We start from the raw sequence: 57,671 nt of genomic DNA on the forward strand, positions 1-57,671 counted from the left end.
GAAAAGGTTACCCGGGAGCGGGAGTATGCCAACGAAACCGGCGAGCACCTCCTGCAGAGAATCCTCGCCGGCTCCGATGCAACCGAAACCGTCACACCGCTCCTCGAACAATTCGACCTGGCCGGGGCCGAATGGACGGTGCTCAGCTTCGGTACCGATTTCCTTCCCGCTGCACGGACGATAGCGGGAGACCGACGGATTCCCAACGTGACCGCCGCACTCGATGAGCACGCCTACATGCTGCTCCCCATCGCGCGAAGCACCGAGACCATCGACCTGCTGGGCGGGAAGACCGGGTCGATAGGAGTGTCGCCCTCGGCCACTACGATCGGAGAAATCTCGGACAGCGCGCGCCAGGCGAGTTGGGCGTTGGACACCGCCCGATCGACCGGTGTGCCTGTCGCCCGGTACTCCATCGATGCGCCACTGTTCGTACCGCGCACCCTCACCGACGCCCGGCATGCCACCGACGCGATACTTGGCGAACTCCTCCTGTACGACCAGGGGCACGAATCGAACCTCGTCGAGACTCTCGAAACCTTTCTCGCCAACAATCGAAGCTGGACCGTGACTGCCGACCGGCTCGGAATCCACCGGCAGTCCCTAGTTTTTCGGCTCCGCAAAATCGAGACCGTGACAGGACGAAACCTGAAGGCTTCATCGGACATCGCGATGCTGTGGCTGGCGCTGCGCGCACGCGCGCACGCGATATCACTGGCCGACTGACCAGGACGCTACACGGCAGCGGCTGCTTTCAGTCCGTCCAGGACGGCTTCTTCGACGGTGCGTGGGGCGAGGCAGTCACCGACCCCGGTGAACGGGATGCCGGTGGTTTCGACCTCGGTGAGCAGGGCATCGTTCTGCTGGTGTCCGAGTGCGAGGACGAGTCCGTCGATGCCGTCGAGGATGATCGGCTCACCGGTCAGGGTGTTGACCAGATAGACGGTGTCCTCGTCCGCACCGAACAGCCGTGCGTGGGGGATGACGCGGACTTTCGCTTCGGTGGCGGCGCGCAGCATCGCAATGCGGGTGTACTGCTGCAGCTGTTCACCGGCCGCATAGCCGTTGACACACAGGGTCACCTTGCGTCCTTCCCGGGCAAGCATTTCGGCGACGCCGAGGCCGGTCCAGTCGCCCCGCCAGTCCGCCACGACGATCTCACCCTTGGGGGCATTGCTGCCGCCTGAGCCGATCACGTCCCAGGCCTCGAGGACCGGCATGTCCCCGTCCAGCTCGAGCGGCGGCCGATACGGGGTGGCGCCGGTCGCGATAATGACGTGGTCGGGGCGTTGCGCGGTGATCATCGCCGCATCCACCTCGACACGGGTTTTCACGATGACTCCGTAGCGGTCGAGTTCGGACTGCAGATTGGTTGCTGCGCCGCCGAACTCGGATCGGCCGGGAAGCCGTTCGGCGAGCAGGACCTGCCCGCCGACCCGACCACTGGCCTCGTACAGGGTGACCCGGTGACCGCGCTGGGCGGCGACCACGGCCGCCTTCATCCCGGCGGGCCCGCCGCCGACGACCATGACGTCCCTCGGCTTCGGGGTGATCACCAGGGTGCCGAATTCGCGTTCGCGTCCGGTCTCCGGACGCTGAAGGCAGGAGATCGGATAGCCGGCCTGGAAGTGACCGATACACGCCTGGTTGCAGCCGATGCAGGCCCGGATGTCGTCCGGCCGCTCGGCCTGCGCCTTGGCCGGCATCTCCGGGTCGCAGATCAGGGCGCGGGTCATCGCACAGGCGTCGGCCTGCCCCTTGGTGAGGACGATTTCGGCTTCCTGCGGTTGGTTGATCCGCCCGGCGACGAGCACCGGAATCGACACGGCGGCCTTGATGTTCGCGGCGGCGGGTGCGGTGTAGGCGGCCTCCTCGCTCATCGGCGGGACGATGTGCAACGACCCGGTCCGGCTGGCGGAGGTGCCCTCGGTGACGTTGAGATAGTCCAGCGACCCGTCCGCGTCGAGCCTGCGGCACACCTCCACGATGTCGGTGGGCTCGTCCTCCACGGAGGAGTGCTCGATGCCGGACACTCGGACGCCGACCGCGAACCCCGCCCCGACAGCCTCGCGGACGGCGGAGATGATCTCGCGCAGGAACCGCATTCGATTGTCGAGGTCGCCACCGTACTGGTCGGTGCGCAGGTTGAGTTCGGGATTGAGGAACTGGGCGGGCAGGTAGCCGTGGCTGGCCACGATCTCGACACCGTCGAGTCCGGCCTGTTGAAGGCGGCGCGCTCCGGCCGCGTATCCGGCGACGACCTCGGCGATCATTGCCTGGGACATCGGCCGGGGCATGACCCGGAATCGTTCGTTCGGGACCGCCGATGGGGCATAGGCGACCGGAAGCGCACCGTCCTGGGATTCCATGATCTCCCGGCCCGGGTGGAACACCTGACCGAACACGGCGCACCCGTGCTCGTGTACGGCGTCGGCGACGCGCCGGTATCCCTCGATGCAGCTGTCGTCGGTGGCCATGAGTACGTGGTAGGTGTACCGCGCGGTCTCGTGGATACCGGCGACCTGCATGATGATCAGCCCGGCACCGCCGGCTGCCCGGGCTCGGTGGTACTCGACGAGTTGGTCGGTGACCGCGCCGTCGTGCACCATCACGGTGTCGTGACCGGAGGAGAAGATCCGGTTCTTCAGGGTGACGTCACCGATCTGCAGGGGAGAAAACAGCGTCGGGAAGAGGGTGTCAGACATGGAATCCCAGTTCTGTACTGGTGGTGGAAAGGGTGGGAGTCTCTGCTGGGAGCTAGCTGGCGTCGGTGTCGGCGAGGATGCGCTGGGCACCGGCGACGGCGACGGCGTCCGCTTCGAAGAGCATGCCTTCGACGAGGAACGAGTTCTGCACCGCGGTCACCGCCGGGTACGGGCTGGAGAAGAACTCGGCGCGAACCTTCTTGAACGTTTCGAAGTCGTCGCGGTTGCCCAGGTAGGCGGTCAGCTTGACCACCGACGCCATCGAGGCGCCGTGCTGCTGCAGGATCTTCTGGATGTTGGCGAACACCTGGCGGGCCTGGGCCTCGAAGCCGCCGGCGACGAGGTTGCCGGCGTCGTCGTAGCCGGCCTGACCGGACGTGAACACCAGGTCGCCGGCCTTGGCGCCCTGGCTGTACTGGGCGGACTGTGCCCAGGTGAACGGGGCGGGGCGGGTTTCGACGATGTTCTCGGTGGTCGTCATGGTGATCCTCTCGGTAGACGTCCCGGGAGTCCGGGACCGCATTGGCGGTCGCATTCGCCAGCTGACGAGGTGGAACGCTATGGCTTTGATCACCAGAAGTAACCCCTACCAATGGCTAAATGTGGACTTCGCTGTTAGTCACCAGCACGTCTATGCGCTCGTCACAACACCAACTTGCAGGTGGTAGCCTCGATTTGCATAACGGCAACCGCCCCGGTCGGTGGGCCGGAGTTGGGGATCGGTGTCCGGGTGCTGGTCCGCAGGAACAAAGGCCGACGCCACCGGTGCGATCGTCGAGGACTGCGCGGAACTGAACCACCCCAGCGGCGTTGGATACGAGTGGGCGCCGGTGCGTCGGTGGGCGATACTGCTCGACGATGGGGCGACTGATCTTCACCGACACCGAAGACCTGAGCATCGATCCGGGCACCCACCACCCCACCTGGCCCCGGACCCGGTGAGGAGCCCGGCGGGATCACCGGGCCTCGGATCCGGGTTTTCTCAGGTGCAGTCTCGGCAGATCACCTGCGCGGGGTCGGCGAGGCGGCTGCGGTGGTGGACGAGGGGCTGTCCGTCTCGGTTCGCGTTCGCCGACGGTTCTGGGCTGCCCTTGGATACGTCTGTGCCGATAACCTGCTGGACTACTTCTCGTTGTGGTGGGTGTCATTCCATGCGCGGAGGAGGTCGTTACAGAGGGTGGTCTTGAGGTTGCGCAGGTGGCCCAGGTCTGATGGTCGCGGGGTCATCGCGGCTTGGAGGAGATGGAGGAACCTGTTGCGTTGTACGCCGAATCTGATGAACAGGTTCTCGGCGTCGGCGCCGCCGTAGGGGGCCCATTCGATGGCGAAGGCAACGAGCGCCCGGTCCGTGGGGCTGATGGAGTGCACGCTGGTCAGGAGATCGCAGGCGTGCAGGGATTGTCGTAGCCAGTCGAGCTCGGGAGAGCCGGTGGGAACGCCGCGGGCGGCGCGCCGTCGCCGGGCCGAGCGGTTGCCGGTTGGGCTGCGCTCGGGGCGAGCCAGGCAAGGGGCGCCGGTGTCTGCAGCGGACGGGTTGAGCGTTGCCGGTGATGTCCTTTTCGATGGGGCGGGGTTTTCAAGCATGGGTGCCTCGAGCGTGTGACGAATTGATCGGGTCTTTCTATAGTTCTTCATTACCGACCGATTCGGACCGGCCGTTCGGCGGGGTGGGGTGCCTGTCCAGGTGCCCCCGTGGAGCAGGCGGGGGATTGGCCGGGCTCGGTATGGTGCGGGGCCAGTCCTGGCGGTGGCGGCTGATTGCGTGTTCGTTTTTTTCGTTTTATGGTGGGCTATGGCCGCTCTGATGAACCGCACGGTGTTGCCGCCGCCCACCGACGATCGGGATCGTCTCGCCGCGCTGAAGGATGTTCTCGCTGGTTCTGCAGAAGTATCGATCTCGACTCCGGAAGGGTCGGTGCCCCTGCCGGACAGTGTCCGAGGGTTACTCGTCGACGCGGTCACTGCGTTGGGTCGGGGGCAGGCGGTGACGGTGGAGCCGCATCGCACGGTGCTGACGACGCAGGAGGCCGCGGAGCTGTTGGGCGTCACCCGGCCAACGTTGGTGCGGTTGTTGGAGGCGGGGAAGATCCCGTACACCTCACCTGGTCGGCATCGGCGGGTGGAGTTGGCGGATGTGCTGGAGTTCCAGCAGGGTGAACGGGCGCGTCGTGGCCAGGTACTCGAGGAGATGGCCCGCGAAGAAACCGCGGATTCCGGCGATGCCGCTGACGGCTTCATCTCGACCCGCTGATCCGAGATGGCTGCCTTCCGGGTGGTTCTCGACGCGTGCGTCATGCTTCCCCAGACGCTGAATGATCTGCTGCTCACCCTTGCCGATGCCGAGTTGTTCCGTCCGGTCTGGACGCCGGATCTACTCGACGAGGTCGAACGGAATCTGTCCGGCGAGCGGTTCGGGAATTCACCCGAACAGGCGGCGCGGCGAGTGCAGCAGATGCGCAGGGCGTTCTCCTTCGCGGAGGAGGAATCACGCGGATATCGGGAGCTGATTCCCGCGATGGCCAACGAGCCGAAGGACCGGCACGTTCTGGCTGCGGCGGTACGATCCGGCGCGGCATTGATCGTGACCGCCAATCTGAAGGACTTCCCGCGTGCGGTGCTCGACCCGTTCGACGTCGAGGTCGTCCACCCCGACGAGTTCCTGTGCGATCAACTCGATTTGGACCCGGAAGCGGTGTTCGAGTGCATACACGTTCTGGTCGCCGGCAACACGCTTCCGCCGCGCACGGTGGGGGAGTTGCTCGAGTTACTCGCGCGGCTGACCCCGCGGTTCGTCGACGCCGTCCGGGCACTGCTTGCCGCCCCGGACGAAGCCTCCGCCGCCGGTGCGGAACCGGTGGCGTCGTCTCTTCCAGAGCTGACCGACGAGCAGATCGACTCCCTGCCGCCCGAGGTGCGGCAGACGTACCGGCAGCTTCGTGCGATGGATCCAGCCGAGCGGGTGCGGTTCCTCGGGCATGCCGAGCTGGTGAGTGCGGCGTGGGCGTTCTTGACTCCGGTGTGCGTGGACGGAGATCTGCTGTCGGTGTGGCCGAATGTGGATCCCGAATTCCGGATGGTACTGGCCTGGAATTGGGTGCAAGACAATCGTCGCGATATCGATGCGGACGGTTGGGATGGTGAGGCGGTTGCGGCCGCCCTCGCCGAACCAGAGCCGGATCATCCGTTGTGGGTACACTTCGAGCGCGTACACGTGCGGTCGTTCCGGGCGATGCTGCCGGATCCGGCGACATGGGGAATCGGCACTGGCACAAGGCTGGTCGCCCCGGGAGTCGAAGTGCTCTATGTGCACGACACCTCGACACCGGAGGGTGGCGGGTGGCAGCCGAACGACCCCCGCTATATGTACCCGGTCCTCATGCATCTGGTCGACGGGCGATGGCTGGTGCGAAACCTGGGGTCTGAGGAGGACCCGGTCACCTGGGGCTGAGTCGACGGTCTCTCCGGCGAATACCCGTACAGGGAGATCGTGTCCGTCGCGGTGAACTGGGTGCTGGGTGTGTCATGAGAATGCCGGAGCATCACAGCTGGCGCAATCGGGCGCCCGATCGGGACGATAAGCACTCGGCGCGAGCGCTCTGCGGAAATCAACAACGGGACTTAAGGCCCTAGCCACAAAGTATTTCGTCGTGCTTACGATTTCGAGTGTGACACTCAGCTCCCTGTCCTTGGCCCTTCTGCGTGTGAACTATCGACTGGCGCGGCTTCCGCTTCAGTTGGTCGAAGACGTGGCGGTGGCTCGGCTCGATGAACAGGCGCCGATACGGCTTGTGTACGAGCAGATCCTGATCGAGTGTGACCGTGCTGCGGCGTACTTGCTCAGCGATCGGACAGCGGCAAGGCGGGCGACCGAGCTGACGCGGCGGACCGCGTCGGTGCGCCTGTTGATTGCCCGTGAACATCACCGCGTTCAGCACCGTGGTGTGGTGTTGCTCGATGAGCAGCGCGAGCGGTTTCATCAACGTCGTCAGCAGGGCGTGGATTCGTTGACATGACGTGTGTCGTCTCGCCGTTCCGGTGGGTCGGCGATATCGACCGGTGAGCCGACGGCCGCCCAGGTGGGTCGTAGGGAAGTTGCGCGCATCATCGGCTCGCGCCGGCCGTGCAGACCTTCCACCTTTCGTCCGGTGTCAAGCGCGCATCGCATCTGACTTCGGTACGGGCGCGTCCTGGTGCCCAGCATTCGCAGCGAATGTTTGCGAGAACCGCAGAGCGCCGCGCGGCCGCCGTGTCCTCAGCTGGTCGTGGCTGGCGGCGGGAGCGGTGCCGGAGAAGGCTCCTGCGGCGGGGGCTGCTGGGTGGGTGGTTGGGTAATCGGGTTGTCCGACGGTGGGGGTGGCTGCATGGTCGGGTTCTCCGACGGTGGGGGTGGTTGCGTCGTCGGGTCGTCCGGCGGCACAGGCGCGGGCAGCTGCGGAGGCGGGACCATCGTGATGGTGGGTTCAGGGCTGGGGGACTGCCATGTCTCGGGTGGAAGCGTGAGCGTCGTCGTGAGGAGCGGCGGCACTGACGTGGGCGGTGGTCCGGGAAGCTGCACATCTGGGGGCGGGGTTTCCGGCAGTTGCTCGACCCCGGGCGCCGTCGTGGAACCCGGTGCTTCCAGCACGGTAGCCGGCAGTTCGGTGGTCGTCGTCGGCGCTTCGGTGGTGGCGGTACCGGCCGTTGTGGTCGTCGTCGGCGGGGTGGTGGGAGCGATCTTCTCGAGTTCTGCGGCCAGCTTCGCCCGCCATGCGTCGAGTTCGTTGCGGGTGTCGGCGTCGCGGACCCCGCCGGCACGGTCGGCGGCGCCCTCGAGCAGGTTCTTCGCCGCCTCCGCGTCGCCCGCGGCGATCAGCCGCTCGGCTTCCTGCAGCTGGGAGGTGGTGTCGATCTGCGCGACGGTCGAATCGGCCTGCTGGCTGAACACCACCGATTTGACGCTCCAGAGTGGATCGCCGGGTGCGGCGTTGTACGAGAAGATGGTGACGCCACCGATGACGATCGCGATCGCGGCGGCAGCGCCGGCGATGGGTCGCAACAGGCGGAGCGTGCCGCGGGCGGCGCTGCGTGCGGAACGAGCGTCGGAGGCGTCGATCGCCGCGATCACGTCGTCGAGCAGCGGACCGGTTGGCATCGGCGTCGCGACGATGTCGGCGCGCCAGTTGGTCAGCAGCAGCGCGAGTTGGTCCTGTTCCGACGAATCCGATGCGACTGGATCGCCACTGGCGATCGCGTCGATCAGCGCGTCGTCGCGGCGTACTGCCGCGACGTCCACCGGTGCGTCGTCGTCTGGGAGATCGGCATCGGGATTGCCGTTGTGGGTGATGCCCCTAGCCAAATCTCTCACCTACCCTCGTCACCTGCGATGGCTCGGTGTTGAGCCATGCCGCCAGCTTCCGTGGTACTCCCCATGGCCGGGTCCTGGCTGACACCGCGGTTGACTGCGTCATCTGTTATTTCGGTGACGGGCTCCGACTTGTTACCGCATGTCAGCGAAGAAAGATCAATCGGAGCGCTCCACGTCGGTCGTGGGTTCCGGGGGTCCGGACGCAGTTTGTTGCCGCACGAGCACACCCGTCCTACTCGGGCCGACCTCGGCGCACTCGGGCGGTCCTGAGGCCCTGGGCCGAGGTCGACGTTTTCAAGCATCGCTCCTTCGGGGTGAACGATCCTCCAAGGGGAATTATCCCCCGGCAGCCGGTAGTTGGCGAGGCCCGGCGGTGGCCGCACGTCATGCGCTTCCGCAAGCGCGGTCGCCGTCGTCCAGCGTGGACAGTTCGGCGGCTGTGGCGGCAGCGGACCCTGCGCCGCGGGTGGTGGCGGTGACGCCCCGGCAGCGACGGGGCAGCCCGTGTGGTGACCTTCGGGGCGCAGCAGTTGGTTCGAACCGATTCACGACCATTCGCCGAGGAGAGGTGGGGTGGACCTTCGGCGGACTTTCCAGCGAGTTGGACCGCCGGGAAACCGCGGAAGTTCGCCGCGGTCATTCGCGCCTTTTCAGCCGTGAGGTGTGTCGTTTCGCCACGTCGAGGTCGGCGTCAGCAGTTCCGAGGGTGTCCTGGGCTGCGCGGAGGGCATCAACGGCGCTCTCCAACACCTCCGGCGCCGTGGCCGGGGCGCCGAGGTCGTCCACCGCGAGCGCGGTCGCATCGAGGTCTGCGTAGGTGCGCTCGAGGTCGAGGAGGGTTCGGCGTAGGCCGTGTAGCGCATCCCGAACTGCGGTGACCTGCTCGTCAAGATCAGCGGGCGTGCTCATTCGATCACGTCCCAGCGCACCGCGGCGACGTTGTCGAGGTGGCGCTGCACGTCGGCCAGCGTGCCCAACTGCTTGCACACGCCGGCTGTCTGCTGGCCAAGGTCGGTCATGCGATTGCTTCGTCTGTTGTGCATGACTACAGCATGTCGTGCCGGACGGCCCGTCCGATAGCACTTGGCGCGCAACGCGCGTCTGATGTGCCGCTCGGCGGGCAGGAACTGGCTTCGGCACCCAAGAGGGGCGGCACTGCGCGAGCCCCGCTTCTAGCCGGACCGGTAGACGTTCATGCGCATCTCGACCTCGGCAGGGTCGGGGTCCAACGGTCACCCGGAGACGCCGAGGTGCCGTACTGATCTTCCCGCTCGCCGTTGCAAGGCACCCGGCGGGAAGGAACTCGCCGTACTCCTCCTCCCACACATCGAGGGACTGTTCCACCTCCGGAACCGCCCAAAATCCCACATCGGCCGACAACAACTGCGTAGTCAAGCAGTCCACACCGTCGAGCCCGGGCGAGGATGAGACGCTCCAGAACGGCCGGCACATCAACCAGGTACACCACGAAGGAGAAGTGCCCGCGATTGTCGCTCGGATCACGCCCCGGAATCGCTCGGGATAACAAGTTCAAGCCAACGTACGACGTTGTCCGCGTTCCACCCTCGGCACTGTGCGCCATCGCAGTCGACCTCGACTGTGATTCGACAGTTGAACATAAGTGGATCGTGTGATTGTGTCAAGCGATCCACCAGTTTGTTTCGGGTCGGTGGGTAAGCGGAGACCGTGCGTGGATCGGTTCCGAAGCGATTTCTGCACCTCGGTGATCGCTGCGTCTCCCGATTGGCCACCGATTGAACTGGTGCGATGCGGTCACGAGGATGCGACGAGCCCGCTTTGGCGAGATATACAGTATTTTTAGTAGACAAGGTGCCTCTTGCAAAGACTCGCGGTCTAGTTTACGGTCTGTGACCGGTAGCACAGTCGAACTATGCAAGGAACGATTCGAGGACGAGGCGGTCGCCGTCTGCGGCTAGACCTGGTCTCAACGAACTCCGTTCGGACTGTAAAGCGACGACTGGCGAGGGTGGCCGTAAAGAGAGGTGATGATCAGGACGGCGAGTAAGGCAATCAAGAACGGCGCTTGTTGTCGGGTTCCTATGGTCAAGCGTCTCGGGCGACGCATTCAGGCGCAGGTGAATTGCCTTCCACTCTCGTCGGCGTGTAGAAAAAATCTCCCACGACTCAAAACTCGGTTATATCGGCGGTTTTCGTAAGACTGCGCATATTGGCCACGCGCAACTCCATGTGGTGCGCGGGTGCGGTAGTCGTTGGGCTTCGATCGGACCATCAGTGCGATCGCCATGCCCGGCGTCGGCTAACCGCAGAGCGTGAGAGTTTCGAAACGGCATCGCTTATGCATGCGGTTTCTAGATCTTGTTCTCGAAGTGCCTCTCGTGAACGAGAAATCGATCTCATATCCAGCTCGGCCCACGCGGGCCTCGCTAATTAGCTTCAACCCCGAACGAGGAGAATCAAGTGTTGATCAACGAACGTAAGCCTGGCTTCCGACGCAATGCGCGAATTGCAGGTCTGGGTGCTGCCGCCGCTCTTGCACTCTGCGTGATGGCCAATGGCGCAGCGAGTGCGGATACGCTCATACCGCTGCCCGACGGGTCGAAGGCTGGGCCGAATGCGACGGTGACGCGGACAGCAGAGAGTGCATTGGTTTCGCCGTCGTTGGCCGCCAACGGTGCCGGCCGCACCGCGTGGGTGTCGGGCACGGTGACGGCAGATGTCAAGGGCATCAAGGAGGTCACCGAAGCTCCCACCGCAAACGGGACTCCGAATACAGCCGGAACATACAATGGTTCGAACGGATCGACCACGCACGGAGTTTCACGAGTGTCGACCGGATATATCGTGGGTTGCCAGGTTGACGTAACGGGCCTGTCGGCCAACCCATCACTCAGCCTGGGGATGGACTCACTAGCAACGTCCATGGGTCTGACGGTTCCGCTGAATTCTGGTGAAGTCAAATATGTTCCGGTAACCGCCAAGGACATCTTGAAGGATGGTGTGTACACGTTGCAGTACCACGACGCCGAGCTGCAGGTGCAGAACTGTGGCGGTTTCGCGCAGGCACGCGCCTACACGGTCATGGAGATCGTCGGCAACGACTACTCGAAGACGGTGCTGTATGGAGCCCCGTTCAGCATTGGCTGATCTGTACTTCCTATTCGTCCTTCTCGCACGTGCGAGTTCTAATCCCTGAAAGAGACCAATGACCAATACTCGTAAGAATAGTGTGCGGGCCGCTGTTGTCGGCGCCGCTGCCGTCGCCACCTTCGGATTCTCCTCCGTCGGTGCCGCGAACGCCGACACATTCGTTCCACTGCCAGGGGGATCGGCGACGGAGACGCTGGCCGACGGCACCGTGGTGACAGTGAATTTGACGGACGAGAGCGCGAATGTCTCGCCGTCGCTGGGCTCGACTCCGCTACACCGAAACGTCTGGGTGTCCGGTAAGGCATCGGTCAACCTCCAGGGCAATCCTGCGAAGACTGCCTACATCTATCCGGGGTACATCTTGGCGTGTCAGGTCGACTTCGGGGCCGGCGTGGGTGGCAACGCGGGAGCATCAGTGACTCCCAGCCAACTGGCCACCGGAACCGCCTCGATTCCAGTCTCAGGCGGCGCGAACGGAGGTGTCACGCTCGGACCGGGTCAGGCCGTCGACACAGCGATCCTCGACATCGAGATGCCTGATGCATATGGATCAGAGATTCACTGGGGAGCACACTACTTCCAGGGTGGCGCGGGCTCGGTCGGCTGGTCTGATGTGTCCCTCGGCGTCAACGGCTGCGCTGGTTATGCCCAGGCCCGCTCGTACGTCAAGGTTGAGGTGGAGACGGACAATGTAAAGAGCACGGTCACGTTGTGGGGACAGCCGTTCAGTATCGGATAGAGCGACAGCCGATCGGAAAGTTGTAACGCCTAAGCCGAAATGGCATTGAACGTTCCGATTCGGCAGAGTCGCAAAGTGACTCATCAATGCTGCCTATGTGGCCCGCGCCCCGTTTGCGGCTGAAGGTCTCTTCTTTCGGTCGCAGCGGGGTGCAGTGGCTTATAGCGTGGACGTCGCTACACTGCGAACAGGCCTACAAGCGGCTCGGGCCGTCCGGGCATTCATTGGGTGGCGTACCGAGCAAGGTGGATCCGACGAGTCATCCCGGTGTGAGGCCGGCCCACTCCGGACACGATGTCGACCGTGTCGCAGAACACCCGGGACGAATGCTTGCCCACCCAGTAGCTCGTGGGGAGATTATGTTGCCGGATGTTGGCGCGGTGAGGCGAAAGCAGGCCGTGCCGTGAACGCCAGGATCATCAACACCAGTTCCGTTGCCGGACTGCAGGAGTCGATTGGGAAGGGCAACTACGGCGGCGGCGAAAACGGGTATCGCGGAGCTGACCATGCAGCCGAAGGGATCGGCCCCGTCGTCGCCGGCCTGCTCGCCAAGGCCGAAATCGCGGTCCCGGTCTACGGCGCCTGATCCTGATGTGCGAACGGGACGCTCGTTGCGATAGACCCAACGAGCGTCCCGTTCGTCCTGATGCCGCCCGGACCGGGAGGGCGTGGACTAGATGAGCCGTAGTCGGATTCTTTCGGGGCCCTGAGTTGCCGCCGAGGACCCGGAGAAGGTCGACGATTCGACGAGGTGCATGTCAGGAAACCGAGTCGCCAACACTTGCAGCGCTTCGGTCATTTCGGCCCGTGCCAGTGCGTGGCCGAGACACAAACGGTGGCCGCGCCCAAAGGTGAGATGCTTTGCTGCGTTCGCCCGGGTTGGATCAAATACATCGGGGTCGGGGAACATCGCAGGATCGCGGTTCGCAGCAAAGATATTGAGCGCGATCGGAGTGCCTGGGGAGAAGTGGATGCCGTCGACAACCAGGTCCTGGGTCACCGTCCGCAAGATGGTGTGCAGGGACGGCTGTAGGCGCATCGATTCGTCGATCGCAGCTGTTGCCAGGTCCGGGTTCTCGACGAGCGCATCCCATTGCCCCCGGTTCTGCATGAGAAGCGCCACGGCGGAACCGAACTGCAGCCTGGTGGTGTCATGTCCCGCGAAGAGAAGGTTGACAAGAGCGCCGAACATCTCTCCCTCGGAGAGACGCTCCTCGTTACCAGCGTCGGATTCCGCTTCGATAATCGCCGTCACGAAGTCGTCAGCAGGTTTCGCACGGCGAAGAGTAACTAGATCACGGAAGTACTCGTACAGACCGCGCAATGCGCGATCGATTTCGCCCATGAATGGGTCGATGGGGTAATGGGAGAGTCGTGCAAGACTGACAGTCCACTCCTTGAAAAGTGGAATATCCGCAACGGGCACGCCGAGTAGTCGGCAGACGACTTCGATGGGATATATATCGTTGAAGTCAGTGACGAGGTCCAGCTCACCACTGAGGGCGTGAGCGTCCAGCAGCTCCTCGGCGCAAGCACGCATGACCGGACGGAGGCGCCTCACTCGCGACGCCGAGAACGCCAGTTGCAGTACGCGCCGAATGGGATCGTGGCGAACCCACGGTATCAGCGGGAGCATGCCTTCGGATGCATACTGGAGGATCAGGTCCGAAGCGTCCTGCTGTCGGTAGTACTCGCTGCCGGGTCCGTCGAGGTGTTCTTTGTCCAGGGTAAGTTGGGAACAGGCTCCGTATGACAGGACTTCATAGCCGCGTACGGATCTGGCCAGCCATATCTGCTCCCGTGCGGCGCGCACTACCGACGCTGGATCAGTCTGGTATTCGCGGCCTTCATAGTCGAGATACGGAAGCCCCAGGTCTTCCAGCGTGCGTATCTGTGTCGTCATTGCGCTATCCTTTCTGGCCTGAGATGAAGTTCTATGCCAGCGCCCGCAGGCGTGGCGCAAGGTCACGCTCGAAGAGCTGCAGAAAGCGCTTCTGGTCATGTCCAGGCGCATGGAATACCAGGTGATTGAGTCCGGCATCGACGTACTGCCGGATCTGCTCGACCGCGTAGTCGGGGTCCGACGCAACGATCCACCGCTTGGTGACCTGTTCGATGGGCAGGGCATCAGCTGCCGCTTCCATCTCGATCGGATCATCGATGCTGTGCTTCTGCTCTGCAGTCAGCGATAGGGGTGCCCAGAACCGGGTATTCTCGCGTGCACGCGCCGGATCGGTGTCGTAAGAGAGCTTGATCTCGATCATCCGATCGATCGAATCGGACTCACGATCCGCCTTCTGCGCCCCTTCCGCCACGGCCGGCAGCAGCTTTTCGGTATACAGATCCATTCCTTTGCCTGATGTGCAGATAAACCCTTCCCCTGCTCGGCCGGCATACCGCGCTACCAAGGGTCCGCCGGCCGCGATGTACACGGGGATGCCCCCTTTGGGAACGTCGTAAATCGATGCTCCCTTCGCCCTGTAGTAGACGCCGTTGAAGTCGACACGCTCCCCAGTCCACAGGGCTCGCATCAGGTCAACCGACTCGCGGAGGCGGGCGAACCGCTCTTTGAATTCCGGCCAGTCATCTTGAAATCCGGTGGCGATCTCGTTGAGCGCTTCACCTGTGCCCACGCCGAGCATGATCCGGTCGGGGTAGAGGCAGCCCATGGTCGCGAAGGCCTGCGCGATCACGGCGGGGTTGTATCGAAAGGTAGGGGTCAGAACCGAAGTACCCAGCTGGACTCGCTTCGTGCGCTCGCCAACCGCGGTCATCCAGGCGATAGAGAAGGGCGCATGTCCGCCGGTATGGCGCCACGGCTGGAAATGGTCGGAGACGGTGACACTGTCCAGGCCGTGGTCTTCGGCCGCCACACCCAACTCGACCAGTTCTCTGGGTCCAAACTGCTCTGCAGATGCTTTGAGGCCAAGCTTCAGGTCCATGTTTCTCCTTAGGTCACCAATCGGCGGGGCATTGCATCATCACGCATTCGCACCGTGCACCGGGTTGGGCACGCCGCTTCAGCGCACCCAGTTTCGGGGTCACTCGACGCAGGTTGTGACGTGCGACATACGCTAACACGGCGATGACCAAGCGCATGCTTGGGTGATGGCTGGGAACTTGGAAGCGGCCGGGGTGCGAGGGCGCTCATGCTCAACCCTGCAGGAGGAGGTGCGCAACAGTGCGTCTCCGTGTGCACTTTGCCCACCTCGGTCACGTCTGCGCGCGGGTCGATACCTGCGCCGTCGGGCTGGGGTCTCGAGCCGTCGGCGCGCGAAGATCGCGGGCTAGCGCTACCTGAATGCTTTGGCAAGTGAAACCCCCTGCCGAATAGTCGAGTTCGGGGCATCAGGGGTCCTGACGTGGGCTGTCGGTCGTGCGGCGGTCCGACTGTGGTCTCGTCTCGCGGGATCATCAGGGCGACCTCCAGTACGCCCACAATCTCGAAGCCTGGGATGCTGATCTCGGGAGTGGAAGTCGGACCCTAACAGGCCGGAAGGTATGAGGAGGCGAATCGAAATGGCTCCGAGGTTCCGCTTGACAGTTGTGACATGCCTCATAAAGATGGATGTAGCAAGCGCATGCTTGGGCATCGCGCAAGCACGCCAAGTAGGAGTACTAAGACCCCACGCTTCCTGAGAAGTCATCGCGTGCCAGTGGCACCAGGCATGCGTGAACCCGACGGGTGATCGCACCCTGTGTCCGCACATGTCCATCCACGCACGTCGCGAAGTGAGAGAACGGCATCGACCGATCCGGTCGACACCGACATAGCGAGAAAGGAATATTCACCATGGGACGGGTAGCTGGCAAGGTCGCGTTCATCACCGGAGCCGCACGTGGTCAGGGCAGATCCCACGCGTTGCGGCTGGCGGAGGAGGGCGCGGACATCATTGCACTGGACATTCTCGAAGACGTGGAGACCGTGCCCTACGAAAGTGCCTCCCCTGAAGATCTCGACGAGACAGTCGCCCTGGTGGAGAAGACCGGCCGGCGGATAGTTGCACAGAAGGTCGACGTTCGCGATCAAGCAGCCGTGTCCGAGGCTGTTCGCCAAGGAGTCGCTGAGCTCGGCCGTTTGGACGTCGTTGTGGCCAACGCAGGGATCTTCGGAACTCCGGCGAAAATCTGGGAAATGACCGACGAGTTGTGGCAGACCACCATCGACGTCAATCTGACGGGAGTCTTCCACACCGTGAAGGCGACGGTCCCGTACCTCTTAGAGCAAGCCGAGGGCGGCTCGATCATCATCACCAGTTCCGCAGCCGGCCTCAAAGGCGTACCGAACTACGGAAGCTACTCCGCGTCCAAACACGGTGTACTCGGCCTCGCACGTTCACTCGCCATGGAACTCGCCGAGCACAATATCCGAGTCAATACCGTGCATCCCGGAAATGTCGACACCAAGATGATCATCAACGACACCACCTTCAAGGTCTTCGCGCCGGACAAAGAGCATCCCACGAAGGATGATGTCCGAGAAAGCTTCATGTCGACTCTGATGATGCCGATTCCCTGGCTGGATGCGACCGATATCTCGAATGCCGTGCTGTGGCTCGCATCGGACGAGTCGCGCTACGTGACCGGTGTGGCCCTGCCCGTCGACGCTGGAATGTCGGCGAAGTAGCAACACCGACTTCAGGTGTCGGGGTTCCGGCTCGCGGCCGCGCCTGCTCACCCTCGTGCGGCGACCTTGTGAAGTCGACCGTTGGCGCCCGTGCTCCACGGGACCGACCGCACGGCTGACCTGGGCTTCACCGACCAACTATTACTCGAAGGCCGTCGCGAATTTTCAGCCTGTCATTCACGCAGGTTGGACCTCTTCCAGTCGACGACTTCGCAAACTAACGTTTCCGTTCCGTTTTGGCGCATTCGCGCACCACTGAGGAGGACTTGCATGAGACTGCGGAAAGCCGTCGTTACGGCGTCAGCGCTTGTGATGTTGTTGAGCGCAGCCGGATGTGGTGGTTCCGGTGGTGACGAGGCTACGGCGGCAACTGGCACGTGCACCCCCGAGCGAATCGGTGGATCGGTTACGCAAGGAACGCTGCTGTCGCCGCGTGGACTCGACCCCGTAGGTCAACCCGGTGCTGCCGGTAGCGGAGGCACAGAAATCCAGGCACTATTCGACAGCCTGATCACGTACAACGCCGAAACGCAAACGTACGAACCGCAGGTCGCGCAAGCTTTGGACTCCAACGCAGAGCACACCGTGTGGACGATGAAGCTCCGTGACGGGGTGAAGTTCGGCAACGGTGACGCTCTCACAGCCGACGATGTCAAGCGAAGTATCGAGCGCCACCAATCGCCGAGCAATACCCAAGTGTCTCGTGGCGAAGCGCTGACGATCGCCTCTATGGACGTCGTCGACCCGCAGACGATTCGCTTCACACTCGACGGCCCATATCCGAGCTTCCCACACGTTCTCGCGACCGACGTCGGCATGGTGACCAATCCACGAATCGTCGACGCGATGGGGCCTGATCAGTTCGCACTCAACCCCCAAGGTGCGGGAGTCGGTCCTTACGAGCTTGTGCGGTACACGCCAGGTGAGGAGATCGTCATGGCCGCGAAGAGCGACTATTGGGGCGGGCCTGTGTGTATCGGGACGCTGAGGTTCATCAGCATCTCGGGCGCCGATGCCACCTTGGATGCACTCCGTACTGGTGAGCTCGACGTCGCTCTTCTCCGTGAACCTCCCGCAATTGATGAAGCGCGAGCGGAGGGAATGGAAAGCTTGCCCACCCTTTACAACTATGGCGAGGGCGTCGTTATGAACTCGGCGTCGAACCGGCCCACCGCCGACGTTCGGCTTCGCAAAGCGATCACTGCGGCAATAGATCCCGAGGCCATCAACAACCGCGTCTTCAATGGCACGGCATTGGCCACCTCGGCGCTGATTCAGGAGTCGACTCCTGGTCTGTATTCCGGGGAGGAGGGGCCCGCGTACGACCCCGACGCGGCCAAGCGGCTCGTCGACGAGGTCAAGAGTTCAGGGTGGAACGGGTCCATTCGACTGCTGGCGGATAACAGTCCAATCCGGGTCAATGAAGCGATTGCAGTCAAGGCTCTTCTCGAGAACGTGGGCATTGCGGTCGAGTTGAACACCGACATGTCCTTGGCGGAGGTTTTGGGAAGGGTTGCTTCCGACCGTGACTACGACCTTGTCATTTGGGGGCCCAACTACACCAATGAGGGCCTGTGGGCTCTGATGAATCGTCAGCTGAACAGTCAGAGCAAATCCAATTACTACGGATACGCCGACGATCGGATGGATGCAGCGTTGGCAGACCTCCGTGCCGCGGACACGGTCGACAAGCAGAAGGAAATCGTCGGCCGCATGCAGGCAATCCTCAATGACTCTCCGGTTATTGCCAATTTCGCCGCCTACGAGGAAGACAACATTCATTCCCATCGCGTCGGTGGACTGCTCCTGACACGGGGGAGCGTGCTCCGTTACGACAAGGCTTTCGTCACAGGTTTATAGGAGTCACGCGACTGGAGGAGGTCTGTCATGTTCCACAGGGTTGCCACTGTGCTCCTGAGAATTATTCCTGTCCTGATCGTTGTAAGCGTGAGTACGGCGGTTCTGATCGAACTCGTTCCTGGAGACCCGGCAGTTGCCGTCGTCGGCGCCGAAGGGACTCCCGAGCAGTACGCCGCAGTTCGGGAGAATCTCGGTCTCGATCGCCCGTGGTTCGCGCGCTACCTGGACTGGCTGAGTGGACTTCTACACGGAGACCTGGGTAAGACGCTGGTGCCACCCATCCAGGATGTCTCGACCCTGATCGCTACGCGTCTTCCCGTGACGTTGGAGATCGCTGTGTTGTCGGTTCTTCTTGCGCTGGCGATTTCGATACCGGTAGGAACATGGTCGGCATACCGGTACGGTCGTGCATTCGATCGGGTTGCGTCGGGGCTGTCCTTTGCGTTGATCTCGGTACCGAGCTTCCTGCTGGCGCTGATCCTGATCTATTTCGCGGTCTTTCGTCCCGAGGCGGTGAAGGGGCTCATACTTGCGGCCTGTGTGATCGCTACCGTTGTTCTGGCAGCGACGACGGTCGGCAGGCGGGGTGCACAATTGACCGCACAGGGACGCCGCGGCATCCGGATATTCGCACTGGGCGTGTTCGTGGTCGGTTTCGTCCTCGCGGTCTTCTTACCGGACTTTCCACGACAAGGGTTCGCTCGGATCGGTGAAGACGGTCTGGCCGAGAATCTCCGCACAATTTTCCTCCCGGTTCTCGTGCTGGGGCTCGCCGAAAGCGCTCAGCTCACGCGCCTGCTCCGCAGCGACATGGCGACCACTCTCAATGACGACTTCGTACTGGCGTCGCGCGCACAAGGGATGCCAGTACGGCACATTCTGGTCAAGGAGGCGCTCCGACCGTCGACCTTCTCATTGGTCACTGTCGCCGGCATCAGTTTCGGCAGGTTGCTCGGCGGCACAGTCATCGTCGAGACGATCTTCCGCCTCCCGGGCATGGGCACATTGATCGTCGAAAGCGTGGCGAAAAAGGAGTTCATGGTGTTGCAGGCCGCAGTGCTCGTCGTTGCCGCCCTCTACGTGCTTGTGAATGCCCTGGTCGACATTTCGTACCTGTACCTGGATCCGAGGACCCGCCATGTCCGTGTCTGAACGCATAGAAGAGCCGACCCGAGATGACGAACGATACTCGGCCGTTACGACACTTTCTCCGGTGCATCCGGAACGTCGCAGTCCATCTATCAAAGTCTGGGTTCGACATCTTGGACTGTGGTTGAGCGTCGGATGGCTCGCTGTGGAGGTCTTCGTCGCTCTCCTCGCAGACTTCCTCCCACTCGCCGAGGGCCGAAACCCGTCGTTGACCTTGGATGCTCCGATCCTTCAGCCCCCTCAAATCCTCTCTGGACATCCGCTCGGCACCGACCGCCAAGGACTGGACATCTTGAGTGGGGTGATCTACGGAGCGCGCACCTCCCTGGTCGTCGGCTTCGGAGCCGTACTCCTTGGAGTAGTGGTCGGCGGCGTCCTCGGTCTGACCGCGGGGTACTACCGGGGCAAGGTGGACGCTGCGCTCAATTTCCTCAACGATGCGCTACTCGCCTTTCCTCCGTTGATTCTCCTGCTCGCGCTCTCTTCGGTTGTTCGACCGAACATGAAGAACGTCACGCTGGTTCTCGGAGTGCTCGCTATCCCGGCGTTCTTCCGCCTGACGCGTGCCAACACGATGGCCTACTCCCAGAGGAATTTCGTACTCGCGGCGCGGGCGCTCGGTGCGCGGAGTTCACGGATTCTTGCACGCGAATTGACCCCGAACGTCTTGGCTTCGACCCTTGCGTACGCGTTCGTCGTCGTCGCCGTTCTCATCGTTGCCGAGTCCTCTTTGAGTTTCCTCGGATTGAGTATCCAGCGGCCCGAACCGACATGGGGCAACATGATCGCCTCCGGCCAGAACGACCTCGAGAAACATCCCCATTTGGTGTTCGTGCCTGGCGTTGTCCTTTTTCTGACAGTGCTCTCGCTCAACCGAATCGGCGACTGGGCGCAGCGACGTTGGGACCCACGATCACGGAAACTCTAGATTCCTGCGACGAGTGCGGAGAGCGGCTATGAGTAGAAATGCGCTACTGGAAGTGCGAGATCTGACGACCCGGTTCGACACCCCGAAGGGTTCTGTGTGCGCTGTGAACGGAGTGTCTTTCGCTCTCGAGAGGGGTGCGGCTCTCGGCATCGTGGGTGAGTCCGGTTCAGGAAAGTCAGTGCTCGTGCGGACCATCATGAATCTGCTTCCCCAGAATGCCTCTGTGTCATCCGAGTCGCGGGTGTTCTATGACGGTTGTGATGTCGCAACCATGACACCGGAGGAGAAGCGACACCTGTGGGGTCCACGAATCAGCATGATCTTCCAGGACCCTATGACTGCGCTCAACCCCGTTCGAAAAATCGGCGCTCAAATCGCAGACCCACAGCGTTACCACCTACACCGAACGAAGCGGCAGGCTTGGGATAATGCGGCTGACCTACTCGCCCAGGTGGGGATTTCGGATCCGCGGCGAAGACTGGATCAGTATCCGCACGAGCTTTCAGGCGGCATGCGGCAACGTGTCATGATCGCAATTGCAATTGGTTGTGAGCCGGATCTGCTCATTGCAGACGAGCCGACCACGGCACTGGACGTGACCGTTCAACGGCAGATCCTGGACTTGCTGACCGAGATCCAACGGGATCGGGACATGGGAATGCTCCTTATTACTCATGATCTGGGCGTGGTCGCTCAGCACACAGACCACGTTGCCGTCATGTACGCCGGCAGTTTCGTCGAATCAGCGCCAACCGGCACACTCTTCCGGAACATGCGGCATCGCTATACCTCCGCGTTGTTCCGATCCACCCCCCACGCCGGGACGGTGCCACATTCCAGGTTGCATTCGATCGCGGGACGTCCACCCGACCTGGTGAATCCGCCATCAGGCTGCCGATTCGCTCCTCGCTGCGAGCACACCGTTAACGACTGCGTAGTTCCACCGTCCTACCTCTCGGTGGGTGACGCTCATCGTCTGGCATGCCACAACCCAAACACAACACAGGTTCCCCGCGATAAAGGAATTGTGCGATGACGACTACAGAAACGTCTCCTACGCCGACTGCGGAGGTTTTACTGGAGGTCAGCGGGCTCGAAGTTGACTTCCGGTCCGGACGATCGGACGTCGTGCGCGCTGTCGCAGGGGTCAGCTTCGACGTCCGCCGTGGCGAGACCCTCGGAATCGTCGGAGAGTCCGGGTGCGGAAAGTCGACGACGGCGCGAGCGATTCTCCAGCTACCGAGGCCGACCGGAGGGACTGTCCGCTTCGACGGCCGTGACCTCACCACATTGTCGGACAAGGAGATGCGATCTGTACGACGACGGCTCCAGGTGATCCTGCAGGATCCGATCGCGTCACTCAACCCGCGCCGGAAAGTGCGCGACATAGTCGCCGAGGGCCTCGCCATCTGGGGATTAGCAGACAGGGACGAGCGGGTGCACCGCGCGATGGAAGCAGTCGGGCTTGATCCGGACGCGACCGGTGACAGGCTGCCAGGGGAGTTCTCAGGCGGACAGTGCCAGCGCATCAGCATCGCGCGGGCCCTCGCACTCGAACCCGAGATGATCATCTGTGATGAACCGGTATCGGCGCTCGATGTCTCGGTCCAAGCTCAGATCGTGAACCTCCTCGAGGATCTCAAGGATCAATATGGACTCACTCTCATCTTCGTCTCCCACGATTTGAGTGTCATACGCATTGTCAGCGACCGAGTCATGGTCATGTATCTCGGCAAGGTGTGCGAGATCGGACCGGCAGCCGCACTATTCGCCGATCCCAAACATCCCTATACAAAGATGCTCCTTGACGCTCTGCCAGTTCCCGACCCCGAGGTCACGACCGAAGCGGCTGCACCGGTCGGAGAGATGCCGTCGGTAATCTCACCGCCATCCGGCTGCCGATTCCGTACAAGGTGCCTCCGTGCCACCACGTATTGCGCGGAAGTGGAGCCACTAGCCACCGAGATCGGTGAACACCGATACGTGTCGTGTCACTTTCCGTTGAGCTGACAGTCGCCTGCCGACTGCTTTCCACCTACCCAAGCAATGCCCTGAGATGCTGCAGCGTTTCCAGAGTGGCGTCCTTGGCTGCAGTCGGCAGCCAGAACACGACTCGGTCCACCCCCATGTTCCGGTACCTGTCGAGCGCGTTCGTGTGTGGGCAGGCGTTGAACAAGGTGACCGAGGGGCGAGGCCGGCCAGCTGCGTCGGCGAGCCGCCGCAACTCGCCGACCCGCCAACCAAGTTCAGCTTCAAACTCCTCAACCTCCCCCGAGAGGGGATCGCCCACCTGATCGGTCCCTTCCCGGAACGGCATCCACCCGTCACCGTAGGAGATGACTCGCTTCAGTACTGTCGGGCCGCCACCTCCGACAAGTACGGGCGGACGGGGGCGCTGTACGGGCTTCGGCCACGACCACATGGGCGCGAAGTGCACATGCTGTCCCTGGTACGACGCTTCCTTCTGCTGCCAGATCGCGCTCATGGCTTCGACCCGCTCACGAATCAAACTGAACCTAGTTGACGGTTCCGTACCGTGGTTGCGCATCTCCTCGTCATTCCAGCCGGCGCCCACACCCAGGATTACGCGCCCGGCCGACAGTTGGTCGATGGACGCGATCTGTTTCGCCAGGATGATCGGGTCACGCTGGGCTACCAGGCACACTGCGGTGCCGACCTTGATTCGGGTCGTCGCCGCGGCGGCCGCTGTCATGGCAACGACCGGATCCATCGTTGTTCGGTAATACTCCGGGACATCGTGGCCTGAGTAGCCCGCAGCGCCGTCTCCGATCGGGACGTGCGTGTGATCCGGGAAGAATACCGACTCGAACCCGAACTGCTCGGCACTTGCCGCGAAATCGGTCGGAGTGATCGAGTCTGCGGAGGGAAACATTTGGACACCTGCGTGCATCACACGTCCTCCCATCGTTGCGGTCGAGTATCGTCGCGGATGTTCATCGGTTCGAGGAGGTGATGTGCCATGTCGCCGAACAGGTCGTTCCCCACTCGACGCTCACTAAAACGCCAGACGTCTCCCACCTTGACGAACCGATCGAGATAGTCGCCTGCAGTAATGGGATTGAGTGGTACCCCTGGCGGGTTCTGGACGACGAGCACGTAGGAGTGCGCACGAATCATGTCGGGACCGTCATCCTCGATGAGCAGGTTCGTAGCGATGTGATGTGTCCTAGGGGTGCCGTTCGGGTAGATCCTGACGTAGCGTGCCCATAAGTCCGCCACAGCTCGCGCGTCGCGTCGAATGGCGAGACTTCCATCGATGTAGATGTCGGCGTGTGCGAATAGTTCCCCCATTTCAGGCAGCCGCCCAGAATCGAGCAGATAGGGGTACCGGTAGATCAGATTCTGAATCTGCCGGTAATCATCGAATTTCACGTGATCTCCTCGTCGCGGCCGTATGTCGATGCGGGGCAGGCGCCTTGCAACTCAGACCGAGGTTCTCAGCTGATCGATACGCTCCCGCAGTGACGCCTTGGCGATCTTGCCGTTCGCCGTGACTGGGAGTGCTTCCAGAACGAGGACACGACGCGGGGCCTTGTAGTTCGACATGTTCGCTCGGGCCCATGCGACGATCTCCTCCTCAGTCGGATTCTCGCCTGCATGTGGAACTACAAACGCCCAGACGACCTCACCGAGAGCATCATCCGGCGCGCCGATCACTGCGGCTTGAGCGAGCTTCGGGTTGTGAAGGAGGAGGCTCTCGATCTCTGCCGGGTAGGCGTTGAAACCACCGACGATCAACATCTCCTTTGTCCGCCCGACAATCCGCAGATTGCCTTCATCGTCGAGTGAACCGACATCGCCGGTACTGAGCCAGCCATCCGAGGTGAATGCGTCGGAGGTGAGTTGCGGGGCGTCCCAGTACCCCTGCATCACTCCGTAGCCGCGAATCTGGATCTCGCCCTGCTCACCGGTGCGGGCCGGTGCGCCGCCGCTGTCCACCAGGCGGATCTCCATTCCGGAAACTACTCGGCCGGCCGAGCCCGCAACCACGGCCGTCGGGTCGCCCGGCCGGGTCATCGTCACCACCGAGCCTTCGATCAGGCCGTACGCGTTAGTGATTCGCTCGAACCCGAGTCGGTCCTGCAGTGCGATCACGAGTTCGTCCGGAACGCTCGCAGCGCCGACGATTGCCCAGCGGAGCGACGAGGTATCCCGTTGATCGAGTTCGGGATCCGAGAGAATTCGGCTGAAGAGGTTCGGCGGGCCTGCAAGAGTCGTCAGGCCGAGATTCTCGACCATGTCGAGCGCTCGATCCGGATCGAAGACGGCGACAGGCACCATCGTCGCCAGGCGTTCGACGCACGCGATCATCCCGGCATTGATTCCGAAGCCATGCGCGAAGGGGCTGACCACTGCGAGTCGGTCACCTTTGCCGAGCCCACAGACTTCGGCCCAATCCCAGTAGGCTCGAAGTATCTGGCCACCGTTGAGCATGACGCCCTTCGGTTGGCCCGTCGTACCGGACGTCATGAGGATTTCGAAGATGTCGGTGGGTTCGACCGCCAGAGCACGCTTCTCCGCGGCCTCGAGCGCAACCGTGTTGTGCAGATCGAGGAAAGCCTCCCACGAAAACGTGCCGGGAAGGTTCCTGTCACCCTGGAGCAGCACGAGTGTATGCAGGTCGGCGAGATCGGCGAAGGGGGCGTCGGAGCTAGGGCCGCCCACGGCCGTAGCGAGTTGATCGACATACGAGGCACCGAGAAACTCGTCGATTGCGACGAGCACCCGGCATCCGGTTCGACGGAGAACTTCTGTGGTCTCGATCCCCTTTCCCCGCGTGCTGAGAGGAACGACCACGGCGCCGCAGTCCCAGATTCCGAAGGCGGTGACCACCCACTGCCAGCAGTTCGGTGCCCACACCGCGATTCGATCGCCTGCGACGACGCCTCGGGAGATGAGAGCTCGCGCGACCTGGGATGCCTGAGTTCGAATATCGGAAAGGCTGAGCGTGGTGTCCCCATCGACGACGGCAACACACTGAGGATGGGCGGTTGCACGCTGGCGGAGCATTCGGGGGAGGGTTCCCCACTCGGGGATTTCGTTCATGAGACGGTGTTCCCTTCGACTAAAACAAGCAATCGCTTGGTTAAGCATTAACCTTCTCACACCGTCAGGCTCGAGGGAAGTTCTTGCGTTGACGCAAATGCCGAAGGCCGCCACTCGACTGCAGTGACGGCCTTCGGTGCGACAGCCGGTTGGACACGCGGCTACGTTCAGGGTGTTCGTTGTCAGCCCGAGAACAAGGGCCGGTCTGGATTCGTCCAAGCGCTGCTAGGCTTCTCGAGGCCGCTCATTACCAATTTCAGGTACTGGTCGGCCAATTGATCCGCCGACAGGCGTCCGGATGGTGTAAACCATCGCACGGCGACCCATAAGGAGTCGCGCAGGAATCGGTATGTGATCGCGGTATCGAGGTCCTCTCGGAAGACCCCGGATGCCACTCCGTCGTCGAGAACCTTGGTCCAGATCCGCCTGACTTCGGCCTCGGACTCGGCGACGTACGCAAAGCGTGGAAATTGATTGAGATACCCGCGTTCGTTCTGGATTACCGTGATGGCGGCGCGGTGATCATCGAGCGAATTGAAAGCCGCCCTCACGAGGTGGCGGAGTGCGACCGCAGGCTCCGAATCCTTCTTGACGATCTCCTCGTACGTCGCCATGAGGCTGGTGAAGTACGCGGACAAGATTTCGTCGACGATCGCCTCTTTCGACTCGAAGTGGTGGTAGAGGCTCCCCGAGAGAACCCCCGCTGCGTCACCGATCTGGCGTACGGTCGTCGAGCGAAAGCCCTGCTCAGCGAAGAGGTCGGCCGCGATGTCCAGCAAAGCCTGGCGCCGCTGGGAGCTCGCTTCTCCCTGCTCCGTCCGTCGCCGTGTTCCGCGTCGCGGAATTGTCGCGGGTGCAGGCAGGGTGGTTCGCGATTTGGGTGCCATAGGTACAGTATGCATTACTTTCACCCAAGCGCTAGTTTGCTTGGTTCGCTGGTCTCCAGCGAATCAGTGTGGATGGGACGCCGTCCCTCGGGGCGGACGAGGTGAACTCAGCGACCACTTCGAGGCCGACTGTCAAGTCGGATCCGTGTGTGTCTCGGGTCCAGCCGCCGGGCAGGAGTAGATTTTCGCCCGCGTCGAGTCGGACGAGCACCACCACGAACGGCACGGCGGTACCGGGGGAGAAGGCCCGATGCGTGACCGTCCACGTCACCACGGTTCCTGTGCCCTCGGTCGTGAACCATTCCCAGTCGAAGGAGCCGCACACGTTGCACAGAGCTCGGGGCGCCCATCGAAGTACGCCGCACGTGCACTGTTGGACCTGCAGTTGCTGTCGCTCCAAAGCCTGCCACCAGGTGGTCGAGTCGCGATCGCCGTACGAACCGGTCATCGGACACCTCTCAGAATCAGGGCCGAGGTGACACCGGAGACATAGCCGGGCTGGCCGGTGCACAGGGCGGTTCGAGCGTGTTCGACCTGGCGCGGTCCAGCCTCTCCACGCAGTTGCAGCACTGCTTCGGCGACATGATTGAGACCGTGCGCGTAGCCCTCGGACAAGTGTCCTCCGTGTGTGTTGACGGGCAGGCTCCCGCCGAAGGTCGTCTCGCCGGCGGCCACAAAAGCTGCTGCCTCGTTGCGCGGCGCGAGTTGGTAGTCCTCGAGCTGCATCAGTACCAGCGGTGTGAATGCGTCGTAGAGTTCGGCGATGTCGATGTCTTCCGGGCTGATACCTGCGCGTGCGTAGAGTCGTGGCGCCATCTCGCGGGCGGCGCTGGTCGAGAAGTCCGTTCTGCTGCCGGAGTAGAGGCTGTGGCCGCCGCCGGTGGAGGCGGCGCTGACCAGGACGGGGGTTCGACGCAGGTCGTGGGCCCTGGCCGCGGATGTTACGACAACAGCCACCGCGGTGTCCGTCTCGAGGCAGCAGTCGAACAAACGCAGCGGGTCACTGACCAGGGGAGAATTCAGGTACTGGTCCATCGTCAACGGTGTCGTCATCATCGCCAGGGGATTCAGCAATGCGTGCGACCTCTGGTTGATCGCGACGCGGCCGAGGTCTTCGGAGGTTGCGCCCGACCTCGTCAGGTACGAGCGTGCCACGAGCGCGAACTGTTGCGGTGGCGCGAGAAGTCCGTACGGGACCTGGTATTGAAACTCGACCAACGTCGGTGCGGAGCGGCCGGTGCCGCCCATCCGGAACTCGGAGCGGGCGTTCAATGCTCGCCAGACCACTACGACCTCGGCCTGGCCGCTGGTGACTGCCATGGCAGCGGCACCGACGGCGGCGGCCGACATGCTGCCTCCACCGACGAGGTCGAGGAGGACGTGGGGGTCGTCGACTCCGAGGCTATGGGCTACCGCAGACGCTGGGACGGCGTCGCCCACACTGTGGGTAATCAAGCCGTCGACATCGCCGAGTTCGAGGCCGGCGTCGTCGAGCGCCGCTGTGATGGCCCGAAGTCCCAGTTCGAGCGTGCTCACGCCCGAGTTCTTGTAGAACGGCGTCCGGCCGACGCCGGCAATCGCACTCTGATCACGCACTGTGGTTGCCTCGGGTATTTGTGCGGATGCTTCCCGTTTCACTCATCGTCACGTTAGACTCCATTTGAACTAGCGCTTGGTTTTTATGCAAGGCTAGGTTCGCAGGCGGGAGCTGTCAAAGGTTACTCGTCGGCATTGACCCCGCATGGGGTGGACTCGTACATTAATATTTGAGCAAGCAGTTGCTTGTTTTCGATGAAGGGACGAAGAGTGGCACGCGGCATCTATCTCCTCGAAGAGGTTTACTTCCACCCGATGAACTCCACGAACCCGCGGGAGTATCTTCAGTGGCTGGTCAACTACAAGAAGGAAGACGAACAGCGGACGGACTCCGATGCGGAGCTGACGCAGGGTTTGTCGGTCCGATCACGGGCGATCGACCTGGTCGGCGCGTTCTACGCGATCGGAATCACCGGACACGAACAGTTCAAGGCCGTCACATTGTGGGATTGCCACGGCGGGTGGGACGGTGGCTGGCGCCAGCAGCTGGACATCTACAACGGTGTGAAGCCGGAACTGTTCCTGTCCAGTATCGACAACCTTCGCCACAAGGCTTTCTCCCGCCCCATGGGTGCGGTGCGCGGCACGCCTGATCTGCAGGAACTGCGAGCGGAGCAGTACACGGCGCCATTTTTCCTGCACGAGATCGCTCAGGTTCGCCCCGGGGCAGCGCAGGACTATCTCGCTGCCGTGCGCGAGGAGCGGGCTCCGATTCTCGCCGACCACGGCCATCGACTCGTCGGGCTATACGAGGTCATGCTCTCCGACACTGAGGTGGTTACCTTCTGGGGAACGGACATCGACAGTCATCTCGAGACGCAGCGCGCATACGACGCCGCAGTCGGACTCGATGCCGAAGCGACCGCAGACCCCAGGCTCGTCGAGTGGCGCAAGAGTGCACGACAGTATCTCGATGGGCCCTGGCGTGAGACGTTGCTGGCGCCGTTCCCAGGATCCGTTCTCGCCCCGAAGTAGGCCATCCCATTTCTGTGGTGAATGAAAGAAGGATCTGATGCGCTTCGTACTCGGTCTCCCGACCGATCAGGTCGACAGGCCCTCGGAGTTCCTCACCGCTGACGCCGTCGCTGACGTCGCGAGCGCTGCCGAGGAAGCGGGGTTCGATGCGGTGTCCGTCACCGACCACCCGTTCCCGCAAGACAAGTGGCTGTCACGGGGAGGTCACCAAGCCCTCGACCCGATGGTCGCACTCTCCTTTGCGGCCGCACGCACCACCCGGGTCCGGCTCCTGACGAATGTGTTCGTGCTCCCGTATCACAATCCGTTCCTTACGGCACGAGCGGTGGCGAGCCTCGATGTACTGTCCGGGGGGCGGGTCATCTTCGGAGCAGCGGTGGGATACCTCAGATCCGAGTTCGCCGCGTTGGGTTTGGCCTACGACGATCGAGGCGAGCGCACCGATCAAGCGCTGCGATTGATCAAGATGGCGTGGTCGGGGGAGTCGGTCACCGTCGAGGATCCTCCGTACTCGGTGGTCGAACACACGATGCGGCCCGCGCCTTTGCAGTCCCCGCATCCCCCGATCTGGTTCGGCGGGAACAGTAAACGCGCGATTTGTCGGGTCGTCGAGTTCGGACAAGGGTGGATGCCCATGCCGCAACCTGCCTCAGCAGCGAAGCTGACGAGAACGCCGGGACTGGAGACGATCGACGAACTGGCCGACCGTATTCAGTATCTCCGGTCCAGCGCTCTCGACGCCGGAAGGGGCCGCCCGGACGTGTGCTTTGTCCCGTTCGGGATGCGTATGACCGACAGCCCGGACCTCGACACGTTCGACCAGCTGAGCGAGGACGTCGGAACATATGCCGAGGCCGGTGTCGATTGGCTTTCAGTCCCCTTCGCGGGTACGGACCGAGACTCGCTGCTGAAGTCGATCGAAGAGTTCGGTGCACGTGTGATCGATCGATAAGTCCGTCGCGTTGTTCCTGCCCACATGAATTGTTGAGCGCCATCCTGGCGGCACTACGCCACGGCAGCGCAAGAAAGGTTGTCCACCATGAATGCTCCTGTCGAGCACCGACCGATGAAGTTTTCTGCCTTCCTGCTCTTTCACCGCGCCGATCAGAGGAACAGCATCAAGGAGGTGTACGACTACAACCTCCGGGTGGCCGACCTACTCGAAGAACTCGGGTTCGATGGAGTCTGGGTGTCCGAGCACCATTTCCGGGACTATGGAACCGTCCCCAGCATCTTCACCATGCTCGGCTACCTCGCGGCTCGAACCGAGAGGCTCCGCCTCGGCACCGGCGTGGTCGTGCTGCCCCTGCATAACCCGATCCATGTGGCCGAGCAGGCTGCCCAGCTGGACCTGCTGTCGAACGGACGACTCGATCTCGGCCTTGGCCGTGGATATCAGAGTATCGAATTCGATGGCTTCGGGATGAGTCTGGCGGAAGCCCGTGATCGCTTCGACGAGGGACTCGAAGTGATCACAGGACTGTGGACGAAGGACCCGTTCAAGCACGAAGGCCAGTTCTACCGCAGTGGCGAGGTTTCCCTCACACCCAAGCCGATTCAGAATCCGCACCCGCCGATCTACGTCGCGGCCGTAAGCCCCGAAACAGTTGAGCGGTACGCCCGGCGCGGGTTGCCGATCCTCGCGGATCCTGCGGCGCCGTTCAAGAAGATCCACAACGCAGCCGAGACGTGGCATCGGATCGCGGCGGAGTCCGGATATGACACCTCGGACACCGACCTCGTCGTGTCGCGGTCGGTGTGGCTCGCGCCGACCGTCGAACAGGCGAGGAAGGATCAAGCTGCGTTCGAGGCATCCTTCGATCGGTCGCGCATCTTCAACGAGAAGAGTGCCCCGATCGATTCGAAGACCGGTGAGGTCGCGAAGGGTTTCGAGTTCTGGGAAGGCCGCTACCTGAAGGGTGGCGAGGTCGGCAACGACTTCCGCTGGGAGCAACTCGAAGTCATCGGGGATCCCAAGCGGGTCATCGGCCAGGTCGCGATGTTGCAGGAATTCGGCTTCAACCACCTGATGTGCGATTTCGGCAGCACCCGGCACATGCCGTTTGACGAGATGGCGAAGGCGATCACGTTCTTCGCGAAGGAAGTCATTCCCGCGTTCCGCTGACACTGCCGTGCACCATCCACCCCTGTGAAAGGCGCCTCGTGTATTCAGAGCTGTCCCTCGCCGACATCGTTCGGGAAAACCGCCGTGGCCGCGGTGACATGGTGGCCATCGTCGACGGTGACGAGCGGATTACCTACGCCGAGTTCGATGAACGGACGGACCGACTGGCGAACGCCCTGACAGGCGAAGGAGTGCATCCCGGTGACCGCGTGTTGTGGATCGGAGCAAACTCTCACCGCGTCTTCGAGTTGCTCATTGCGGCAGGCAAAGTGGGTGCCATCCTGTGCCCGGCGAACTGGCGGCAAAGTGCGGACGAGCTCCGTTTCGTCATCGACGATCTCCAGCCGAAACTGATCCTCTCGGAACCGAAGATAGTTGGAAACCTCCACGACAGTCTGGGTGACGACCGTACCCCGTGGGTGCGTTGCAGCGACGACTCCGCCGACGAGTACCGGCGGTGGTCGGCGTCCTTTCCATCGACTCCGGCACCCTCATCGGAGTCGATCCACGCCGAGGATCCCGTCCTGCTTCTGTACACCGCAGCGTTCGACGGACGCCCGAACGGTGCACTCATCTCCCACCGAGCGCTGATCAGTCACTCTTTGGTCGTCGCTGTCCAACGCCAGATCACAGAGGGGTTCGTCTTCCTCGGCAGTGGTCCGCTCTTCCACATCGGCACCTGGATGTTCGCGGTGGCTACATTCGTGTGCGGTGGGACGAACGTCGTCCTCCCCCAGTTCGATCCCCGACGGGCATGCGAACTGATCGAGCGGGAGCGTTGCCAGGGAGCCATGCTGTTTCCCGCGATGATCGATCAGTTGGTTGCCGCCAACGGGGACGATCGATACGACCTGTCGAGTCTGCACTTCGGTCCGGCAGGCTCGACCTGGAATCACATGATTACCCTCGATCGGAGCCCGTGGGGCCGATCCAATGCCGGATACGGACAGACGGAAGTCGGCGGAATGCTGACCTACCACGCTCTCGGCATCGACGGGCTGGGTACTCACGGACGCTCGAGTCCACTCATGCAGGTGCGCATCGTCGATGCCGACGGACGAGATGTGTCGACCGGCGACGTCGGTGAGATCGCGACCCGCGGAATGCACCTGTTCAATGGATATTTCAACCGTCCTGATCTCAACGCCGCTCGATTCCGAGACGGCTGGTACCACACAGGTGACCTCGGAAGAAGGGAATCCGACGGCACCCTGTCATTTGTCGGCCCCAAACTCCGCATGATCAAATCCGGAGGCGAGAACATCTATCCGGCCGAGGTGGAACGCGCCCTACTCGGGCATCCCGACGTCGATTCAGCTGCAGTCATCGGCCGGCCGGACAGCATCTGGGGCCAATCAGTGGTCGCGATCGTGGTGCGGAACGCGTCGGCTTCGGTGACCGAGCAGGAGCTGATCGCGCACGTGCGCAGCCAGGTCGCGTCGTACAAGAAGCCGAAGTCGGTGGTCTTCGTCGGGACGATCCCGAGGCGCGGATTCGTACCCGACTACGACCTCCTGGACGTACAGCACGGAGGTGGCGGATACCCCGGCAGTGAACCGACTCCGGAAACCACAGCAGCTACTAGCGAGATGACGAGGTGAAATCGATGAATGGGACGCCCTACTCGAATTTCGGCTACGCGATCCTGTCCGCACAGCGCAATCGAGCACCTCATATGCCGGCGTTGGCGTACTGCGGCCGAGAGCGGCTCACCTACGCCGAGCTGGACGGCCGGGTCAACCGAACCGCCAACGCGCTCCTCGCGGCCGGCATACGTCCCGGAGAACGTGTAGCGACACTGCTCGACTCCACACTCTCGGTCGCTGAGATCTACCTGGCGCAGACGAAAATCGGATCCGTTCTCTGTGCCCTCAACCCGTACTGGACTCTCGACACGCTCGAGCAGATCGTCACCAAGATCGAGGCCACCACCTTCGTCTACGATGCGAAGTTCGACCAGGTCATCGACCAGTTGCGGCCCATGCTCCAGCACGTCCGCACCTGGATCCGAACCGGCGGCGCACCGGACAGCCACGACACGGTCGACCTCAACCAATTGACGATGGAGGCTCCCGAAACCGAACCACCGCTCGGTGCGGGGGGAGATGATCTGCTCGCCTTGTTCTTCACCTCGGGTACGACAGGATTGCCGAAGGCCGTGCAGTACACGCACGCCTCGGGAATCGCCATCGCTCAAGGCTTGTGGGCAGATGTTCCTGTACTGAGGCAGGCGGCGCTGGGAACCGGCCCGATCATCTGGGGGGTTGGCTTCATTGCCGTCGCCGCGCCAGCCTTGGCGGCCGGAATCACCCTCGTACTCGAGGACAACTTCGGACCGGAACAGTTCCTCAAAACTGTTCCGCGGGAGAGCATCACCCATATCAGCGTGACACCGAGCTTCTTCGTGGAGCTGTTGTCTACTGCGGATCACGAAGCGGTCGACCTCAGCTCCCTGCGTGTGGCCATGCTCGGCGGCGAACCGCTGTTGACGTCATTGAAGGAGCGGATCTCCCGGCGTCTCCCGAACCTGGAGCTGTACGGGTACTACGGTCAGACCGAGGCGCCGTACAGCGTGATCGGCCGCCGCGACGACGGGAGCGTCCCGGACGGAGTGGTCGGGTGGGCCCGATTCGGCGGTGCCGTCAGGGTGGTCGATACGACCGGCGCGCCCGTGATCGACACGCTGGGGGAGGTCCAGATCAGCGGACCCCACGTGTCGGCCGGCTACTACGGGCAACCCGACGCCACGAATGAGGCGCTCAGGGACGGATGGTTCGTCGGAGGCGACATTGGTTCGCTCGACGAGCACGGTCGGCTGACAGTTCTCGGGCGGCGAACCGACGCTATCGAGCGAGGCGGCGTTCTCACTCTCCCCGCGCAGATCGAAGACGTAGCATCCCGGGCGGACGGGGTAGCTGAAGCCGGTGCTGTCGGGCTTCCTGTTCAGGATTCGGATCCGCAGATACTGCTGGTGCTGGCACCGAAGCAGGGATGTGAGCCCGACCGGGAGGAAATCGCCGATCGCCTCGCCGCTGCACTAGCGCCCGCTTCGAGGCCGGACCACATCGTAGTGGTGGACAGCTTGCCGCACGCCAACGACGGCTCCGGTGGCAAGGGCAAACTTCTGCGACGAGTGCTTGTCGAACAGTTCGGGCATCTCGTTGATTCCTCGGTAGTGAAAGGCTGACAATGGGTTTCCTCGAAGGTCAGGTCGTTGTCGTCACGGGTGGCGCGCGAGGCCAAGGGCGCTCACACGCCGTCGCGGCCGCGCGTCAGGGGGCTGACGTCGTCCTACTCGATCGTTGTACAGACGTACCGTGCATCGGTTACCCGCAGGCCGACGAGACGGACCTCCGGGACACCGAAACACTCGTCCGTGAGTGTGGAACTCGTGCGCTCGGCCTGGTGTGTGACGTCGCCGACCGCGAGCAGACACTCTCCGCGGTGGACAAGGTCGTCGACACGTTCGGGCGCATCGACGTCCTGATAGCAAACGCCGGGGTCTACGGCGGCGGGTCGATCCAGGACGCCGACTTCGACGTCTGGAACGAAGTGCTCGGAAGCAACCTCACCGGCGTCTTCCACAGCATGCGGGCAGTGAGTCCCCAGATGATCACTCAGGGATACGGGCGCATCGTCGTGACGACCTCCAATCAAGGGAGAACCGCGGTTCCGGGGTCAGTCCCCTACGTCGCTTCCAAATGGGGCGCGATCGGGCTGGTGAAAGCCGCCGCGCAAGATCTGGCGCAGTTCGGGATCACCGTCAACGGGGTGGCCCCAGGCAACACCTCGACCAAGATGGTGCATAACGAGGCTCTGTACCGCGCAATGCGCCCGGATCTCGCAAATCCGTCCTGGGACGATGTCGAGCCCGCGCTGCGCCTGCACCATGTGCAGCCGATCGCCCTGCTCGAGCCGCATGAGATCACCGCAGCAGTGATGTTCCTGATCGGCCCGGACACCCCACACATCACCGGCAGCATCATCGACGTCAACGCCGGCACCGCCGCACGGACAACCGCGTAGCCGGTTCCGCTCGCTGACCCACTGTGCTTACCGCCCCGAAGGGACACGACATGACGATCCACGACGATTCGATCGATTATTTGCAGCTGATCGACGGCGAACTCCGGCCGTCGCGCAACGGCCAGTGGATCGACAGCGTGAATCCGGCGACAAGTCAGGTCTGGGCACGAATCCCCGCCGGCGGTGCGGGTGACGTCGACGACGCGGTACGCGCAGCGAAGTCGGCGCTCGACTCCTGGCGCGCCCTCCCGGCTGCAGCCCGTGCCGCCTTGCTTCGGTCCTGGGCAGCAACCGTCCGCGACAATCTCGATACGCTGTGGCGTCTGGACGCCACCGACAACGGACGAGCGCGCCGAGAGGCGGAACCGGCCATTGCGGGCGCCGCGTCGCAGATCGAGTTCCACGCCGGGCTCGCCGAGACCATCACCGGCGACACGGTCCTCGTGTCGGACTCCGCGACGACCTACTCGGTACGTGAACCATTCGGTGTGGTCGGTCTGATCATCCCGTGGAATGCGCCGTTGGCGATGTTCCTGGCGAAGGTTTCCGCGGCGATCGCCGCAGGCAACACGATCGTCGTCAAACCTCCTGAGCGGGCGTCGGTCTCGGTGCTCGTCGCTGTGCAGCTTCTCGAGAAGGCGGGGATTCCCCGTGGCGTGGTGAATGTAGTGACCGGGGAAGGTTCCAGTGCCGGTGAGGCACTGGTGAGGCATCCAGATGTCCGTAAGATCAGTTTTACCGGTTCGACCGCGACTGGGCGACGAATCACCGAGAACTCGGTGGCCAACATCAAATCCCTCGCACTCGAACTCGGCGGGAAGTCGCCGAACATCGTTTTCGCGGACGCCGACCTCGAGCATGCGGCCGATGTGGTCGCGGCAGGAATCTACACCGCCAGCGCAGGGCAGGCCTGCATCGCAGGATCGCGAATCCTCGTAGAGGAAGCGATCCTCGACGATTTCGTGGAGCGACTGCGCTCGAGAGCCTCCGCGATGGTACTGGGGAACCCCCTGGACTCCCAGACCGACATGGGCCCCCTTGCGTTCGACGGCCAGTACGACAAGGTCCGCGAATACCTGCAGATCGGACGGCAAGAGGGAGCGACGCTTGCGTTCGGCGGGCGTTGCGGAAACGAGTTGTTTCCGCCCGAAAGTCCACTGCGCGACGGATACTTCGTCGAACCCACGCTCTTTCTCACTGAGGATCCGCAACTTCGGGTGTGCCAGGAGGAGATCTTCGGGCCGGTCGCTGTGGCCATGCCATTCGCGGACGAAGCCGACGCCCTCCGGTTGGCCAACGACAGCGGATACGGTCTCGCTGCCGGCGTCTGGACCCAGAACCTCTCGCGCGCGCTCCGGTTTACTCGCCGACTCGAGGCGGGCACCGTGTGGGTCAATACGTATCGCCGACTGCATTGGGCGCTTCCGTTCGGCGGACAGAAGGAGAGCGGGACGGGCACGTCGAACGGGCCCACTACGTTGGACGAATGGCTCGAGCACAAGAGTGTGTGGATCGAGCACGGGTAGCATCGGACTTCGGCGACCGTGTATCACAGAGTTCCCCCGCGAAGAATCCGAGACATCGATATCCGTGTCGCGGACCGACTGGGTCTCGAACTGATGGGTCGAAGGTTGGGCTGAATCGGTCCTTCACGTCTCTACCTGAGCGGGCTCGCGATCCTGGACGGCCGCCCTGCATCGTCACCTGCGTAGTGAGGGGTGCCCGTGAACTACAGTTGCAGGTCGAACGGTATCTGGAAGACGGGACTATGCGATGACCAAGGCTGCGCGCGGGAACATGCGCGACCTCCAGAAGGAGCTGACGAAAACTCGGCTGAAGGAGGCCGCTATCGCCTGCTTCGTGGAGAACGGTTACCTCGCGACTGCGGTCACGGACATCACCCGCACGGCCGGGGCTACACGTGCCACCTTCTACCTGCATTACAAGACCAAAGCTGAAGTCGTGGATGCGCTCCTCGACGAGCTCGATGTCGTGTACGCGGAGCCGTTCTCACAATTTGCCGGCGTCCTGGCGGAACCCAGCACGGACGCCTTCCGCGCCTGGCTTCGCGAGATCGTGAAGATCTGGCAAACGACCCGCGACATCTCGATAGTCGTGTACGAGGCCGCCGGTGTCGAGCGGGAGATAGGGGACCGTCGGGCCCGCAGTTTCGACTTCGAGACGGACAGGATTGCGAAGGCCTTGTCGGCCACTGGGCGGTGGACGCCGAAGCAGGCTCGGATCCGTGCTCTGCTGATCTTCTCCCAGCTCGGCAGCCTGTTCATGCAGTGGTCAGCGCCTGATTCCGACGTGGACGTCGAGGAGGCGGTCGACGTGCTGGCCGCGATGTGGATGGCCGCGCTCGACCGCTGAGAATTTCACTAGACTCACTGCCTCTTGACTAGACGCTGTGATCAGGGTTACATGGGCGTACCCCACTTCTCGGAGGATTCGCCTGATGTTGGTTTCTTCAGATTTCGCTCCCCGGCTTTCTCGCGGTTGTAGTCTCGACGGCCCGGGGGCTGCACGGACGTCGCCGCGATTGGCCCATCACGGCGAAGTGCGGGCAGTCCGCGGCAATGCCCGCCTGTGTGCGTATGCCTTTCGGGATGCAGGCGCGCCGGGAGTCGAGGGGGGCCGTCCGATGCTGGACGCGGCCCTGCACTCCATCTTCGACATCGCGTCCGCCCGCCCCGCCGGCGGCGATTTGCGACTTTCGTCCCATGGCATCGTCTTCCTGGTCGAAGCGGGAGATCGTCCCGTCGGCATCGAGGGTATGAAGAGCCTTCTCGCCGAGGTCGGTCAGCGCGAGGTCTTGCGGAGCGCGGCTGTGGGCATCGTCGTAATCGGAGGTTCCGCTGCTGCCTCTGCTACCGACCTCGACTTTCTCGCGCGCGCCGTTCGCGCTTGCGGTGGATATGTCGTGGGCTCTGGCGTCGCCATCACGAAACGCGACGGAGGCACCGTTGCCCGCCCCGGTGGCACCGTCGAATTCGAAGACGTCACACTTGCGTCGAGCGTCAGCCTCCTCGGTCGCAGAGTGGCTACCCTCGCGGCGTCCGGCCGTACCCTCAGCGCCGCCTGACCTGCAGTCTGAATCACCCCGTCCAGCCAGAGCCGATCTGTGTCGTCAACCTGCGAGCAATCGCTTGGCCAAACCTTACGAAAGGATTCACGAATGAAGTTTTCCATGATTTTCGAGGCGCAGATCGCCGATCCGACGCCCGCCAAAGAACGCCAGACCTACCTTGATTCGATCGAACAAGCCGTCTATGCCGAGGAGATGGGCTTCGACGGAGTCTGGGCGGTCGAGCATCACGGTCTCGAGCACTACTCGCACATGTCTGCCCCTGAACTGTTCCTTGCAACAGTGGCTGCAAAAACCTCACGTATCCGGATCGGACACGGTGCGGTCTGCATGCCGTTCAACTTCAACTACCCGACTCGGGTGGCCGAACGGGCCGCCATGCTCGACGTCCTCTCGAACGGCCGGCTCAATCTGGGCGCGGCCCGGGGCGGCACCCTGCAGGAAGCGGCGATGTGCAACGTGAACCCTGCGGAAACCGCTGCACAGGTGGAGGAGGCGCTCCGGATCATCTCAGCGGCATGGCGGTCACCGGACTTCGAATACCACGGCGAGCTCCTCGACATCAAAGCACCGGAGGGCAACTCTCCCCTCCGTGTGCTCCCTCGTCCTGTCCAGACCCCGCATCCGCCTTTGTTTCTCGCCAGCACGAAGCCAGACACAGTTGTGCATTCTGCCGAGCTAGGAGTGGGTGCGCTTGTGTTCGGCTTCGGCGGACTTGACAGCATCAAGATGCAGCACCAGCTCTACTGGGACCGGGTGAAGAGCCGAACAGGCGAGAAGTTCGTTTCGGATGTCACCAACGACCACTTCGTCGCACTGTGTCCGACCATCGTCCTCGACGACGAGCAGCAAGCGAAGGAGATCGGGGCCCGCGGCCAGCGCTTCTTCGGCGAGTCCATCGGCTACTGGCATCTCGGCGGCGCGAAGCCGCCCACCGGCGCGACCGTCGACGAGGACAACATCGCGTACATGCGTGCCAAGGCCGCTGCCGAGGAGGCTGCCTTCGACCGCGGTGACCGACCCCAATACTCCGAACGATCGCTCGCCGCAGCCAATTTCAACATCGATCATGCCTACGGGACGGTCGACACCGCGATCAAGTATGTCGAGGAACTCGAGAAGGTCGGAGTCGACGAAGTCCTCTGCCTGATCCAGATGGGTACCGTCCCGCAGGACGTGTGTATGGCCACCATCAAGGCTTGGGGAGAGCACGTCATTCCGCATTTTCGACTGCCGATGGCAGATCGGCAGCGGACCGCAGCCGCGGTATGAGCCGGCTCGCCGGAAAGACCGCTCTCGTCACAGGCGGGGCACAGGGGCAAGGCGCTGCCGAAGCGAGGGCGTTCGCCCGTGAGGGAGCCCGGGTCGTCATCGCCGATGTGAACAGTGAACTCGGACTCGCTACAGCCGCGGAGATCGATGGAGATGTCCGGTATATGCACCTGGATGTCGCCGATACCGACTCCTGGAAGCAGGCCGTCGCCGCGATCGACGAAAGCTACGGCGGCTTGAATGTGCTCGTCAACAATGCCGCACGATACTGGGCCCGCCCGATACTCGAGGAGAGCGACGACGCACTCGACACGATCATCGCGGTGAACCTCAAGGGCGCATTCCTCGGTATTCGCGCTGTCGCTCCACTCATGATCGCGTCCGGTGGAGGATCGATCATCAATGTCTCGTCAACGGCTGGAGTGGCGGGACACGCCGGACATGCGGCATACGGCATGACCAAGTGGGGAATCCGCGGCCTGACACGGGTCGCGGCCGCGGAGTTGTCACCGTCTCGGATCCGCGTAAACTGCTTGGTACCGGGCGCCATCACCGGTCCCATGCTGGGAGTGAACATTCCACGCTCCGAACAACGTAATCCAGACCGGTGGACCGCATTACCGTTACGCCGACCGGGTGAGCCCGAGGAGATCGCGGAAGGCGCAGTATTTCTCGCTTCCGATGAATCCTCGTATGTGACCGGCACGGACCTGGTGCTCGATGGCGGCGCGACGGGAACGGGATAACGAGTCGAACTGTCGAGCCCATCATGAATACAGGAGGTCACGTGGACACAGAGTTCGAAGACGTGGTGGCACACTTCCCGCAGCTGCAATTCGAAGATCCCGCCGCGCAGCGCGCGGCATTCGAAGCAATGCGGACAACCGCGCCACCGCCGAGGCTGCCCGAAGACGTGGAGATACACGACACCTGCAGCATTCCACTCGCTGATGGACACCGCGTTCCGGTCCGGATCCACGTGCCCCGTGACCTCGCGCACGACGCACCGACATTGGTGTGGATACACGGCGGCGGGTATGTGGTCGGCACCGCCGACGAAGATGACGCCTTATGCGCCCGAATAGCATCCGACGTCGGCATCGGCGTGGTATCGGTCGAGTACCGCTTGGCTCCCGAGTATCCGTTCCCACACGGACTCGACGACTGCCATGCTGTTGCTGCCGCACTCACCGACGCCAACCGTGATGCGTCTTTCGCGGTCCTCGGCACCGGCCGGGTAGTGATCGGTGGCGGAAGTGCCGGCGCCGGACTGGCGGCGGCGGTCGCGCTACGGCTGCGCGACGAGGGCCGACGAGCGCTCGCGGGGCAGATATTGCTGTACCCGTTCATTGACTCGACTCTGAAGTCGCCCTCGATGTCGTCCCTCGCAGAGAGCGCGATCTTCAACGCCCACGATGCAGAGGTGTGCTGGCAGCACTATCTGGGCGAGCAACGATTCAAGCCGCCTGCGTATGGTTCTCCCACTGCGGCCACCGACCTGAACGGTCTCCCTCCGGCCTATGTCGTGGCGGCGGGTGCCGATTGTCTGCACGACGAGGCGGTGGATTACGCGTTGAGGATGCGAGCGGCCGGGGTAAGCGTCGAGTTGCACTCGATCGCCGATGTGCCGCACGGTTTTACCGGTGTGGCGCCGTGGACGTCCGCGAGTCGGCGAGCCATTGCAGGTGTCATCGATGCGATCCGGCGGTTCAGCGGAGGACAAGAGATTTCACCACCAAAACCTGCCCTGGTGGCAGCAAGCGAGAAATGAAGGACAATGCCACAAGACAAAGCGACGAAAAAATTCATGTTCGGTGTCGTTGTGCGGAAGGCGGACTCCGGAAAGGCGTGGGCTGAGCGCGCACGCCTGGTCGAACAGTCCGGATTCACGACGCTGCTGATGCCGGATCACTTCGTGGGTCCTCGGTTCGCGCCGATCGCGGCGTTGTCGGCGGCAGCCGCTGCCACTTCGACACTGCGAATCGGCACGCTGGTGTTCTCGAACGACTATCGGCACCCCGTCGTGCTAGGGAAGGAACTGGCAACCCTCGACGTGCTGTCGGACGGCCGGCTCGACGTCGGCCTCGGCACCGGATGGATGCGTGAGGATTATGACCGGGCTGGCTTGAGCTTCGATCCACCGAAGGTGCGGTTCGACAGATTCGTCGAATCCCTCGAAGTCCTGCGTGGCGTGTGGGGCGAGGGGGCATTCTCGTATCAAGGGCAGTACTACCAGATCGACGAGCTGGTACAGGAACCCAAACCGGTGCAGAAGCCGTACCCCAAGTTCCTTTTCCCGGGCGGCGGACCCAAGATGCTGAAGCTGGCAGGCCGGTACGCGGACTACGTCAATTTGACGTTGCGCGTTCGGGCTGACGGAACCGCACCGGACGCAAAAGACGGCGGTCTGGAATCCTTCCTCGGGAAGATCGAGACGATCCGGGAGTCCGCTGGTGCGCGGTTCGACGACATCGCGATCGGCACCAGCATCCAGGAAGTCGGTATTCCTCAGAGCAAGGAGAGCTGGAGTGCCGTCGATCTCTCACAGCAGGAGGAAACTCCGCAAATCCTACGTGGAGATGTCAGTGAGATGGTCGACAAGCTTCGGTACTGGCGTGATACGCACGGCCTCAACTTCTTTGTGCTCCACAACGACAAGGACCTGGAAACGTTCATTCCGGTAGTCGAAAAGCTCGCCGGTGAGTAGATGACGAATGAGGGGCGGGCCCGTCGAACGGACCCGCCCCTCGATTTCCGAGGTACCTCAGACTCCATACCCGCCATCGACATCGAGGGTCTGACCGGAGATGAAGTCGGCGCGATCGGACGCGAGGAAGGCGACTGCCTCGGCGATGTCTTCCGCGTCACCGAAGCGGCGCAGCGGAATGTTGCGCCGGGTGATGTCGAGCGCACTCTCGTCGAGATCGCCTGACTCGATCAACCGTGCGGCCATCCCGTCGGTGAGCATTCCCGGCCCGACACAGTTCGCGCGCAGGCCGAATCGGCCCTCCTCCGCGGCCAGCGCTCGGACTACGGCTTCCACGGCTCCCTTCGGGCCCGAGGACAGTCCGTCGCGGACCGGGAATCGTCGGGTGGCGGCTGTCGTGACCGCCACGATGCTGCCACGCGATTCACGAAGGAGAGGCAGCGCTGGGTGCACGAGATTGAAGAACGCGGCCGCGTCGCTCTCGAGTTGTGCGCGGAACTGATGAGGTGTGACCTTACTCAGGTGGGTCATCGGTACGTGGGGTCCGGCGGCATACACGACCGTGTGGATCCCTCCGAATGCGTCACGCACACTAGTTGTGAGTTCGGCTGCCTCCTCGACGCTGGCGAGGTCGACCCGTGCGAACTCGACCTTGGCGCCCAGTGCGCTGAGTTCGGACGCCAAACTCGCTGCGCCCTCTTGGTTGCCGCGGTAGGTGAAGAAGATCTGGCTACCTCGCTCGGCGAGTACCCGGCTGACCGCGCGCCCGATGCCGCCGGTCCCGCCCGCAATAAGTGCTGCGCCGGGTCGTTTCTCGAAGTCGAGCATGCGCTCGCCCCTTTCCTGCTGGATTGTCCCGCAACTATACCAAGCAATCGCTTGCTCTAGTACCGTGAATGCGTCAGATTCGTACAGAAGGGATCACAGATGGTCAATTGGGATGGCAAGGTAGCGATCGTCACGGGCGCTGCGCAGGGCGTCGGCCGAACGGTGTCACTGCGGCTCGCCGAGATGGGTGCTTCCGTAGTGATCAACGACATCCAGGACGACAAGCTGGATGCGGTCGCGGAGGAGATTACGGCAAGTGGGGGAGTCGCGCGTGCGGTTCATGCGGATGTCGGAATCCAATCCGATGTCGAAAAACTCGTAGCGGAGACAGAAGCGGCGTTCGGACGGATCGACACTCTCGTGAACAACGCCGTCGCCTATGGAGGCGTCGAGAAGAGTGACCTGAACGTCGAGGTCACTCCCGACAACGCCTGGGAGCGAACGTTCGCGGTCAACTTCTACGGTGCTGTGTGGGCAACTCGCTTTGCCATCCCGATCATGCAACGTGGGGGTGGAGGCGTGATCGTCAACGTCGGGTCCACCTCCGGATTCAGCGGGGATACAGTCCACGTCGCCTACGCGGCGTCGATGGCGGCCAAGTACTCGCTGACCCGGTCGGTGGCGACATCGCACGGAAAAAGGGGTATCCGCGTCAACGCCGTCGCGAGCGGGCTGATCCTGAGCCCGACCGCACGGCAGAACCTGTCCCCGGAGAAGCTCGAGGCCTACAACGCCAACCTGCTGGTTGACGACTTCGGCGAAACCGAGGATCTGGCATCGGTAATCACATTCCTGGCGGGGCCGGAATCGAAGTACATCACCGGGCAGACGATCATTGTCGACGGCGGATTTCAGGCGCATCAACCGTGGCATGCCCAGAACCACATCGTTCATCCGCAGGCACCGATCTGATGCCCGCAGGTGCGCTCGCCGTCATATCCGTCACCCCCCAGCCGAAACAGCAATGGAGATCTGTATGAAGTCGCAACCTACCGTGCCGACCGCCACCGGTGACGTTCCGGTGTCCGCGCTCGGCAGAACGCTGATGCACGAGCACATCTTCGTCACCAGCCCGGAAGTCCAGCAGAATTGGCCCGACTACCCCGAACAGTGGGACGAAGAGACACAGATAGCCGAAGCCGTGCAGCGGCTCGCGGCGCTCGAGGCCGAAGGATTCGACACGCTGGTCGACCTCACCGTGATTGGTCTCGGGAGATACGTTCCCAGGGTCGCGCGGGTAGCCGAGCAGTCGAACATCAACATCGTGGTCGCGACGGGGGCGTACGTCTTGAGTGAACTCCCCGTGTACTTCCACTACCGAGGTCCAGGCACCGCCGCCGGCGGCCCCGACCGCCTTGCCGAATTCTTCATCCGTGACATCACCGAAGGAATAACCGGGACCGGTGTCCGTGCGGCGATACTGAAATGCGTCACCGACGAGGCCGGACTGACGAAGGACGTGGACCGAGTTCTGCGCTCGGTTGCACATGCACATCGCGAAACTGGTGTGCCGATTACAACGCACACCCATTCCGGGCTGCGCCGAGGCCTGGATCAGCAGAAGGTATTCAAGGAGGAAGGCGTCGATCTGTCCCGGGTCGTGATCGGACACTCGGGTGACACCGACGACTTCGACTACCTCGAAGAACTCGCGGACGCGGGGTCATATCTGGGTATGGACCGATTCGGTCTCAACACGGTGCCATTCGACAAGCGAGTGGAGATCGTCGCGGAAATGTGTCGGCGCGGGTACGCCGACCGGATGGTCCTGTCGCACGACACATCCTGCTTTTCCGACATGTCCGATCCGGTGCGGCGCCGAGAGATGAATCCGCAATGGCGATGGACCCACATCCCCCAGGATGTCGTTCCGGCCCTGCTCGACAGAGGCGTCAGCCAGGACCAGATCGATGTGATGCTCATCGAGAACCCCGCCCGGATCTTCGCCAATCAGGGCGGCTACTGAGGAAACTCTCCGTTTGAGCAGTCCGATTCGGAAGTTGGACTCTTGCCAAGCATGCGCTTGGTCAATTACTGTGACGCCACGCCAGCAGTGGCGTGCGTCACAACCTCCATATCAACCTTCTGGATCGGACAGGGAGCACGTGCATGACAACAAACCCACCCTCTGTTAACCCACTCGAGGAATCCGAGTACACACCGCCCGTCGGCGAAAAGGGCAAGATCTGGACGCCTCGGTGGATCGGCGCGCTCGTCGTCGTCGTCATGCTCGGGGAGTTGGCAACCTTTTCGTACAGCTTGGTCGGGACCGCGCTCCCGGGTATCGGCTTGCACTTCCAGACAACTGATCTGGGCTGGACGATCACCATCGCGAACCTTGTGACCGCAGTTGCCGTCGCAATGATCGGAAAGCTCGCCGACCTACGCGGCAAGCGAAACCTGCTTGTCATTGTCACCTCCCTGTCGGCGGCTGGCGGTGTCATCTCAGCGGTGGCCCCGACCTACGAGGTCTTTCTCGTCGGGCGGGGGCTGCAGGGACTTCTCTACGTGACACCCGCGCTGGCGTACTCCCTCATCCGCGACGTGTTCCCGAAGAAACTGATCGCCTTCGCGATCACAGTGACCTTCACCGGTGCCGGTGCGCTACTCATCATTTCGCCCTTCGTCGCGGGGTGGCTCATCGACGGGTACGGCCCACTGTCGATCTTCTGGTGCATTGCCGCATTCCAGGTGATCTGCATCATCGGGGTATTGCTGCTACTTCCGGAGTCGCCGCTGCGGGTGAAGTCTCGACTCGACTGGGTTGGTGCGATCCTGCTCGGAGCCGGTGGTGCGCTGCTCGTGTACGGGCTTGGCAATGCCGGCACCTGGGGGTGGACATCGACGAGCTTCTTCGGATTCATGGTCGCGGGACTGGCGTGCTTTGCCGCATGGATCTGGTGGGACAGTTCGTTTCCCGAGCCGATCGTCGAGATCTCGTTGCTCCGCACCCGACCCATGTGGACGACGCTCATACTCAACGCTGCTGTGTACGGGCCGGCGGCGATCGTCGTGTCACTCGTACCCATCATCGTCCAGATGCCACGCGATCCGGGAGGAGAGATCGGCTTCGCCTCGGATGCATTCGGAGTGGCCGCCTACATGGCGCCACACGGGGCGGCGATGGTCATCTGTGGCTTCATCTGTGGAGCGAAGGCTGCACGTTGGGGAATTCGCTACCCGATGATGGCGGGATGTGGTGCGCTCGCGGTCGGCAGCATCGGACTGGCGTTCCTGCACTCCGAAACCTGGCAGGTGCTGTTGTGGTTGCTCTTCTGTGGAGTCGGCATGGGCGCTACTTTCGGTGGGTTGCCCAACCTGGTGGTGCAGTCTGCGCCGCCCGAGAAGCAGGGCATTACGTCGTCGATCATGCTGTCGGCGCAGAACTTGTCGAGTGCCATTGCGGTTCAGCTCGCCTTCGCGATGCTGGCGATGCATACCTTTACGACCGAACTGGGAACCTTCTTCGACTCCGACGGATATCGCCTGGCATTCCTCGTCTCGGCCGGGTTCGCCCTCGTCGGACTTGCGATCCTCAAGATCATGCCGCACGGTCGTGCGAGCGACGTTCGGGAGGTCAAGACCGCGTCCGACGTGATCGCGCACTGACACGACACTAGATACACAGAAGCGCCGGGCCCTGAGGCCCGGCGCTTCTGTGTATGTTCGGGGCGATCAGGCGCCGTTGCCTCGCCGGGCATCGAAGTCCTGCGCCGAGGCGATCGCGCTCGCGGCTTCACTGAAGCTCCGGTACATCGGGAGACCGCTGTCCGATGCGAAGATGTCGAGAAGTTCGACATCCACAGCCGGGCATACCTCGGTGTTCCGAACCACGACAGCGACGCGGACGGGCAGTTCGGCGTCGACGAGTGACTGCAGTGTGTTGATCAGTGGGCGAATGCCCGCGGTGCCGTAGTTGTAATAGGCGGCAGCGTTGAAATGCACGAGCACGTCTTGGTAGTGCTGACCGTCCCGGGTGAAGACCGGAGTGAGTGCGTCGACCAGAATTGACGTGGGGGAGGCGGGTCCCACGGGAACCTCCAGTGGGTTGGCAACACTCGTTCCGGCGCCGTAACCAAGGTCGCGGAGGCGCGTGCGGAGTTCGTCGCGCAGTGGAGTCAGTTCGAGTCCGGCGCGGTCGCAGGTGTCGGTTGCGAGGACGGAGGCGCCGCCTCCCAACCCGATCACCAGGACACCGTCAGCGTCGGTGCTCGGCCTGTGATCGATATAGTGCTGAAGATAGGTCAGGCAGGACAGGAAGTCTTCGAGCGAACGCACCTGAACAGCTCCCGTCGATCGGGAAACGGCTGCCCACACCTTTTCGTTGCTGGCCATCGATCCGGTGTGTGAACTCACGGCTACAGAGCCCTGCGCACTCGAGCCGCCGCGCAAAATCACGACTGGCTTCTTCCCTGAGGCCCGCCGGAGCGCACCGAGCAGTGCTGCGCCGTCACGCGTGCCTTCCAAGTAGATTCCGATTATCCGGGTCTCGGGGTCGTCGACGAGCCAGTCGACAAGCTCGCCCTGGGTCACGTCGATCGCGTTCCCGATGCTGACGAGTTTCGAGAACCGGATACCCCGTCGTGAACCCACGGTGATCATGTCGCCGGACAGACCGCCGCTCTGTGACACCACGGAGACCACCCCTGGTTCGGAAGGTGCACCGAGGGTGAAGGTCTGACGCCCGCGGGGGGCGAACACACCCAGGCAGTTGGGTCCGAGAATGCGAGTCGCTGTACCGGAAGCGGCTTGCCCGAGTTCGGCTTGCAATATGGCGCCGGCTGAACCCATTTCCGCGAATCCCCCGGTCACGACGTGTACGAAGCCGACGCCGGAAGCGGCCGCGTCGGCGACCACTTTCGGAGCCGCCGCTGCCGGTACCGCCACGACCAGGTAGTCGACTGGGTACGGAACATCGCTTATCGAGGAGTATGCGGGGACCCCGTCGATACTGGAGGCGTCCGGGTGAAGAGCGCAGAGGCTGTCGGTCCAGCCGGCCTGTCGATAGGCGGCGAGGAAACGGTTCCCGAAGGTGGATCGACTGCTCGAGGCACCGGCTATCGCGATTCCGCGTGGGGCGAACAGACGGGTGAAGTCAGTGGGATGCTCGGGCGTGGCAGCCGGTATGTCGGTGGTCGATTCCACGATCAGGCGAGCATCCAACGCTTGGACGCCGCTGGCGGTTACGACGATCGGATTGCATTCGAACTCCGCAAGCGTGTCGCCGAGGTGTTCGACCAGGCTTCCCTCGCCGGCGATCGACAGCAAGAACTCGATGAGAGCGTCTCGGTTGCCGGCTTCGCGTCCTCGGGCGCCGTGTAGTAGCGGTGCCCCGGGGAAGCTATCTACCAATTCTGCAGCGTCCGCCCGCGACAAGGGGGCGACGCGCAGCGCCGAGAGGTCGAGCATTTCGGTGGCGACACCGCCGAGTCCGAGCAACACCACGTGCCCGAAGGTTGCGTCGCGCACGACCCCGGCGATCAATTCGATTCCACCGGGATGTTGCTGTTCGACAAGGTATCCGCTAGGTGTGAGACCCTGACGGTCGAGAGATGCCGCCATGTCGGCGACCGCTGCTGGAATTTCGCGTGCGGTCAGCCCGAGGACGACGGCGCCGACGTCGCTCTTGTGCACGAGTCCGGGACCCCAGGCTTTGAGCACGAGCGGACCGGACAGTCCGGACACGGCATCCGCGGCTTGTGCCGCGTTGGTTAAGGTTCTGCTCACCGGAACATCGACACCGTATTCGCCGAGGAGGGTCTTGACCTCGTGCTCGGGTACGACGCGCCGCCTGGCGGCGGTGTCATCAGTATCCGCTCGCGGTGTTTCCTCCGCTTCTGGCTCGGAGGACAGGGCTGAACTGGTGTTCGGAGGCATGGGAGATCCCTCTTTCAAATTGCGTTTAAGCAAGCGATTGCTTGGTACTATACGCTGGTGTCGATCCTTCGGTAAGGCAACTGAGAGGGCGAAAAGGATGCCAGAGCAAGTCCACGTCGACGCAGTGTCGGAATTCGGAAACTGGGGGCGGTGGGGAACGGACGACGAGCGGGGCGCTGCGAACCTTCTGACTCCGTCCACAGTGCTCGCGGCGTTCACGACAGTACGCGAGGGCACGACCTTGTCGCTCGCCCTTCCCATCCAGGGTGCCACGTCGGGGCCTGGCGCATCTCGCGTCCCGCACCTCACCGGGCGACCGCTGCCACAGCATTTCATGTCGATGGATGGCGGAGACTACGCGGCGGGCATCGGACGGATCAAGGGGGAGATGTCGGTCGCGGACGACGCGTTGATCGTATCGCCGCACGGCACGACAACCCACATCGACGCACTGGCGCATATGTGGCGCAACGACATGTTGTTCAACGGCCACTCGGCAAACCGGGTGCGTAGCTACGGCGCGACTCGGTGCGGTATCGAAAAACTCGGACCGCTCATCACCCGTGGCGTGATGCTGGACGTTGCCAGGCACCTCGGGGTACCTCATTTGTCGGCTTCGACGCGCATCGACGATCAGTTGCTCGCGGACACGGCAGAGTCTGCCGGTGTAGAAGTCCGGGCCGGGGATGTGGTCCTCGTCCGGACCGGATGGGCCACGGTTTTCGCGCAGGACCCCGAGAAGTACAACGACGAGCAGCCAGGGTTGTGTCACAGCGGAGGCAAGTGGCTGGTGGAACGTGACGTCGTGGCAATAGGCTCCGACAACATCGCGGTCGGCGCACTCGATCCCGGTGGTGTCTTCCATGGATCCGTCGACGAGGATATTCACATGCTGACGCTGTGGGAGCACGGCGTATCACTCATCGAAATGCTGTGGCTGGAGGAGCTTTCGCATACGGAGAGGGCGGAGTTCCTCTTCGTTGCCGCGCCGCTGCCGATCGTGGGAGGCACTGCGAGTCCGATCAATCCGATTGTGGTTCTCTGAGCTGCGGGTCAGCCGAAATGCCGCAGAAGGCCGCCTTCGGCACGCAAGGCCGCGCCGTTGGTTGCCGAGGCCTCGCGGGAACAGGCGTAGACAACCATGCTCGCCACTTCGTCGACCGTTGCGAGGCGGGCCAACAAAGTGCTCGGCCTTATTGACGTCGCACAGTGGCGATCCGCGTCCTCTCGCGGTATCCCGTGTTCGACGGCATAGTCATCGAGAAAGGTGTCGGCGCCGCTCGACGCAGTCGGCCCCGGCAGCACGCTGTTCACCGTGACACCCGTGCCCACCGTCAGTTCCGCGAGACCGCGGGCGAGCGCGATCTCCGCGGCCTTGGTCACGCCGTAGTGAATCATCTCCGACGGAATGTTCATGCCCGCCTCGGATGCCACAAGGACGATTCGGCCCCAATTCTGCTCGAGCATGCCGGGCAGATAGGAACGGGCTAGACGCACCGCCGCCAGCACGTTCATCTCGTAATGACGGATCCAGTCGTCGTCCGTCGTCTCGAGAAAGTGCTTCCAGTCGAACACGGCAGCATTGCCGACAATGATGTCGAAGGATTGGTATGCGCTGGCGATCGCGTCGCATCCCTGTGCGGTCGTCACGTCCGCAGCAACCGCAGAGAAGCTGCCGGCGGAAGCCAACTGGTCGAGGGCCTGCTCTGCTGCGGTCGCAGTGCGGCCGTTGACGACCACATGCGCGCCGCAGTCGGCAAGACCCCGTGCTATCGCCAACCCGATTCCTCTCGTCGAGCCCGTGACGAGTGCGGTCTTGCCGGAGAGGTCGATCTTCATCCTGGAATCCCTTCTGGCCGGATCGATGTGGGAAGTGAGGTGCCGGCGGTGTCACATCATCGTGATCCCACCGTTGACGCTGAAGGTCTGGCCGGTGACGTACCCGGAGTCGACGGTGCAGAGAAACTCGATCGCCGCCGCGACCTCGTCGGAGGATCCCATGCGGCGCATCGGTATGGCGCCGATCAGTTTGTCCATCAGCGCTGGGTTGTTCTCCCTAACCGATTGCAGCATGGCCGTATCGATCAGCCCTGGGCATACAACATTGCTGGTGATACCGTCCCGGGCCGTTTCCCGTGCCAGGGTTTTCGAGAAACCGAGCAGACCGGCCTTGGTCGCCGAGTAGATGCCCTCGCCGCCGCCTCCCGCTCGCGCGCTGTCGGTGGCGACGAACACGACGCGGCCCCACCCACGTTTGGTCATCTCGGGGACGATCGCGTGGCAGAGTTGCATGGGAGCGCGCAGATTCACTTGCCACAGCATGTCCCATGCCGAGGGATCGCTGTCGACGAACCGCTCGACTCTGGTGAGGCCGGCATTGTTTACGAGGATGTCGACCTCGCGTAGTGCCGCGTCGCGGCGGAGGGCGAGCGCGATGGAGGTAGTGTCCGCGAGGTCCATTTCGACGGCGGTTCCCCGATCGATCGAGCCCGCAACGGATTCGGCTGCGTCGAGGTTGCGATCGAGAACGAGAACTGTCGCACCGCGACGGGAGAGGCGCCGGGAGATTTCGGCACCGATGCCGGCGCCACCGCCGGTTACCAGCGCTACCTTGCCTGTGAGGTCGGTCTGCATGAATCCAGAAGATACACTACTGAGCAAGCGCTTGGGTAAGTGTATAGTGATCCGGAACACCGAAAGGGGTAGACCGTTGAGCCGATGCCTCGAGCGTTCCGGTCGCAGTGCCGTCGCCATGCTTCTGCAGAACGATGGCGAGCTGTGTCTGTTGCGGAGAAGTTCCCTCGTTGCGAGCGACCGGGGTAGGTGGCACTGTGTCACGGGCTACCTCGACTCGCGAGACGACCCGGCCGCACACGTGTTGATCGAGTTGGGCGAGGAGACCGGCCTGTCTCGCATCGACCTTGCCGACCTGGTAGAGGGGCCGGTGTTACGCCTCTCCGGCGGCGACGGGGTGTGGACGGTGCACGTCTTCGTGGCGACCACGCTTCATCGGCGGATTCGGCTCAACTGGGAACACGAGGACGTGTGCTGGACACCGTGGAGTCGAGCGGGGGAAGGCGGCAGGGAACTCGTGTCATGGCTTCCCGCTCTGGTCGCCGAATCTCTGCTCAACTGCACGTGACAAACTTATAGACAAGCGCTTGCTCAAGTAGTTAGGGTGACTCCATGTCAGCAGATCCGCACCACTCGTCGAATGGTTATGCCCTCGGCATCGACGTCGGCGGCACCTTCACCGACGTCGTCCTCGCCGGACCGACGGGCCAAGAGTCGGTTGCCAAGACGCTCAGTACGCACGGCGACCCCACTGAAGGAATCGTCAGAGGTGTGCAGGCCGCCCTCGCTACGGCGGGGGTGGCCCCGGCCGCGGTAGATCGGGTGGTACATGCGACCACCCTTGCCACCAACGCGATTCTGGAGCAGAAGGGTGTCCGGGTCGCGCACATCGGTACGCGCGGCTTTCGTAACCTCCTGCCGCTGGGCCGCTACGCGCGGGTTGAGGAGGATCGCTTCGATACGTTCTTCGACCCGCCGTTGTCGCCCATCCCTGCTTCCGACTGTTTCGACGTGCTCGAGCGCCTCGACAGCGCCGGCGAGGCCATCATTCCTTTGGACGAGTCGTCCGTGCGCGCAGTGGCAGAGGAGATCCGGGATCGCGGCATCCGGTCCGTCTCGATCGCATTACTGCACTCGTACGTCAATCCCGCCCACGAGCTGCGCACCGCGGAGATCGTGCGTGAGTATCTCCCGGCGGACGCAACGGTTGTGACATCAGCTGACGTGTGGCCCGAGCTTCGGGAGTACGAACGCACCACGACGACACTGATGTCTGCGTACGTGGGCCCGGTGATGGTTTCGTATCTACGAAAGCTCGAGCAACGGCTGCGTGATGCCGGAATCGAGGCACGCGTGCAAGTTATGGAATCCGGCGGAGGAGTCATGTCCGCGGAGCTCGCCGGTCGGCGCGCTGTAGCGACCATCGAATCAGGTCCGGCTGCCGGAGTGCTCGCTGCCCGCGCGGCCGGTTTGTCGGCAGGTCACCCCGATGTGATCTCGTTCGATATGGGTGGCACGACGGCGAAGGCGTCGGTGGTCCGCAACGGCGCTCCGGCCATCACCACTGAGTTCCACGTCGGTGGCAAGGGGAGCTTCGGCGGACGTCGGGCGGGTACCGGGGTGCCAATCAAGACGCCGGCGATCGACCTTGCCGAGGTGGGCGCCGGTGGTGGCAGCATCGCGTGGGTCGACCACGGGCAGGCGTTGCGGGTCGGACCCCATTCGGCCGGCTCCGAACCGGGCCCGGCATGTTATGGCCGCGGTGGTCAGGACCCGACGGTGACCGACGCGAATCTCGTGCTGGGTTACCTGGATCCGATCGGGTTTGCGGGTGGAACCATGGGACTCGAACCCGAGAACTCGGCTGATGTCATCCGCGAGCGTGTCGCGGAACCTCTCGGCGTGGGTATCGAAGCCGCCGCAAATGCCATTCATGAGATCGCTAATGCAACGATGGCAGCAGCCGTCCGGGTGGTCACCGTCCAGCGTGGTTTGGATCCCCGAAACTTTGCGGTTGTCGCGTTCGGCGGCGCAGGTCCGATGCATGCAGCGCGGGTGGCCGAGGAATTCGACATCAGCACAGTGATCATCCCCCCGTCGTGCGGCGTCGGTTCTGCAGTCGGACTCCTGGGCACGGACCTGAGCACCGACCGGGTACTTACCCGACTGTGCCATGAGAACGACATCGACGGGGCGTCGGTCGACGACACCTTCACCCAGCTCGCGGAGATCGCGGCCGGTGATCTCGGCGTGGAGCTCGCCGCACCGACTACCCGAGTCGAGCGATCTGTCGACGTGCGGTTGGCCGGTCAAGCGCACGAACTGACCGTCCGAATCAGTGACGGAGGTGAGGGTAGGCACTGGGACGACTCATCGCTCCCGGCCCTGCGTGAGAGCTTCGCCGAAAAGTACAAGGAGGCCTATGGAATCGACGGTTCAGGCCCCATCGAATTGGTGAGCTACCGAGTCCGGGTGACTCACGTAGTCCCGAAAGTACCGCTAGGTCGTCGCGCGACATCCGATGCTCGAGGTCAGGGGCCGGCACGGAAACGGCGCGTCTGGTTCCGTGAATTCGGTGAGTACCGGGAAACCCCCGTGTATGAACGCGAAGGAATCGTCGGTGCCCACCCGGTACCGGGACCTCTCGTCATCGCAGACGGTGAATCGACCATCGTGGTCCCGCCGGCATGGAACGCCCAGGTCGACAGCGAGTTCAATGTAATTCTGTCGCGCGCTTCGGAGGAGAAGTAATGACGCACGTTCTGGCCGACGGTTCGGCCCAGACTCTCGACGACAGCGGTTCGAGCACAGCGCAACTGACTTCCGAGGTGCTCCGCAATGCACTGGTGGTCGCAGCGGAGGAGGCGAGCATCGTCGTCGTGCGGTCGGCCTTCTCGACATTCGTCGTAGAGGGTTCCGACGCATCAGCTGCGATCCTGGACAAGGACGGTCGGCTTATCGCGCATTCGATGGCCACGACCCTGATGAACAGCATGGCGCTGTCGGTGGCGGTGCCGTTCCTACTCGCGGACATCCCGCTCGACACGATGCGGCCCGGAGATGTGTTCGCCACCAATGACGCCTACAAAGGCGGGGTTCACACGAACGATATCCTCATCTTCAAGCCGATTTTCGTCGAAGGAACGGTGGAGTACTTCACTGCGACGTTGATCCACGTCTCGGATATCGGAGGTGCGTCCGCCGGCGGAATGGCATCCTTGGCGACCGAGATCTTCGCGGAGGGACTCCAACTACCTCCGGTCCGCATCGCCACCGCGGAGGGGTTGGAAGAGCCGATCATGCGGATCCTCGCCTTGAACAGCCGCACGCCTGACAAGGTGCAGGGCGATGTCCGTGCACTCATAGCGGGCGCGTCGACTGCCGCGAAACGCGTCGAGGAACTTATCGAAGAATACGGAGTTCAGGGGTTCTCGAAGGGGGTGAACGACTACCTCGAGTACACCGAGATTCTTACCCGAGCCGCGATCGAGGACTTGCCCGCCGGAACTTACCGCTCCGACTACACCATCGATGACGACGGCGTCACCAGCCTGCGCGGTCATCGTGTACAGGTTGCGGTGACGATCGGTGACCGCGACATTTCGCTGGACTTCGAGGGAACCGACCGCCAGGTCGCCGCCGCAGTGAACTCGAGCATCTCCCAATCGCTTGCCGCAGCCGTCTTCGCGTTCAGGTGCTTCGTCGACCCGACGATCCCGATGAACGACGGATGCCTGCGGGTCCTGAATGTGAATCTGCCCGAGGGGTCGCTGCTCAATGCCCAGTCACCCTATCCATGCGGTGGGCGTTTCCTTCCGGCATACGCGGCAATGGAAGCGGTACTTCAGGCACTATCCGACGCAGTCCCTGAACGTGCCATCGCAGCATCGGGAATCCTGCAACCCTTCTCGATCGCCGCGAAAACGGCACCGTATTGGGTCCATCTCGCCTACGAGTTCGGTGGAGTGGGAGCCCGGTTCGGCAAAGACGGCCCGGATGCCACCGGCATCCACTTCGGTCTCGGGCGTAACTCGGTCCCGCAGGTCGAGCCCGTGGAAGTGCGCTGCCCCCTCATCGTGGAGGAGGTCGAGTACATCGCGGACTCCGGCGGGCCGGGACGTTGGCGCGGCGGTCTCGGAACACGCACCGTGTTCCGGCTGCTCGCCGACGCCTACGTCACCACACGCGGGGACCGGCTCGAAACCGGTCCCCGAGGCCGGGACGGCGGAAAGCCCGGAGTGACCGGTGCATTCAAGAAGCGCGTACCCCACGGAGAGACCGTCGTCCTCAACTCGAAGGTCAATAACGAACTCTTCCTCGCGGGCGAGGCATTCATCGTCGAGACGAGCGGCGGCGGTGGAATCGGAGATCCATTCGAACGCCCCGTGGAGTCCGTGTCCGAGGACGTCGAAGCCGCACGAATCACCGTCGAGGGAGCATGGCGTGACTACGGTGTGGTCGTCACCGCGAAGGGCGATGTCGACCACGCGGCGACCGAGGCACGAAGGGCAAGCCGGTCATGACTGGATCACAGGCCCCCGATTGGACAACCCGCGTAACCAAAGGAAGTGATCGATCGTGACCAGCCATGAGCGCACGAGGATGAAGTTCGGCGTCTTCCTCGGACCCGAGCACAAGCCGTCGAACAATCCCACCTGGGACCTCGAGCGTGACTTGCAATTCGTCGAACACCTCGACAAGCTCGGGTTCGACGAAGCCTTCGTCGGCGAACATCATTCGAGTGGCTGGGAGATCATCTCCAGCCCCGAGCTCTTCATCGCGGCCGCCGCGCAACGAACCCGGCACATCAAGCTGGGTACCGGAGTGATCTCGCTTCCCTACCACCATCCGCTGATGGTCGCCGAGCGCATGACACTGCTGGATCATCTCACCCGGGGCCGGCTCATCATGGGAGTTGGGCCGGGCGCACTTCCATCCGATGCGGCCATGATGGGGCTGGAATACTCGTCGCTCCGGGAGCGAATGGAAGAGTCGCTCGAAGCGATTCTCGCTCTGTTCACTTCCGACGGCTGCATCGATCGTAAGACCGAGTGGTTCGAACTTCGTCAGGCGCAGCTGCAGATGCTGCCCTACACCCGCCCCCACCCGGAGTTGGCTGTCACAGCGGTCATCTCGCCGGCGGGGGCGATGTTGGCCGGACGATTCGGGCTGCCGATGCTGGCCCTCGCCGCCGCAACCGACGCCGGCAGTCGCGTACTCGCCGAACACTGGGACATCTACTCGGAACAGCGGGCGCTGCACGGGCACGGACCGGGAGACCGCCGGGACTGGCGGCTCGTGAGCGTCATTCACGTGGCCCCCACACGAGAGGAAGCCGAGCGGCAGGTTTCATACGCCATGGAAGACGCCGGCCGCTACCTGTTCCGCGACGCGAGTTTCCTGAAGGCAATCTATGACTCGTCGGGTCTGGACGAGGGAGCACCGATCCTCGACGTGTTCCGCGCCTCCAATCTCGGTGTGGTCGGGACTCCACAAGATGCAATCGAGCATATCGAGCGCATGCAGGAAATGTCCGGCGGTTACGGCACTCACCTCATCCGGGTACTCGACTGGGCCTCGCCCCAGGACACCCTGAACTCGTACGAGTTGTTCGCTCGCGAAGTCGTGCCCCACTTCCAGGATTCGAATCGGCGTCGAATCGAGAACTGGAACACCTTTCACAACTCTGAAGGCGACTTCCAGGTCGCGCTCGGTGCCGCGAACGCGCGCGCCCGCAAACGCTACGAGGACACCAAGTCGAATCGTCTGTAAGCACCGACATCCAAGGGCCCTCTCGAAGAAATTGGAGAACCACACCATGACCCAGCAGGTTTCCGTCGGGAATGTGTTGTATCCCGTCGACGACGTCGACTCCGCGGTGAAGTTCTACGGATCCGTTCTGTCACTTCCAACAAAGTTCCAAGACGGCTCACGATTCGCTGCACTGGACGGTGGCAAGGTCACCGTCGCGATCGCCGGACGCGAGGAGGACGTCACTGACGGTCGCGTCGCCGCGTCCTTCAAGGTATCCGACGTCGCGTCCGCCGTAGACGCGGCAGTTGCCGCCGGAGCCAAGGTAGTTCGCGATCCTGAGGACGGGCCGCATGAGACTCGTGCGGTCGTGCTGGACCCCTGGGGTAACGCAGTCGTGCTCTACGCACCCCTGAA

Annotated in this window: 51 protein-coding genes and 2 pseudogenes (2 of these 53 only partly in view); 35 read left to right on the plus strand and 18 right to left on the minus strand. The window is 62.9% G+C overall.

Annotated elements, in window-relative coordinates; genetic code table 11:
* Window positions 1–726: the final stretch of a PucR family transcriptional regulator gene (locus GFS60_RS09165; protein ID WP_159920581.1), read on the plus strand. It extends 765 nt beyond the left edge of the window; only the last 726 of its 1,491 coding nucleotides appear in the window; its start codon lies beyond the left edge, outside the window; the stop codon is at window positions 724–726.
* Between the two features lie 8 nt (window positions 727–734).
* Here the strand turns inward: GFS60_RS09165 and GFS60_RS09170 are convergent, their stop codons facing one another.
* The 3 genes from GFS60_RS09170 to GFS60_RS09180 all read right to left on the minus strand — a co-directional run bounded on the left by GFS60_RS09170 (window position 735) and on the right by GFS60_RS09180 (window position 4,289).
* Window positions 735–2,705, minus strand: a complete 1,971-nt coding sequence (locus GFS60_RS09170; protein WP_159920583.1) for an oxidoreductase — start codon at window positions 2,703–2,705, stop codon at window positions 735–737.
* Between the two features lie 52 nt (window positions 2,706–2,757).
* Complete coding sequence (locus tag GFS60_RS09175; protein ID WP_159920585.1) at window positions 2,758–3,186, minus strand: RidA family protein; 429 nt, start codon at window positions 3,184–3,186, stop codon at window positions 2,758–2,760.
* Window positions 3,187–3,827: 641 nt separating this feature from the next.
* Entirely contained in the window at window positions 3,828–4,289 is a 462-nt protein-coding gene (locus GFS60_RS09180) for a hypothetical protein (protein WP_159920587.1), read from the minus strand.
* A 208-nt stretch (window positions 4,290–4,497) separates the two neighbouring features.
* Between GFS60_RS09180 and GFS60_RS09185 the strand changes: the two genes are divergently transcribed.
* The 3 genes from GFS60_RS09185 (at window position 4,498) to GFS60_RS09195 (ending at window position 6,718) form a co-directional block, all read left to right on the plus strand.
* Window positions 4,498–4,956: a helix-turn-helix domain-containing protein gene (locus tag GFS60_RS09185; RefSeq protein WP_159920589.1), complete on the plus strand. Its 459-nt coding sequence runs from the start codon at window positions 4,498–4,500 to the stop codon at window positions 4,954–4,956.
* Between the two features lie 6 nt (window positions 4,957–4,962).
* A complete protein-coding gene (locus GFS60_RS09190; RefSeq protein WP_159920591.1) occupies window positions 4,963–6,153 on the plus strand; it encodes a PIN domain-containing protein in 1,191 nt (396 codons plus the stop codon).
* Between the two features lie 217 nt (window positions 6,154–6,370).
* On the plus strand, window positions 6,371–6,718 hold the full coding sequence (locus tag GFS60_RS09195; protein WP_159920593.1) for a hypothetical protein: 348 nt from the start codon (window positions 6,371–6,373) through the stop codon (window positions 6,716–6,718).
* Between the two features lie 239 nt (window positions 6,719–6,957).
* Here GFS60_RS09195 and GFS60_RS09200 read toward each other — a convergent pair whose 3' ends face one another.
* Together GFS60_RS09200 and GFS60_RS09205 are read right to left on the minus strand one after the other, a co-directional pair.
* Window positions 6,958–8,049, minus strand: a complete 1,092-nt coding sequence (locus GFS60_RS09200; protein ID WP_159920595.1) for an anti-sigma-D factor RsdA — start codon at window positions 8,047–8,049, stop codon at window positions 6,958–6,960.
* A 636-nt stretch (window positions 8,050–8,685) separates the two neighbouring features.
* A complete protein-coding gene (locus GFS60_RS09205) occupies window positions 8,686–8,958 on the minus strand; it encodes a hypothetical protein (RefSeq protein ID WP_159920597.1) in 273 nt (90 codons plus the stop codon).
* Window positions 8,959–10,491: 1,533 nt separating this feature from the next.
* Between GFS60_RS09205 and GFS60_RS09210 the strand changes: the two genes are divergently transcribed.
* Both GFS60_RS09210 and GFS60_RS09215 read left to right on the plus strand, forming a co-directional pair.
* On the plus strand, window positions 10,492–11,175 hold the full coding sequence (locus GFS60_RS09210) for an MspA family porin (protein ID WP_159927006.1): 684 nt from the start codon (window positions 10,492–10,494) through the stop codon (window positions 11,173–11,175).
* A gap of 58 nt (window positions 11,176–11,233) precedes the next feature.
* Entirely contained in the window at window positions 11,234–11,917 is a 684-nt protein-coding gene (locus tag GFS60_RS09215; RefSeq protein ID WP_159920599.1) for an MspA family porin, read from the plus strand.
* A gap of 278 nt (window positions 11,918–12,195) precedes the next feature.
* Here GFS60_RS09215 and GFS60_RS39050 read toward each other — a convergent pair.
* Window positions 12,196–12,276: pseudogene (locus GFS60_RS39050) on the minus strand (CoA-transferase); the annotation flags it as partial.
* On the opposite strand from GFS60_RS39050, the pseudogene GFS60_RS09220 reads away from it, so the two are divergent.
* A pseudogene (locus GFS60_RS09220) lies at window positions 12,276–12,429 on the plus strand (SDR family NAD(P)-dependent oxidoreductase); the annotation flags it as partial. The pseudogenes GFS60_RS39050 and GFS60_RS09220 sit on opposite strands and share 1 nt — an antisense overlap.
* A 161-nt stretch (window positions 12,430–12,590) precedes the next feature.
* On the opposite strand, the gene GFS60_RS09225 reads toward GFS60_RS09220, so the two are convergent.
* Both GFS60_RS09225 and fgd read right to left on the minus strand, forming a co-directional pair.
* Entirely contained in the window at window positions 12,591–13,820 is a 1,230-nt protein-coding gene (locus GFS60_RS09225) for a cytochrome P450 (RefSeq protein WP_159920601.1), read from the minus strand.
* Between the two features lie 31 nt (window positions 13,821–13,851).
* A complete protein-coding gene (gene fgd, locus GFS60_RS09230; RefSeq protein ID WP_159920603.1) occupies window positions 13,852–14,859 on the minus strand; it encodes a glucose-6-phosphate dehydrogenase (coenzyme-F420) in 1,008 nt (335 codons plus the stop codon).
* 851 nt (window positions 14,860–15,710) lie between these two features.
* On the opposite strand from fgd, the gene GFS60_RS09235 reads away from it, so the two are divergent.
* From GFS60_RS09235 to GFS60_RS09260, 6 genes are all read left to right on the plus strand, one after another.
* Window positions 15,711–16,544, plus strand: coding sequence for a mycofactocin-coupled SDR family oxidoreductase (locus GFS60_RS09235; RefSeq protein ID WP_159920605.1), 834 nt, complete (start codon window positions 15,711–15,713; stop codon window positions 16,542–16,544).
* 90 nt (window positions 16,545–16,634) lie between these two features.
* Window positions 16,635–18,404 (plus strand): ABC transporter substrate-binding protein, encoded by a 1,770-nt coding sequence (locus tag GFS60_RS09240; protein WP_159920607.1) that lies wholly within the window; start codon window positions 16,635–16,637, stop codon window positions 18,402–18,404.
* A gap of 27 nt (window positions 18,405–18,431) precedes the next feature.
* Entirely contained in the window at window positions 18,432–19,556 is a 1,125-nt protein-coding gene (locus tag GFS60_RS09245; RefSeq protein ID WP_159920609.1) for an ABC transporter permease, read from the plus strand.
* Between the two features lie 121 nt (window positions 19,557–19,677).
* Window positions 19,678–20,481: an ABC transporter permease gene (locus GFS60_RS09250; protein ID WP_159920611.1), complete on the plus strand. Its 804-nt coding sequence runs from the start codon at window positions 19,678–19,680 to the stop codon at window positions 20,479–20,481.
* 28 nt (window positions 20,482–20,509) lie between these two features.
* A complete protein-coding gene (locus GFS60_RS09255) occupies window positions 20,510–21,517 on the plus strand; it encodes an ABC transporter ATP-binding protein (protein ID WP_236603413.1) in 1,008 nt (335 codons plus the stop codon).
* Complete coding sequence (locus GFS60_RS09260; RefSeq protein ID WP_159920615.1) at window positions 21,514–22,491, plus strand: ABC transporter ATP-binding protein; 978 nt, start codon at window positions 21,514–21,516, stop codon at window positions 22,489–22,491. Before GFS60_RS09255 ends, GFS60_RS09260 begins: the two co-directional genes overlap by 4 nt.
* A 25-nt stretch (window positions 22,492–22,516) precedes the next feature.
* On the opposite strand, the gene GFS60_RS09265 is transcribed toward GFS60_RS09260, so the two are convergent.
* The 6 genes from GFS60_RS09265 to GFS60_RS09290 form a co-directional block, all read right to left on the minus strand.
* Window positions 22,517–23,374 (minus strand): LLM class F420-dependent oxidoreductase, encoded by an 858-nt coding sequence (locus GFS60_RS09265; protein WP_201453534.1) that lies wholly within the window; start codon window positions 23,372–23,374, stop codon window positions 22,517–22,519.
* Between the two features lie 17 nt (window positions 23,375–23,391).
* A complete protein-coding gene (locus GFS60_RS09270) occupies window positions 23,392–23,874 on the minus strand; it encodes a nuclear transport factor 2 family protein (RefSeq protein WP_159920619.1) in 483 nt (160 codons plus the stop codon).
* Window positions 23,875–23,925: 51 nt separating this feature from the next.
* Window positions 23,926–25,548, minus strand: coding sequence for an AMP-binding protein (locus tag GFS60_RS09275; protein ID WP_159920621.1), 1,623 nt, complete (start codon window positions 25,546–25,548; stop codon window positions 23,926–23,928).
* A gap of 182 nt (window positions 25,549–25,730) precedes the next feature.
* Complete coding sequence (locus GFS60_RS09280; RefSeq protein ID WP_201453535.1) at window positions 25,731–26,435, minus strand: TetR/AcrR family transcriptional regulator; 705 nt, start codon at window positions 26,433–26,435, stop codon at window positions 25,731–25,733.
* Window positions 26,436–26,466: 31 nt separating this feature from the next.
* Window positions 26,467–26,883 carry a Zn-ribbon domain-containing OB-fold protein gene (locus GFS60_RS09285; protein ID WP_159920623.1) on the minus strand — a complete coding sequence of 139 codons (417 nt, stop codon included), beginning with the start codon at window positions 26,881–26,883 and terminating at the stop codon, window positions 26,467–26,469.
* On the minus strand, window positions 26,880–28,031 hold the full coding sequence (locus GFS60_RS09290; protein WP_159920625.1) for a thiolase C-terminal domain-containing protein: 1,152 nt from the start codon (window positions 28,029–28,031) through the stop codon (window positions 26,880–26,882). Before GFS60_RS09290 ends, GFS60_RS09285 begins: the two co-directional genes overlap by 4 nt.
* A gap of 210 nt (window positions 28,032–28,241) precedes the next feature.
* Here GFS60_RS09290 and GFS60_RS09295 point away from each other — a divergent pair, with 210 nt between their 5' ends.
* The 13 genes from GFS60_RS09295 (at window position 28,242) to GFS60_RS09355 (ending at window position 42,224) form a co-directional block, all read left to right on the plus strand.
* Window positions 28,242–29,006, plus strand: coding sequence for a hypothetical protein (locus GFS60_RS09295; protein WP_005260868.1), 765 nt, complete (start codon window positions 28,242–28,244; stop codon window positions 29,004–29,006).
* 37 nt (window positions 29,007–29,043) lie between these two features.
* Window positions 29,044–29,958, plus strand: coding sequence for an LLM class F420-dependent oxidoreductase (locus GFS60_RS09300; RefSeq protein ID WP_159920627.1), 915 nt, complete (start codon window positions 29,044–29,046; stop codon window positions 29,956–29,958).
* An 87-nt stretch (window positions 29,959–30,045) separates the two neighbouring features.
* Complete coding sequence (locus GFS60_RS09305) at window positions 30,046–31,131, plus strand: LLM class flavin-dependent oxidoreductase (protein WP_159920628.1); 1,086 nt, start codon at window positions 30,046–30,048, stop codon at window positions 31,129–31,131.
* 38 nt (window positions 31,132–31,169) lie between these two features.
* The gene (locus tag GFS60_RS09310; protein ID WP_159920630.1) at window positions 31,170–32,732 is read left to right on the plus strand and encodes an AMP-binding protein; all 1,563 of its coding nucleotides are present in this window, start codon (window positions 31,170–31,172) and stop codon (window positions 32,730–32,732) included.
* A 5-nt stretch (window positions 32,733–32,737) separates the two neighbouring features.
* Window positions 32,738–34,318, plus strand: a complete 1,581-nt coding sequence (locus tag GFS60_RS09315) for a class I adenylate-forming enzyme family protein (protein WP_159920632.1) — start codon at window positions 32,738–32,740, stop codon at window positions 34,316–34,318.
* 2 nt (window positions 34,319–34,320) lie between these two features.
* Complete coding sequence (locus GFS60_RS09320; RefSeq protein WP_159920634.1) at window positions 34,321–35,157, plus strand: SDR family NAD(P)-dependent oxidoreductase; 837 nt, start codon at window positions 34,321–34,323, stop codon at window positions 35,155–35,157.
* Window positions 35,158–35,207: 50 nt separating this feature from the next.
* On the plus strand, window positions 35,208–36,683 hold the full coding sequence (locus GFS60_RS09325; RefSeq protein ID WP_159920636.1) for an aldehyde dehydrogenase family protein: 1,476 nt from the start codon (window positions 35,208–35,210) through the stop codon (window positions 36,681–36,683).
* Between the two features lie 247 nt (window positions 36,684–36,930).
* Window positions 36,931–37,530 carry a TetR/AcrR family transcriptional regulator gene (locus GFS60_RS09330; RefSeq protein WP_159920638.1) on the plus strand — a complete coding sequence of 200 codons (600 nt, stop codon included), beginning with the start codon at window positions 36,931–36,933 and terminating at the stop codon, window positions 37,528–37,530.
* 271 nt (window positions 37,531–37,801) lie between these two features.
* Window positions 37,802–38,242, plus strand: a complete 441-nt coding sequence (locus tag GFS60_RS09335; protein ID WP_159920640.1) for a hypothetical protein — start codon at window positions 37,802–37,804, stop codon at window positions 38,240–38,242.
* Window positions 38,243–38,335: 93 nt separating this feature from the next.
* Window positions 38,336–39,517 carry an LLM class flavin-dependent oxidoreductase gene (locus tag GFS60_RS09340; RefSeq protein ID WP_159920642.1) on the plus strand — a complete coding sequence of 394 codons (1,182 nt, stop codon included), beginning with the start codon at window positions 38,336–38,338 and terminating at the stop codon, window positions 39,515–39,517.
* Window positions 39,514–40,263, plus strand: a complete 750-nt coding sequence (locus GFS60_RS09345) for an SDR family NAD(P)-dependent oxidoreductase (RefSeq protein WP_159920644.1) — start codon at window positions 39,514–39,516, stop codon at window positions 40,261–40,263. Before GFS60_RS09340 ends, GFS60_RS09345 begins: the two co-directional genes overlap by 4 nt.
* A gap of 41 nt (window positions 40,264–40,304) precedes the next feature.
* On the plus strand, window positions 40,305–41,288 hold the full coding sequence (locus GFS60_RS09350; RefSeq protein WP_159920646.1) for an alpha/beta hydrolase: 984 nt from the start codon (window positions 40,305–40,307) through the stop codon (window positions 41,286–41,288).
* A gap of 6 nt (window positions 41,289–41,294) precedes the next feature.
* Complete coding sequence (locus tag GFS60_RS09355) at window positions 41,295–42,224, plus strand: TIGR03621 family F420-dependent LLM class oxidoreductase (RefSeq protein ID WP_159920648.1); 930 nt, start codon at window positions 41,295–41,297, stop codon at window positions 42,222–42,224.
* A gap of 57 nt (window positions 42,225–42,281) precedes the next feature.
* Here the strand turns inward: GFS60_RS09355 and GFS60_RS09360 are convergent, their stop codons facing one another.
* Window positions 42,282–43,052 carry an SDR family NAD(P)-dependent oxidoreductase gene (locus tag GFS60_RS09360; RefSeq protein WP_159920650.1) on the minus strand — a complete coding sequence of 257 codons (771 nt, stop codon included), beginning with the start codon at window positions 43,050–43,052 and terminating at the stop codon, window positions 42,282–42,284.
* 99 nt (window positions 43,053–43,151) lie between these two features.
* Here GFS60_RS09360 and GFS60_RS09365 point away from each other — a divergent pair, with 99 nt between their 5' ends.
* From GFS60_RS09365 to GFS60_RS09375, 3 genes are all read left to right on the plus strand, one after another.
* Window positions 43,152–43,964: an SDR family NAD(P)-dependent oxidoreductase gene (locus GFS60_RS09365; RefSeq protein WP_159920652.1), complete on the plus strand. Its 813-nt coding sequence runs from the start codon at window positions 43,152–43,154 to the stop codon at window positions 43,962–43,964.
* Window positions 43,965–44,028: 64 nt separating this feature from the next.
* A complete protein-coding gene (locus GFS60_RS09370; RefSeq protein ID WP_159920654.1) occupies window positions 44,029–45,018 on the plus strand; it encodes a phosphotriesterase family protein in 990 nt (329 codons plus the stop codon).
* 143 nt (window positions 45,019–45,161) lie between these two features.
* A complete protein-coding gene (locus GFS60_RS09375) occupies window positions 45,162–46,661 on the plus strand; it encodes an MFS transporter (RefSeq protein ID WP_159920656.1) in 1,500 nt (499 codons plus the stop codon).
* Between the two features lie 66 nt (window positions 46,662–46,727).
* Here the strand turns inward: GFS60_RS09375 and GFS60_RS09380 are convergent, their stop codons facing one another.
* On the minus strand, window positions 46,728–48,929 hold the full coding sequence (locus GFS60_RS09380; RefSeq protein WP_159920658.1) for an acetate--CoA ligase family protein: 2,202 nt from the start codon (window positions 48,927–48,929) through the stop codon (window positions 46,728–46,730).
* 97 nt (window positions 48,930–49,026) lie between these two features.
* Here GFS60_RS09380 and GFS60_RS09385 point away from each other — a divergent pair, with 97 nt between their 5' ends.
* Window positions 49,027–49,974 (plus strand): cyclase family protein, encoded by a 948-nt coding sequence (locus GFS60_RS09385; RefSeq protein WP_159920660.1) that lies wholly within the window; start codon window positions 49,027–49,029, stop codon window positions 49,972–49,974.
* An 8-nt stretch (window positions 49,975–49,982) separates the two neighbouring features.
* On the opposite strand, the gene GFS60_RS09390 is transcribed toward GFS60_RS09385, so the two are convergent.
* Together GFS60_RS09390 and GFS60_RS09395 are read right to left on the minus strand one after the other, a co-directional pair.
* The gene (locus tag GFS60_RS09390) at window positions 49,983–50,768 is read right to left on the minus strand and encodes an SDR family NAD(P)-dependent oxidoreductase (RefSeq protein ID WP_159920662.1); all 786 of its coding nucleotides are present in this window, start codon (window positions 50,766–50,768) and stop codon (window positions 49,983–49,985) included.
* A 51-nt stretch (window positions 50,769–50,819) separates the two neighbouring features.
* Window positions 50,820–51,563, minus strand: a complete 744-nt coding sequence (locus GFS60_RS09395) for an SDR family NAD(P)-dependent oxidoreductase (RefSeq protein WP_159920664.1) — start codon at window positions 51,561–51,563, stop codon at window positions 50,820–50,822.
* Between GFS60_RS09395 and GFS60_RS09400 the strand changes: the two genes are divergently transcribed.
* The 5 genes in view from GFS60_RS09400 to GFS60_RS09420 are tightly spaced (at most 55 nt apart) and all read left to right on the plus strand, a layout consistent with a single transcriptional unit that may run on beyond the window.
* Window positions 51,562–52,071, plus strand: a complete 510-nt coding sequence (locus tag GFS60_RS09400; RefSeq protein ID WP_268962576.1) for an NUDIX domain-containing protein — start codon at window positions 51,562–51,564, stop codon at window positions 52,069–52,071. The genes GFS60_RS09395 and GFS60_RS09400 overlap by 2 nt on opposite strands.
* 44 nt (window positions 52,072–52,115) lie before the next feature.
* Window positions 52,116–54,254: a hydantoinase/oxoprolinase family protein gene (locus GFS60_RS09405; protein ID WP_159920668.1), complete on the plus strand. Its 2,139-nt coding sequence runs from the start codon at window positions 52,116–52,118 to the stop codon at window positions 54,252–54,254.
* On the plus strand, window positions 54,254–56,026 hold the full coding sequence (locus tag GFS60_RS09410) for a hydantoinase B/oxoprolinase family protein (RefSeq protein ID WP_159920670.1): 1,773 nt from the start codon (window positions 54,254–54,256) through the stop codon (window positions 56,024–56,026). Before GFS60_RS09405 ends, GFS60_RS09410 begins: the two co-directional genes overlap by 1 nt.
* Window positions 56,027–56,081: 55 nt before the next feature.
* Window positions 56,082–57,275 (plus strand): LLM class flavin-dependent oxidoreductase, encoded by a 1,194-nt coding sequence (locus GFS60_RS09415; RefSeq protein ID WP_159920672.1) that lies wholly within the window; start codon window positions 56,082–56,084, stop codon window positions 57,273–57,275.
* A gap of 46 nt (window positions 57,276–57,321) precedes the next feature.
* Window positions 57,322–57,671 carry the 5' portion of a VOC family protein gene (locus GFS60_RS09420; protein ID WP_159920674.1) on the plus strand. The gene runs 7 nt beyond the window's last position, so 350 of the gene's 357 nt are visible here — the first part of the coding sequence; the start codon lies at window positions 57,322–57,324; its stop codon lies off the right edge, out of view.

Source organism: Rhodococcus sp. WAY2, assembly GCF_009859915.1.
GTDB classification, from domain to species: Bacteria; Actinomycetota; Actinomycetes; order Mycobacteriales; family Mycobacteriaceae; genus Rhodococcus_F; species Rhodococcus_F oxybenzonivorans.

What these genes read in the sequence shown, in the direction of transcription:
- GFS60_RS09170 (WP_159920583.1), bottom strand. Translation starts at nt 2,705, where the DNA reads ATGTCTGACACCCTCTTCCCGACGCTGTTTTCTCCCCTGCAGATCGGT.
- GFS60_RS09175 (WP_159920585.1), bottom strand. Translation starts at nt 3,186, where the DNA reads ATGACGACCACCGAGAACATCGTCGAAACCCGCCCCGCCCCGTTCACC.
- GFS60_RS09180 (WP_159920587.1), bottom strand. Translation starts at nt 4,289, where the DNA reads ATGCTTGAAAACCCCGCCCCATCGAAAAGGACATCACCGGCAACGCTC.
- GFS60_RS09185 (WP_159920589.1), top strand. Translation starts at nt 4,498, where the DNA reads ATGGCCGCTCTGATGAACCGCACGGTGTTGCCGCCGCCCACCGACGAT.
- GFS60_RS09190 (WP_159920591.1), top strand. Translation starts at nt 4,963, where the DNA reads ATGGCTGCCTTCCGGGTGGTTCTCGACGCGTGCGTCATGCTTCCCCAG.
- GFS60_RS09205 (WP_159920597.1), bottom strand. Translation starts at nt 8,958, where the DNA reads ATGAGCACGCCCGCTGATCTTGACGAGCAGGTCACCGCAGTTCGGGAT.
- GFS60_RS09215 (WP_159920599.1), top strand. Translation starts at nt 11,234, where the DNA reads ATGACCAATACTCGTAAGAATAGTGTGCGGGCCGCTGTTGTCGGCGCC.
- GFS60_RS09225 (WP_159920601.1), bottom strand. Translation starts at nt 13,820, where the DNA reads ATGACGACACAGATACGCACGCTGGAAGACCTGGGGCTTCCGTATCTC.
- fgd (WP_159920603.1), bottom strand. Translation starts at nt 14,859, where the DNA reads ATGGACCTGAAGCTTGGCCTCAAAGCATCTGCAGAGCAGTTTGGACCC.
- GFS60_RS09235 (WP_159920605.1), top strand. Translation starts at nt 15,711, where the DNA reads ATGGGACGGGTAGCTGGCAAGGTCGCGTTCATCACCGGAGCCGCACGT.
- GFS60_RS09245 (WP_159920609.1), top strand. Translation starts at nt 18,432, where the DNA reads ATGTTCCACAGGGTTGCCACTGTGCTCCTGAGAATTATTCCTGTCCTG.
- GFS60_RS09255 (WP_236603413.1), top strand. Translation starts at nt 20,510, where the DNA reads ATGAGTAGAAATGCGCTACTGGAAGTGCGAGATCTGACGACCCGGTTC.
- GFS60_RS09260 (WP_159920615.1), top strand. Translation starts at nt 21,514, where the DNA reads ATGACGACTACAGAAACGTCTCCTACGCCGACTGCGGAGGTTTTACTG.
- GFS60_RS09265 (WP_201453534.1), bottom strand. Translation starts at nt 23,374, where the DNA reads ATGTTTCCCTCCGCAGACTCGATCACTCCGACCGATTTCGCGGCAAGT.
- GFS60_RS09275 (WP_159920621.1), bottom strand. Translation starts at nt 25,548, where the DNA reads ATGAACGAAATCCCCGAGTGGGGAACCCTCCCCCGAATGCTCCGCCAG.
- GFS60_RS09280 (WP_201453535.1), bottom strand. Translation starts at nt 26,435, where the DNA reads ATGGCACCCAAATCGCGAACCACCCTGCCTGCACCCGCGACAATTCCG.
- GFS60_RS09285 (WP_159920623.1), bottom strand. Translation starts at nt 26,883, where the DNA reads ATGACCGGTTCGTACGGCGATCGCGACTCGACCACCTGGTGGCAGGCT.
- GFS60_RS09300 (WP_159920627.1), top strand. Translation starts at nt 29,044, where the DNA reads ATGCGCTTCGTACTCGGTCTCCCGACCGATCAGGTCGACAGGCCCTCG.
- GFS60_RS09305 (WP_159920628.1), top strand. Translation starts at nt 30,046, where the DNA reads ATGAATGCTCCTGTCGAGCACCGACCGATGAAGTTTTCTGCCTTCCTG.
- GFS60_RS09315 (WP_159920632.1), top strand. Translation starts at nt 32,738, where the DNA reads ATGAATGGGACGCCCTACTCGAATTTCGGCTACGCGATCCTGTCCGCA.
- GFS60_RS09320 (WP_159920634.1), top strand. Translation starts at nt 34,321, where the DNA reads ATGGGTTTCCTCGAAGGTCAGGTCGTTGTCGTCACGGGTGGCGCGCGA.
- GFS60_RS09325 (WP_159920636.1), top strand. Translation starts at nt 35,208, where the DNA reads ATGACGATCCACGACGATTCGATCGATTATTTGCAGCTGATCGACGGC.
- GFS60_RS09330 (WP_159920638.1), top strand. Translation starts at nt 36,931, where the DNA reads ATGACCAAGGCTGCGCGCGGGAACATGCGCGACCTCCAGAAGGAGCTG.
- GFS60_RS09335 (WP_159920640.1), top strand. Translation starts at nt 37,802, where the DNA reads ATGCTGGACGCGGCCCTGCACTCCATCTTCGACATCGCGTCCGCCCGC.
- GFS60_RS09340 (WP_159920642.1), top strand. Translation starts at nt 38,336, where the DNA reads ATGAAGTTTTCCATGATTTTCGAGGCGCAGATCGCCGATCCGACGCCC.
- GFS60_RS09345 (WP_159920644.1), top strand. Translation starts at nt 39,514, where the DNA reads ATGAGCCGGCTCGCCGGAAAGACCGCTCTCGTCACAGGCGGGGCACAG.
- GFS60_RS09355 (WP_159920648.1), top strand. Translation starts at nt 41,295, where the DNA reads ATGCCACAAGACAAAGCGACGAAAAAATTCATGTTCGGTGTCGTTGTG.
- GFS60_RS09360 (WP_159920650.1), bottom strand. Translation starts at nt 43,052, where the DNA reads ATGCTCGACTTCGAGAAACGACCCGGCGCAGCACTTATTGCGGGCGGG.
- GFS60_RS09365 (WP_159920652.1), top strand. Translation starts at nt 43,152, where the DNA reads ATGGTCAATTGGGATGGCAAGGTAGCGATCGTCACGGGCGCTGCGCAG.
- GFS60_RS09370 (WP_159920654.1), top strand. Translation starts at nt 44,029, where the DNA reads ATGAAGTCGCAACCTACCGTGCCGACCGCCACCGGTGACGTTCCGGTG.
- GFS60_RS09375 (WP_159920656.1), top strand. Translation starts at nt 45,162, where the DNA reads ATGACAACAAACCCACCCTCTGTTAACCCACTCGAGGAATCCGAGTAC.
- GFS60_RS09380 (WP_159920658.1), bottom strand. Translation starts at nt 48,929, where the DNA reads ATGCCTCCGAACACCAGTTCAGCCCTGTCCTCCGAGCCAGAAGCGGAG.
- GFS60_RS09385 (WP_159920660.1), top strand. Translation starts at nt 49,027, where the DNA reads ATGCCAGAGCAAGTCCACGTCGACGCAGTGTCGGAATTCGGAAACTGG.
- GFS60_RS09390 (WP_159920662.1), bottom strand. Translation starts at nt 50,768, where the DNA reads ATGAAGATCGACCTCTCCGGCAAGACCGCACTCGTCACGGGCTCGACG.
- GFS60_RS09400 (WP_268962576.1), top strand. Translation starts at nt 51,562, where the DNA reads ATGAATCCAGAAGATACACTACTGAGCAAGCGCTTGGGTAAGTGTATA.
- GFS60_RS09395 (WP_159920664.1), bottom strand. Translation starts at nt 51,563, where the DNA reads ATGCAGACCGACCTCACAGGCAAGGTAGCGCTGGTAACCGGCGGTGGC.
- GFS60_RS09405 (WP_159920668.1), top strand. Translation starts at nt 52,116, where the DNA reads ATGTCAGCAGATCCGCACCACTCGTCGAATGGTTATGCCCTCGGCATC.
- GFS60_RS09410 (WP_159920670.1), top strand. Translation starts at nt 54,254, where the DNA reads ATGACGCACGTTCTGGCCGACGGTTCGGCCCAGACTCTCGACGACAGC.